This window comes from Catenovulum maritimum (assembly GCF_001050375.1).
Taxonomy (GTDB): domain Bacteria; phylum Pseudomonadota; class Gammaproteobacteria; order Enterobacterales; family Alteromonadaceae; genus Catenovulum; species Catenovulum maritimum.
On the sequence record NZ_KQ130496.1, the window covers coordinates 57672 to 108721 of the forward strand.

Annotated in this window: 44 protein-coding genes, 1 other RNA gene and 1 CRISPR repeat array (1 of these 46 only partly in view); of the genes, 15 read left to right on the plus strand and 30 right to left on the minus strand. The window is 39.5% G+C overall.

Annotated features, from left to right (window positions below):
- Together XM47_RS13820 and XM47_RS13825 are read left to right on the plus strand one after the other, a co-directional pair.
- A protein-coding gene (locus tag XM47_RS13820) for a c-type cytochrome (protein ID WP_048693660.1) crosses the window boundary here: on the plus strand, positions 1-405 show its end. It extends 951 nt beyond the left edge of the window; only the last 405 of its 1356 coding nucleotides appear in the window; the start codon falls outside the window, past its left edge; the stop codon is at positions 403-405.
- Between the two features lie 11 nt (positions 406-416).
- On the plus strand, positions 417-1850 hold the full coding sequence (locus tag XM47_RS13825) for a DUF7133 domain-containing protein (RefSeq protein ID WP_048693662.1): 1434 nt from the start codon (positions 417-419) through the stop codon (positions 1848-1850).
- Positions 1851-1956: 106 nt separating this feature from the next.
- A CRISPR array of direct repeats spans positions 1957-5088; the repeat unit is 29 nt; unit sequence CGGTTCAGCCCCGTGGGTACGGGGAACAC.
- Positions 5089-5164: 76 nt separating this feature from the next.
- Here the strand turns inward: XM47_RS13825 and cas2e are convergent.
- The 11 genes from cas2e to XM47_RS13880 all read right to left on the minus strand — a co-directional run bounded on the left by cas2e (position 5165) and on the right by XM47_RS13880 (position 16950).
- A complete protein-coding gene (cas2e, locus tag XM47_RS13830) occupies positions 5165-5461 on the minus strand; it encodes a type I-E CRISPR-associated endoribonuclease Cas2e (RefSeq protein ID WP_048693663.1) in 297 nt (98 codons plus the stop codon).
- A gap of 1 nt (position 5462) precedes the next feature.
- Complete coding sequence (gene cas1e / locus XM47_RS13835; protein ID WP_048693666.1) at positions 5463-6380, minus strand: type I-E CRISPR-associated endonuclease Cas1e; 918 nt, start codon at positions 6378-6380, stop codon at positions 5463-5465.
- Between the two features lie 23 nt (positions 6381-6403).
- Entirely contained in the window at positions 6404-7879 is a 1476-nt protein-coding gene (locus tag XM47_RS13840) for a type I-E CRISPR-associated protein Cse1/CasA (protein ID WP_048693668.1), read from the minus strand.
- On the minus strand, positions 7866-8513 hold the full coding sequence (cas5e, locus tag XM47_RS13845) for a type I-E CRISPR-associated protein Cas5/CasD (RefSeq protein WP_048693670.1): 648 nt from the start codon (positions 8511-8513) through the stop codon (positions 7866-7868). The genes XM47_RS13840 and cas5e overlap by 14 nt, the downstream gene beginning before the upstream one ends.
- Positions 8514-8550: 37 nt before the next feature.
- Positions 8551-9723, minus strand: coding sequence for a type I-E CRISPR-associated protein Cas7/Cse4/CasC (cas7e, locus tag XM47_RS13850; protein ID WP_048693672.1), 1173 nt, complete (start codon positions 9721-9723; stop codon positions 8551-8553).
- Between the two features lie 30 nt (positions 9724-9753).
- Positions 9754-10170 carry a hypothetical protein gene (locus tag XM47_RS13855; RefSeq protein WP_048693675.1) on the minus strand — a complete coding sequence of 139 codons (417 nt, stop codon included), beginning with the start codon at positions 10168-10170 and terminating at the stop codon, positions 9754-9756.
- A 15-nt stretch (positions 10171-10185) separates the two neighbouring features.
- Positions 10186-10731 carry a type I-E CRISPR-associated protein Cas6/Cse3/CasE gene (gene cas6e, locus XM47_RS13860; RefSeq protein WP_048693677.1) on the minus strand — a complete coding sequence of 182 codons (546 nt, stop codon included), beginning with the start codon at positions 10729-10731 and terminating at the stop codon, positions 10186-10188.
- A gap of 15 nt (positions 10732-10746) precedes the next feature.
- On the minus strand, positions 10747-13173 hold the full coding sequence (gene cas3 / locus XM47_RS13865; RefSeq protein WP_048693680.1) for a CRISPR-associated helicase/endonuclease Cas3: 2427 nt from the start codon (positions 13171-13173) through the stop codon (positions 10747-10749).
- Between the two features lie 56 nt (positions 13174-13229).
- Positions 13230-13469, minus strand: a complete 240-nt coding sequence (locus tag XM47_RS13870) for a hypothetical protein (RefSeq protein ID WP_048693682.1) — start codon at positions 13467-13469, stop codon at positions 13230-13232.
- Between the two features lie 89 nt (positions 13470-13558).
- On the minus strand, positions 13559-14413 hold the full coding sequence (locus XM47_RS13875) for a helix-turn-helix transcriptional regulator (RefSeq protein WP_048693685.1): 855 nt from the start codon (positions 14411-14413) through the stop codon (positions 13559-13561).
- A gap of 329 nt (positions 14414-14742) precedes the next feature.
- Positions 14743-16950, minus strand: coding sequence for a sulfatase-like hydrolase/transferase (locus XM47_RS13880; protein WP_048693770.1), 2208 nt, complete (start codon positions 16948-16950; stop codon positions 14743-14745).
- A 339-nt stretch (positions 16951-17289) separates the two neighbouring features.
- Between XM47_RS13880 and XM47_RS13885 the strand changes: the two genes are divergently transcribed.
- Positions 17290-17793: a DUF1003 domain-containing protein gene (locus XM47_RS13885; protein ID WP_048693773.1), complete on the plus strand. Its 504-nt coding sequence runs from the start codon at positions 17290-17292 to the stop codon at positions 17791-17793.
- A gap of 90 nt (positions 17794-17883) precedes the next feature.
- Positions 17884-18360 carry a tRNA (uridine(34)/cytosine(34)/5-carboxymethylaminomethyluridine(34)-2'-O)-methyltransferase TrmL gene (gene trmL, locus XM47_RS13890; RefSeq protein ID WP_048693687.1) on the plus strand — a complete coding sequence of 159 codons (477 nt, stop codon included), beginning with the start codon at positions 17884-17886 and terminating at the stop codon, positions 18358-18360.
- Between the two features lie 364 nt (positions 18361-18724).
- Here the strand turns inward: trmL and XM47_RS13895 are convergent, their stop codons facing one another.
- The 3 genes from XM47_RS13895 to ispB form a co-directional block, all read right to left on the minus strand.
- Positions 18725-21532 carry a bifunctional aconitate hydratase 2/2-methylisocitrate dehydratase gene (locus XM47_RS13895; protein WP_077066569.1) on the minus strand — a complete coding sequence of 936 codons (2808 nt, stop codon included), beginning with the start codon at positions 21530-21532 and terminating at the stop codon, positions 18725-18727.
- A 269-nt stretch (positions 21533-21801) separates the two neighbouring features.
- The gene (locus XM47_RS13900; protein WP_048693690.1) at positions 21802-22209 is read right to left on the minus strand and encodes an HIT family protein; all 408 of its coding nucleotides are present in this window, start codon (positions 22207-22209) and stop codon (positions 21802-21804) included.
- 144 nt (positions 22210-22353) lie between these two features.
- The gene (ispB, locus tag XM47_RS13905; RefSeq protein ID WP_048693692.1) at positions 22354-23325 is read right to left on the minus strand and encodes an octaprenyl diphosphate synthase; all 972 of its coding nucleotides are present in this window, start codon (positions 23323-23325) and stop codon (positions 22354-22356) included.
- A 251-nt stretch (positions 23326-23576) separates the two neighbouring features.
- Between ispB and rplU the strand changes: the two genes are divergently transcribed.
- The 4 genes from rplU to folA all read left to right on the plus strand — a co-directional run bounded on the left by rplU (position 23577) and on the right by folA (position 26012).
- Positions 23577-23888, plus strand: a complete 312-nt coding sequence (gene rplU, locus XM47_RS13910) for a 50S ribosomal protein L21 (protein ID WP_048693693.1) — start codon at positions 23577-23579, stop codon at positions 23886-23888.
- Between the two features lie 18 nt (positions 23889-23906).
- Positions 23907-24164, plus strand: coding sequence for a 50S ribosomal protein L27 (gene rpmA / locus XM47_RS13915; protein ID WP_048693696.1), 258 nt, complete (start codon positions 23907-23909; stop codon positions 24162-24164).
- A gap of 172 nt (positions 24165-24336) precedes the next feature.
- Positions 24337-25506: an Obg family GTPase CgtA gene (gene cgtA, locus XM47_RS13920; RefSeq protein WP_048693699.1), complete on the plus strand. Its 1170-nt coding sequence runs from the start codon at positions 24337-24339 to the stop codon at positions 25504-25506.
- Between the two features lie 11 nt (positions 25507-25517).
- On the plus strand, positions 25518-26012 hold the full coding sequence (gene folA, locus XM47_RS13925; protein ID WP_342669146.1) for a type 3 dihydrofolate reductase: 495 nt from the start codon (positions 25518-25520) through the stop codon (positions 26010-26012).
- A 985-nt stretch (positions 26013-26997) separates the two neighbouring features.
- On the opposite strand, the gene XM47_RS13930 is transcribed toward folA, so the two are convergent.
- The 3 genes from XM47_RS13930 to XM47_RS13940 all read right to left on the minus strand — a co-directional run bounded on the left by XM47_RS13930 (position 26998) and on the right by XM47_RS13940 (position 28837).
- A complete protein-coding gene (locus tag XM47_RS13930; protein ID WP_048693702.1) occupies positions 26998-27543 on the minus strand; it encodes a 1,2-dihydroxy-3-keto-5-methylthiopentene dioxygenase in 546 nt (181 codons plus the stop codon).
- A 115-nt stretch (positions 27544-27658) separates the two neighbouring features.
- Positions 27659-27994, minus strand: a complete 336-nt coding sequence (gene erpA / locus XM47_RS13935) for an iron-sulfur cluster insertion protein ErpA (RefSeq protein WP_048693704.1) — start codon at positions 27992-27994, stop codon at positions 27659-27661.
- A gap of 114 nt (positions 27995-28108) precedes the next feature.
- Positions 28109-28837 carry a DUF6776 family protein gene (locus XM47_RS13940; protein WP_048693707.1) on the minus strand — a complete coding sequence of 243 codons (729 nt, stop codon included), beginning with the start codon at positions 28835-28837 and terminating at the stop codon, positions 28109-28111.
- A 73-nt stretch (positions 28838-28910) separates the two neighbouring features.
- On the opposite strand from XM47_RS13940, the gene XM47_RS13945 reads away from it, so the two are divergent.
- Both XM47_RS13945 and hemJ read left to right on the plus strand, forming a co-directional pair.
- A complete protein-coding gene (locus tag XM47_RS13945; protein ID WP_048693709.1) occupies positions 28911-30617 on the plus strand; it encodes a chloride channel protein in 1707 nt (568 codons plus the stop codon).
- Positions 30617-31045, plus strand: a complete 429-nt coding sequence (hemJ, locus tag XM47_RS13950; protein ID WP_048693713.1) for a protoporphyrinogen oxidase HemJ — start codon at positions 30617-30619, stop codon at positions 31043-31045. Before XM47_RS13945 ends, hemJ begins: the two co-directional genes overlap by 1 nt.
- Positions 31046-31080: 35 nt before the next feature.
- On the opposite strand, the gene nagB-II is transcribed toward hemJ, so the two are convergent.
- The 6 genes from nagB-II to XM47_RS13980 all read right to left on the minus strand — a co-directional run bounded on the left by nagB-II (position 31081) and on the right by XM47_RS13980 (position 36529).
- Positions 31081-32079: a glucosamine-6-phosphate deaminase NagB-II gene (gene nagB-II / locus XM47_RS13955; protein WP_048693716.1), complete on the minus strand. Its 999-nt coding sequence runs from the start codon at positions 32077-32079 to the stop codon at positions 31081-31083.
- Positions 32080-32194: 115 nt separating this feature from the next.
- A complete protein-coding gene (locus tag XM47_RS13960; RefSeq protein WP_048693719.1) occupies positions 32195-33100 on the minus strand; it encodes a glucosamine kinase nucleotide-binding domain-containing protein in 906 nt (301 codons plus the stop codon).
- Between the two features lie 4 nt (positions 33101-33104).
- On the minus strand, positions 33105-33698 hold the full coding sequence (locus XM47_RS13965; protein ID WP_048693722.1) for a BON domain-containing protein: 594 nt from the start codon (positions 33696-33698) through the stop codon (positions 33105-33107).
- Between the two features lies 1 nt (position 33699).
- Positions 33700-34284, minus strand: coding sequence for a D-sedoheptulose-7-phosphate isomerase (locus XM47_RS13970; protein WP_048693724.1), 585 nt, complete (start codon positions 34282-34284; stop codon positions 33700-33702).
- Between the two features lie 42 nt (positions 34285-34326).
- Positions 34327-34698: a YraN family protein gene (locus XM47_RS13975; RefSeq protein WP_048693727.1), complete on the minus strand. Its 372-nt coding sequence runs from the start codon at positions 34696-34698 to the stop codon at positions 34327-34329.
- A complete protein-coding gene (locus XM47_RS13980) occupies positions 34670-36529 on the minus strand; it encodes a penicillin-binding protein activator (protein WP_048693729.1) in 1860 nt (619 codons plus the stop codon). Before XM47_RS13980 ends, XM47_RS13975 begins: the two co-directional genes overlap by 29 nt.
- Positions 36530-36737: 208 nt before the next feature.
- Between XM47_RS13980 and rsmI the strand changes: the two genes are divergently transcribed.
- From rsmI to rnpB, 4 genes are all read left to right on the plus strand, one after another.
- Positions 36738-37568, plus strand: coding sequence for a 16S rRNA (cytidine(1402)-2'-O)-methyltransferase (rsmI, locus tag XM47_RS13985; RefSeq protein WP_048693731.1), 831 nt, complete (start codon positions 36738-36740; stop codon positions 37566-37568).
- Positions 37569-37649: 81 nt separating this feature from the next.
- The gene (locus XM47_RS13990; RefSeq protein WP_048693734.1) at positions 37650-38126 is read left to right on the plus strand and encodes a DUF3015 domain-containing protein; all 477 of its coding nucleotides are present in this window, start codon (positions 37650-37652) and stop codon (positions 38124-38126) included.
- Positions 38127-38190: 64 nt separating this feature from the next.
- A complete protein-coding gene (locus XM47_RS13995) occupies positions 38191-40038 on the plus strand; it encodes an Lnb N-terminal periplasmic domain-containing protein (protein ID WP_048693736.1) in 1848 nt (615 codons plus the stop codon).
- 157 nt (positions 40039-40195) lie between these two features.
- An RNA gene (gene rnpB, locus XM47_RS18750) (RNase P RNA component class A) lies at positions 40196-40558 on the plus strand.
- A 28-nt stretch (positions 40559-40586) separates the two neighbouring features.
- Here the strand turns inward: rnpB and XM47_RS14000 are convergent.
- From XM47_RS14000 to glnA, 7 genes are all read right to left on the minus strand, one after another.
- Complete coding sequence (locus tag XM47_RS14000; protein WP_048693737.1) at positions 40587-41483, minus strand: hypothetical protein; 897 nt, start codon at positions 41481-41483, stop codon at positions 40587-40589.
- A 53-nt stretch (positions 41484-41536) separates the two neighbouring features.
- Positions 41537-42499, minus strand: a complete 963-nt coding sequence (locus tag XM47_RS14005) for a hypothetical protein (RefSeq protein ID WP_048693740.1) — start codon at positions 42497-42499, stop codon at positions 41537-41539.
- A 402-nt stretch (positions 42500-42901) separates the two neighbouring features.
- Positions 42902-43882, minus strand: coding sequence for an alpha/beta fold hydrolase (locus XM47_RS14010; protein ID WP_048693742.1), 981 nt, complete (start codon positions 43880-43882; stop codon positions 42902-42904).
- A gap of 105 nt (positions 43883-43987) precedes the next feature.
- Positions 43988-45415 (minus strand): nitrogen regulation protein NR(I), encoded by a 1428-nt coding sequence (gene glnG / locus XM47_RS14015; RefSeq protein WP_048693745.1) that lies wholly within the window; start codon positions 45413-45415, stop codon positions 43988-43990.
- Between the two features lie 11 nt (positions 45416-45426).
- The gene (gene glnL / locus XM47_RS14020) at positions 45427-46476 is read right to left on the minus strand and encodes a nitrogen regulation protein NR(II) (RefSeq protein ID WP_172656540.1); all 1050 of its coding nucleotides are present in this window, start codon (positions 46474-46476) and stop codon (positions 45427-45429) included.
- 90 nt (positions 46477-46566) lie between these two features.
- Positions 46567-47091: a DUF4124 domain-containing protein gene (locus XM47_RS14025; protein ID WP_048693751.1), complete on the minus strand. Its 525-nt coding sequence runs from the start codon at positions 47089-47091 to the stop codon at positions 46567-46569.
- A 118-nt stretch (positions 47092-47209) separates the two neighbouring features.
- Positions 47210-48616, minus strand: a complete 1407-nt coding sequence (glnA, locus tag XM47_RS14030) for a glutamate--ammonia ligase (RefSeq protein WP_048693754.1) — start codon at positions 48614-48616, stop codon at positions 47210-47212.
- Positions 48617-49042: 426 nt separating this feature from the next.
- Between glnA and typA the strand changes: the two genes are divergently transcribed.
- Positions 49043-50860, plus strand: a complete 1818-nt coding sequence (gene typA, locus XM47_RS14035; protein WP_048693756.1) for a translational GTPase TypA — start codon at positions 49043-49045, stop codon at positions 50858-50860.
- The last annotated feature ends 190 nt before the right edge of the window (positions 50861-51050 follow it).

Here is a 51050-nt window from a genome sequence, read left to right on the forward strand (position 1 = left end):
GATGTTGGACCAAACATTCAAGGCCGAGGTAAAGATGGTAGTTTGGCAATGGGCAATTGGGTATTTCATCAACCTAATAGCATAAAAGCGGTTAACGACACTAAGACTTGTCGATTTATAAAATACACGACAACAGATGATCCTACTTTTTATTATCAACAACAGGGTTATGAATTCGCAGTGACAGGGACCACCCAGAGTAATAATCAGCTCAGCTTAAATTACCAAGCAACTAAGTTACCAGCGCAAGCAAGGCATTCGCATATAGTTGAATTTGCATTGCCTCAAGTGGATAAGTTAACGATTCAGAGTCCACAAGCTGCTATTTGTAACGGAAAGTTAACTTTCGATTTGTCGAAACACCCAAGCTTTAGTTTGCAACTCAAACTAGCCAAAATGCAATAAAGGCGCAATAAATGAAATTACTTACTGTAAAAACACTAGTATTAGCTTGTTTATTTAGCCCAATAAACCTATTAGCAAACAGCTATATACCTAAAGGTTATTCAATAGAAACTATTAAAACGCCAGATAAAGTTGAGTTTCAAATCGCTGGGCTAGACGCGAATGCACAAGGCGAAATTTATGTTGCTACGCGTTTAGGCGAAGTTTGGCGATACCATAATAATCAATGGTCGCAATTTGCTGAAGGCTTACATGAACCCGCAGGGTTATTGTTAGAAGGCAATTCAGTCTTAATAGCGCAAAAGCCTGAGTTAACCCGTTTGGTCGATAGCAATGGCGACCAACAAGCGGATGAATATATTCACCTAGCGTCGGGGTGGGAGTTTCACGATAACTATCACGAATTTAATTTTGGTCCAGTTAAAGATAAGCAGGGCAATTATTATGGCACGCTCAATTTAGGACATGGTACTCCGGGCGGATTTTCGTTAGGCGCCATGGACACTGCTGGTGGCTATCGAGGTTGGGCGTATCAAGTGACTCCATCGGGTGAATTTATCCCTTTTGCGAGTGGCTTGCGCTCTCCAGCTGGCATTGGAATTAGCCCGCAAAATGACGTGTTTTTTACCGACAATCAAGGTGATTGGGTAGAAACTTCAAAACTACATTTACTCAAAAAAGATGCCTTTTATGGTCATCCAACTTCACTGAGAGATAAACTAGGTTGGAGCCTTGAAAAAATTAAACAAACAGCCACAACAGAGTTTGAAAAAATGCGCGAGTTACCTGTAGTTTGGATACCGCACAGAGAAGTTGCTAATTCACCCGGTAATCCTGAGTGGGATACCAGCGCTGGAAAATTTGGTCCGTTTAGTGGGCAAATATTTATAGGTGATCAAACCCAATCCAATATATTTAGAGTGGTATTAGATAAGGTAAACGGCCAGTACCAAGGCGCTGTGATTAATTTTATTAATGGTTTTCAAAGTGGCAATATTCGCACTAAATTCGATAATCAAGGGCAGCTCTGGGTTGCACAAACAACCCGAGGTTGGTCGGCGCAAGGTGATAAACCATATGGCTTACAAAAAGTAACTTGGGATGGAACAACACCTTTCGAACTATTGGATATTAAGCTGACCAAAGCCGGTTTTAAACTAAACTTTACCCAGCCAGTTAGTAACCCGCATGCACTTGAGCAGCAAATAAAAGTGCAGCAATGGCATTATTTGTATAGCAGTAATTATGGCTCAGCTAAACAAGATTTAACCCAGTTGGCAATAAAATCAATAAATTGGAATCACACTCACACAAGTGCTGATGTAGCGCTGGATTTAACGGCAGGCAAAATAGTGCAAATAGACTTTCCTAATTTAATGAATAAATCAGGTGAAAAAATGTCAGTATCAAGCGTTTATTACACTCTGAATCAATTGCTTGAATAGGGGTTTAGCGAAAATCAAGGAAGGTGAAAGTTCAAAGCTTATAAAGAGGAAAGGGTGTATAGATACCGCTTAATTTATACATAACTTTCTTCAATTTCGCTTTCTCCTGTCCAGCCCCGTGGGTACGGGGAACACGCGTCATTCATTGCGTCAAACGCGGATTGAATCGGTTCAGCCCCGTGGATACGGGGAACACTTAAGCACACTCACTTGGCCCTGTGCATAGCTCGGTTCAGCCCCGTGGGTACGGGGAACACTTTTACGCCCCTCTTTTTTTGCGTTTAATAATCGGTTCAGCCCCGTGGGTACGGGGAACACTCAATCATTAATTCATCAATAGCTTTTTCTTTCGGTTCAGCCCCGTGGGTACGGGGAACACCCACTTAATTTTAATCAAAATTTAAATTACAACGGTTCAGCCCCGTGGGTACGGGGAACACCCACCAGTTTTTGTTCCGCATTCCGGCCATTCCGGTTCAGCCCCGTGGGTACGGGGAACACTGCCATTTATGTATATTCATCGAACTCGTTGTCGGTTCAGCCCCGTGGGTACGGGGAACACATATTCAGATTCTAATTCTGTCATTTCAAAGCCGGTTCAGCCCCGTGGGTACGGGGAACACCCAATGGAAGAAACGAGCAAATTTTTTGCGGCCGGTTCAGCCCCGTGGGTACGGGGAACACACAAATGAAATTATAATCAAGCATTTTCCAATCGGTTCAGCCCCGTGGGTACGGGGAACACCAATGATGAGAACGTACAAGGTAGTTTTGTTTCGGTTCAGCCCCGTGGGTACGGGGAACACCAACCGAGGTTGTTCTGAGTGATATGCAAATGCGGTTCAGCCCCGTGGGTACGGGGAACACGGCTGGACTCCATACCACGGCATAGACTGGGGCGGTTCAGCCCCGTGGGTACGGGGAACACCAAGGTTTACAAGGTTTTCAAGGTCTCCAAGGCGGTTCAGCCCCGTGGGTACGGGGAACACATTAATTAGTTTCGTTAAGATTAGTTTCCGCACGGTTCAGCCCCGTGGGTACGGGGAACACGGCTGTATGTGATTTAAACCCTAATTCTGTTTCGGTTCAGCCCCGTGGGTACGGGGAACACCCGCTTAATTTTAATCAAAATTTAAATCACAACGGTTCAGCCCCGTGGGTACGGGGAACACTAAACCAGTATGGTCAGATGATGAATTACCCGCGGTTCAGCCCCGTGGGTACGGGGAACACGTTTTGGTCAACTGACTGGGTGTATCAAAATGCGGTTCAGCCCCGTGGGTACGGGGAACACATTGTTTTCATGAAAAATGCGCTGTCTACTAACGGTTCAGCCCCGTGGGTACGGGGAACACATTAACCGAAGCTGGATTTGGCAGCTCAAAGTCGGTTCAGCCCCGTGGGTACGGGGAACACGTAAAAATATTGTTTTTTATGGGTTGGTCGATGCGGTTCAGCCCCGTGGGTACGGGGAACACACTCTAATAGCTCTTTTCTGTAACGATAGAAACGGTTCAGCCCCGTGGGTACGGGGAACACTTTTGAGTTCTTACCATAATATAAGGTATTGCCGGTTCAGCCCCGTGGGTACGGGGAACACATCACCTTTATCACCCTGTATACCGGTTCAGCCCCGTGGGTACGGGGAACACTCAACCTAATGTACAAGAAATTAATTTAGATCCGGTTCAGCCCCGTGGGTACGGGGAACACTCGTACTAATGGGATAACATTATTCATAGCGGCGGTTCAGCCCCGTGGGTACGGGGAACACCGCAGTGGCGTTCTAACTTAATCAACGAAACGCGGTTCAGCCCCGTGGGTACGGGGAACACTCGTAAACTTCAATCAATTGCCCATTGTGCGGCGGTTCAGCCCCGTGGGTACGGGGAACACTTTCTTCAATACAGTCAACAATGTCACCTGAGCGGTTCAGCCCCGTGGGTACGGGGAACACATAAATTCACCATCATTATATTTAGCCATCATCGGTTCAGCCCCGTGGGTACGGGGAACACTTTTGGTTTTTTCTGAGGTACTCACAATACGCCGGTTCAGCCCCGTGGGTACGGGGAACACTAGAAGCTGACAAAAATAATTCATCATATCTACGGTTCAGCCCCGTGGGTACGGGGAACACTTCTCCAGTTACATAACATGAAGGTATTTCGGCGGTTCAGCCCCGTGGGTACGGGGAACACTTTTTATTTTTTGATTTTTCGTAATCATAAATCGGTTCAGCCCCGTGGGTACGGGGAACACAATAATGTGCTAAATCTGCGCTCATACTTCCGCGGTTCAGCCCCGTGGGTACGGGGAACACTTTTGCCGCAAGCTCTGGGATAACTGCAGAAACGGTTCAGCCCCGTGGGTACGGGGAACACCTAAATCCACGTTAACCCCCTTGCTTATGCAGCGGTTCAGCCCCGTGGGTACGGGGAACACTGGTGTAATAGCGTCTGCATGGGTTGTCGTTGCGGTTCAGCCCCGTGGGTACGGGGAACACTTCTTCAAATTCTCGGTCGCGGTTGTCGATCGCGGTTCAGCCCCGTGGGTACGGGGAACACAGCACGAAACCCCATGACTGGGTTTTTGAATTCGGTTCAGCCCCGTGGGTACGGGGAACACCGTTAACATCGGCTGCTAGCTCTATTGATTCGCGGTTCAGCCCCGTGGGTACGGGGAACACCCCGTTTTCTGTCATTGCAAGGCATAAAACAGCGGTTCAGCCCCGTGGGTACGGGGAACACCAGTGCCAAACCTGCACCGCCATACATTAAGGCGGTTCAGCCCCGTGGGTACGGGGAACACGTGATATGGATTCGCCAAAATCTAGCACCTCGCGGTTCAGCCCCGTGGGTACGGGGAACACGTTATTTCCTGCGCCCTGCATTATTTTTTCACCGGTTCAGCCCCGTGGGTACGGGGAACACGCCTTTGGGTGAAAGCCCTATAGGTTATCCGCCGGTTCAGCCCCGTGGGTACGGGGAACACACCTGCAACGCCATATAGAGTTTTTGCTGATGCGGTTCAGCCCCGTGGGTACGGGGAACACGTTTTTTCACGTTAGAACAACGAGACGAATGCCGGTTCAGCCCCGTGGGTACGGGGAACACCTGCAGCGGAGCAATTAACCAGTGCAGAGCAACGGTTCAGCCCCGTGGGTACGGGGAACACCGTTGTTGTATCGTCTGCCGAATAAACCCCGTCGGTTCAGCCCCGTGGGTACGGGGAACACTCCAAATGTATATAGCTGTTTTATATATCATTTTAAAAGCACTAAAATTCTACCAAAATTTTAAAGAGCAAATAAGTTAATTGTCATTATTTAGAGGTTTAAATTTCACAAGCCGTAATCCATCTAAATCTATTGGCTCACGCCTATTTTCACCATAAGTTTGAAAATCAAACCCCGATTCTGTATTGGTTGACCATGCCATAACCACGTTTCCTTGTTCCGCCAATTCTGTAATGTGCAACCAAATAGTTTCTCGAATGCGTCGAGATACATTGCCCACATAAACACCAGCGCGTACCTCCAATAACCACACAGCTAATCTTCCACGTAAACGAGGGGGCACATTTTCAGTAACAACTGTGATCATACTCATGTTATTTAGTCCTATGCCCTATATCGCCTATTGATTCTGGCTCAGGTATGGCTGGTGGTTGGGCATCTTCTGGTGGTTTAGGTGGTGCGATTTCCCCCGCAGCTAACACTTCCTCAATAAGCGGGATCAATTTTTTCAATACTTTATTTGTGCGAAACAGTTCTCGGCAGGCGATTCTTACTTCTTTATCTGGTGAATAAGGCTTGGCAGCTGAAATTTTGAATGCTAAAGGCACAACCGTTTCAAACTTCAAAATATCGGCAATATCGTAGACAAAAGAAAGCGGCTTACCTGTATGGATAAAGCCGATAGCTGGTGCATAACCGGCAGCTAAAATGGCTGCTTCAGTTACTCCGTAAAGGCAAGATGTTGCGGCACTAATACAGCGGTTAGTAACATCTCCTTTTTCCCAATCTTTGGGGTCGTATGATCGGCCTTTCCAGTCAACATTGTATTGTTTAGCCAATAATTGGTAAGTTTTACGAACTCTAGCGCCTTCTATACCTCTTAGTTGATCAACGCTTCTTCGATCTGGTGCAGGTTCGCCAAACCTTAACTCGAACATTTTTCGTACTACTTTTAGGCGCAGATTTTCGTCTAAAGCTAACTTTGCTTGATAGAGTAATTTGTCTGATCTCGCGCCCCCTGGTTGTCCAACAGAGTACAAGCGTACACCAGCTTCACCTACCCAAATAAGTAATGTACCAGTGGCGGATGCAAGTTTTACTGCTGCGTGGCTCACCCTTGTACCAGGTTCAAGCATAATACTGACAACAGAGCCTACAGGTATGTGCATACGTTCGCCATTTTTATCAATGACAACAAATGCACCGTCTTTCACATCGATTTGTCCCATGCCAACAAAGATCATTGAGTTACGATCTTTGATAGGGATGGGTTTTAGCGGGAGAAAAGCCATAAATAATCCTGCTTAATATCCATTTACTTTGTCCTATAAAGTGCACTTCTACCTTTAACTAGAGCTTTAAACAAAGGCAAGTCATGCTGATATTTGCGCTGTACTGTTTTGAAGACGGCTTTCGCTTCTTTGTTAAGCGCAGCTTTAGCCTCTGTTCTTAAATCTGCTGCTTCCTTTCTATCTACGTCTAACAATATCTGTTGAATAATTTGCTGTGCATTCGCGACAAATCGTTGCATGGCCTGTTCTTTTATCCTACTAACAAAATTCTTGTCATAACCAGTAACAAACAATTTATTGAAAGCATGTGATAACGCTTCTTTTTGCCGCAGTCCGGTATCAATAACTTCAGAAATGCGCCTCGTATTTTTGGATAAGGTTGATGGCATTGAATATAAATCGTAAACGCGACTAACGACCGATGCCTTTTTAGTAATATTTCCACCAATAATCAGGTTTATAGGTACTTTAAAATTTTCTCTAAATTGGGTGACAATGTAGGAAGGGATCGCATTGCTATTATCGTTAATATCTTGCTCAATCACTAAGGAAGCTAAATCTTGCCAAGAGCTCCAAGTGAGTCCAATAGGTACCAAAGAAAACACTCCTTTTTCAGAAACGCTTCTAGGTGTATACGGGTGTAGCCATAGCCCAGCCCCATTTTCTTTGCCTTTGTCCGTCTTAACCGAGCCATATTTTCCATTATATTTTAAATAATCGAGCGTGCGATAGGTTACACCTGACTCTGCACCACAAATATCGCAAACGCAATTGCCTTCTTGCTTACCAAGTTTAATGTGATATGCCAGAGCAAATAAACCTCGACTCAATCCTATTTCACTTGCAGAGTACAACTTGCCTTGCGGTGGGTCTGCCCACATTAGCAAGTCACTCACCGACTCATTAAGAACAGAGAGTGAATCATAGAAATCTATTGCGACCGTATTAAATAGAATTGTTTCCTTCAATGACTTGCCACTGATTAATGTAGTTAAAACCCCTCCACCTCGGATTCCTGTAGCCCCGTATCTTCCAAAATATTGTCCACTGATGTTCATATGCAAGTTGTAATTTAGAACATGAATACAGTCAGAACAGGCAATACTTACCTTGTCAGCATCAGAAAAAAGGCCTGATGCATCTTTAGAGTCACCAAATTCGATTCCTGATATCAATTTTGAAACACTAGCGGTTTGAAATCCTTTCTCACCACTAGATTTGGATTGCATAAAACTATCGTCTTCAAACCACTTAGTTTCAATTTTGCTTAGTGTAGTATCATATTGCTCAGCAGTTATCCCACTATCTAAATAGCCTTTTAACTCAGTAACAGTTGGTTTTAATACCACAGTTGTTAACGAGGCTAACATCTGAAGCATAGCTAGTTGAATTTCGTCAAAAAAATACTGTAATTGGTAATCAGTATCAGTTGTTAATATCTCTTTTAACGAAGCCTTGCCATGGTTAGTTGAAATAAACGGATCTTTAAGCAGATTCATGATTAACCTCCTGCACATCTTTAAATAACTGGCCACTGACAAATACAGTTCTCATGGCATATTTCCGGAATACTGGGGTTAATTTATCTCGAACTTGTAAACTTGCTACTAAGTTTTCACCTTGAATATCACTGAATATTTGCCCTTTTTCAGCACGGCTTTTTAGAGCGATTGCTGGGTTATCAATATCCACTAAGTCTTCATATAAAGGCCGAGTTAAAGGGCAGGATTTTCGGCCTTGAAATAATGTGAATTTAGGTGCTTTAACTGCACAAATTAACTTTTGGATAAGTTCACTTGGCGCAGTGATCGCAAAGGTATATTCACTATCACACCAATATTCTCGGTAAGTCGGTTTGGTGCCTTTTTGAATTTTTCCGTCTGGGCTTCGAAAGTTTTGTACTGTGTGATAGTCCATCATTTTCTCGCCAGCATTATTCACCTGCACAGCAACCAATATATTTTCGGATAATTCAAACAATTGTTGCTGATTAGTCCGTTCAATACCTAGAGCAGCCGCAAGCAAACCAATAACCGCAGAACGAGTCGGAAAATGGTTTACCTTACGGTGCACATCAAAGGTTTGTAAGCCGTAAGCCGACAAACCTTCAGTTTTTAAAATAAGCGTCTGCATATTTAACTCCTTAATTGAAAGTTAATGTTCAACAACCTTAAAACGTCAGTTCGCTTATTTTGTTTACTTTTTCCACTAACTTACTGTTGAGCGTATTGGTTAAATCAAACGCTTTAGCCTTTGATTCAAGTTCATAACCATTTACTAAGGTTTCGTAATGTTTAACTAAACTTTCAATTGAAGCTTCCATCACTTCGCCTGTGTTTGGAATTGGTTTTCTGAAGGCATTTACTAACGAAATAGGTTGTGTCGATTGCTCTAACATCACAAATTCTGCAAAATTATAAGCTGCAAAAGTTTTTTGTTTAGCTGAGGGGGTAATCTGTGCGAAGCACTTGGTAATCGCGCACACAATATTGGCTGTCTCAATTACAGGTTTGCCTATTGTTTGTGCAAGTAAGTCAACGTTGATTGACGCATATCGATAGAAAACACCTGAACTAAACTCGGTTGTACCAATATGACCTGATCCTTGCTCAGCTAAATCATCACAGGCTGTGAACCAATCCACTTCTATATCAGCACTATGAGTAGTAATACTATGAGCCACGCTCATTGATGCTTCAGCATTTCTATTGTGACAACTTGTATCCATGCGACCAGATAAAGCGACATCCAAAACAGGAATCACAGAGAAAATAAGCTCATGAAATGCCTGTAAAGATTTTTTATAGGTTGTTACATCTGCTTTTTTTGGTTTTTCAGGTAATCCTTGGATAATCGCGGCATAAAGATCAGGAAATGACTCTTTTGATATAACAATTAACTCTCTAATTTCTCCAACTGAGAATGGTTGAACTGTTTTAAATACGCGTATCTTTTCACCTGTTTTTACTTTTGTTTTGGTACCATCCTCTGTAATTTCATCGACTTCAATTTCTTCAGTTTCAATATTTGATTTCAAACTATCAGTTTTAGGATTGATAGAAAGTGCCTCAATAACCGCTTTTATTTCATTCATTGGAAATTCAGTAACATGTGACGCGATATTTTCAATCAATTCATCAACAAGGCGTGTTCTAATTGATACCTCATCTACATTTTCTTTGTACAAATCACTTTGGCGAATTGCTCGCTTTAAACATTGGCTAGAAATACGGCTGCGGGTTGTGCCGCCAAATACTGCTGTTTTTTGCAAACCCGAATCGTCACGATTCATCATTGATGAAGGATGAGAAATTAAAGCGTGGATATTGATAAAAGTGGTCATAATTTTGTCCTTAATAAATTGAATTCTGAATTAATCTTGGCTTGCTAAAATAAAGTCTTTTAATAAATCTCGTCTGGCTTGTTCACCCCAATATTGGGCAAGCTTACCGACACTGGTTAAGCTTATTTTTTTACAGCGGATAAGTTGGCGTTTTAAATATTCAATTGAATTATCACCACCACGGGTGATTTGTACGATTTGCGTTTCTTTAACACCGGCCTTGTTCAATGCAATAGCAACAGAATCTGCTTCAGACTCATCAGTTATATCAATCGAAGACAGTAAAAATAAAATTCGTTGGGTTTGCGAGTTATCCTTAGCTCCCGTGAGTTTCAGCACTCGAAAATAAGCAGGACAATTAGCTAACTTTTTTAAATTGCAGCGTTTTAATTCGGCTAAATCGCCTTTGGATAAACTTGCATAAGCGTTATAAATAGTTTGGTACATTAACTTCTCCATTTGTTAACCCGCCTTTGCTAAAGACAATAAGCCAGCACCTGCATGTTTTTGCCGACCAATCCCCATGACAAGTGCTTGGTAAATTTGTTCTGGATCGATTATTTGCATAATGCCTTCAAAACAAACAAAGCGATTGTTAAAGCTTTTTTTGCTTTTAACCATGCGCGGTTCCATGGCTGTAACTGTGATATTGGCACCCGTTAATTTGCGATGTAACCAAGCGATTTGCTCGTTTTCATCTTTTATCTCAATCACTTTTTTACCTTGGCTTAAACATTTTGTTGGATAAGCCAATAGCTTAAATTTATAGAAATCTTGGGCATGCAATTGCGGATTAAATGCTTTGCTTTGCAACACTTGAGCATTGGCATGGCTTGTTGGCTGACTGCTTGATTGCAGTAAAACGCTTACTTTCCCATTACTTGCTTGGTTTTCAACTCTAAACAAATGATCGCGCCTGCGCTCAGGCGTATTGGGGAATAACCCCCAAATTGCCTGATGTTGTTGATAGGTATCTGTGACATTTAATGCCACTAATGAGATATACACTTTATGTCCTCCTTGTTAACTTTTATTTTGCAAGTTAGGCAAAATAGCCCCTAACTCGTTGTAAATAATATCTTTATTGATAACGGCTTTAATACAGTAAAGATTAGTATCTTGATTGCCTTTGGCATGCTTTTTAGCAATTGAAATTGTGCTGCGCTCCCTGTCTTGCTGTTCGTTATAATTACCGCCATGAAACAAATTCCCTTGCTCGTCTAATATCACAACAGTTACTGTCATCTCGCCTTCACGGGTTAACATGGCACAGCGAGGATCAACATCATTTAATGGTTTTGAATCTAATACGCTATACATTTTGGCCGTGTATGCAGAACCATCTTGCTCTTGCTGATAAACTTCATACAAACCAGCTAATTCAGCAGGCTCATTAACATAAGCTTGTTCTCCATGAACATATTCAATCGCTTCGCGATAGCAAGCTGGAAAAACTAGACCTTCATGTTCCTGCTTTTGTAAATATTGTTCGGTTCGATAAAGAACTCTGGTATTGCGGTAAACATAACCGCTCCCAAGGTAGTGATTTTTCCAATTTTTAACTGGATTTCTAGGTAAAAGAGTTATGAATGTAGGTTGTGTGATAACTCCACTTCTTGCAGGCAACTCTGTATTAATTCGATCGTGACGCCATAAACGCCCCATACGTTGCATCAAAAACTCAATAGGCGCAATTTGGCTGATCATTAAGTCAAAGTCTAAATCTAATGATTGTTCTATAACTTGGGTGGCAATTAAAATTCTGCCTGTGCGTATAGCTTGCTTGCCGTAGGTAGCTAATACTTGTTTCTCTTTGCTACCACGATCTGCAAAAGTATAACGAGCATGGAACAGATCGATTTCAATGCAAGTTGATCTGGTTTCTGCAAGGGAGCTCATTTCAATATATAAGGTTTGGGCGTCGGCCACTGTATTACAAACTATGCCAATAACAGCCCCAGCTTGCGCCTTTTCAAGTAAATTTAATTGCTGCTGTTCATTTGGCAATAAAGTATCTGAAGTCCAATTTTCTAGCGAGACTATTTTGTTAAGTGTTGCTTGTTCTAGCGTAAATTCTTGGGTATTCCCTGATAAATCCACATGCGTAACTAACGGGTATTCTTTGCTAACCGCCTTGCCACCATAAGGTTTTAGCAATTTATTTTTAAGATCACTTGGCAAGGTGGCAGACAATAAAATTACGCTGGAAAATGCTTGATGTTGTCCTTTTAACACTTGGTCAATTAGTGCATACATGTACGCATCAAAACTATGAATTTCATCCAAAATCAATACCGATTTACGCGTACCAAATGAGCGAATAAACTGATGTTTAATACCTAATACACCCATTAATATTTGATCAACTGTCGCTACCGACATTGAACCTAAAAATGCCCGTTTATTGGATTGGTGCAAAAAACCATTTTCATCAGGAAATAAATATTTTGATTTTCCATGTGCCAGGGTAAGCGTGCTATCTGGGAATAGTTTGTTTGCAGCCTCACCTATCCGATCAAATAATCCATTGGCAGTTGCTTGTGTGGGTAAGCCAAAAACAATTCCGTCGGCTAAATTAGCCTCGACTAACATTGACGCGTACGCCAATGCAAACTCAGTTTTACCCGAACCGGTATCAGCTTCCACTACGGTTAAACCCGTTGATAACGGTAATTTAGCAAGTATTGTTTGCACACCCCTTGGCTGATAAGGTGCAAACAAAAATTCGAAGCCAAAACCATTCAGTTTGTTTATTACACCTGATTCGATTAAAGCAGCTTTGGCTCTTGATAACCCTTGTTGGTAATAAACATATAAATCCATTTCTTCTGTGGTGAAATTGGTGATTGATGAACCAATCCAATCAGCAACACTGCACAAACCAGCTAGCATAGTAATTTCACCAACGTCAGGTATCTCGGATAATCCTGTAAATTCTAAACAAAAGGCTATCCATTCTTGACGTGCGAAGCTATCAAGTTCGATTAGCTCCTCGTCTGCATCAGGTTCTATTAAATTTCTGTCAATTGACATATCGCAATAGCCGTGATGGCCAGCAACAGCTTTCATTGCCTCGTTATGGTCGTACATTTGTATAAAATGTAAATAACCATGTGAGCCATGATTATATTTTTCTGGTGTAACCTCATACTCATCACCTTGAAGTTCGAGGCGAATATCTTCAACAAAATTTTGAAACCTAGCATCAAACTTGCCCAAATCATGCAGCAATATATAAAACAGCATAATAGACCGCGCTTCTTGTTCTGTACGATTAATTTGACTGGCTATTTGTTTTAATAAAATGCGTGATTCTGTTAGCCAGACATCAGCAACCGCCGCCACATCTAAACAATGATATGGCAACAAGTGATAATCAGCGCCTGGTTGTTCTGAATCTTTTTTCGCTTTACCCCAGTATTTAAAGTAAGGCATGCTTTTATTGTCCATTACAAAAATCTCTTATGTCTGAATGCAAAATCATTTTTAAATCGCTTGGTGATAAATCATCCATGTTGTTCATCCTTGCTATTTTGTTTTACCCCCAAAGCTTTTAATGTAGCGGGTAGGGGCGTTTTATTGCTTGGGTAGGTAGAGGTTATTTTTAGCTGTACTTGCCATTGTTCAACTTGCTCCCCGTTTTTGGCTTTTAATACTTTTTTAGAGGGCTTTGTTAGGCTTAATATTATGTTTAAGGCAATTAAATACAGTAAGCCAATTACGAGTAGTAACACTAAAAATTTCAAAATACTTACCTCCGTTTTTGGTTATTCAACCTTGGTTTTATGTTTGCTGCAATGTCTGTTTTTGTATACAGCGATCAATTTGACCTAGGTTATTTAGGCGGTAAATATGGTTTTAGTTGTTTTGCGCATTCGGGCTTTAAAATTATTTGTTGGGCTTCTGGTGTTGCTTGCCAAATATCGATTCTTAGCTTTATCAGCAAATATTTTACTAATGCTGCTCGGCAATTAATGCGTAGCTCTCCGTTTTGCATTTTAAATTCGGTCTCAATACAGCTTTTTTGAATCGAACTTAGTCTGGGATCAGGCACTAAGATCAGTTCAACTTGGTGTTGCCAGTCGTAATCGTCTTGCTTTGTTTTTCTTTTATATTCAAATGTTTGCTCTGTGTTTATTGGCGCTGAAAAACGAGATAGGTTTAAGTCTAAAAAGGTTTGGTTTTTTTCGTCGTATGCTCTAACGTGCCAGCGTAATCCATCGAACACTATGGTGTGTGGTTGTATTACTCGGGTCGTAAATTCGTCACTTTTTAGAGATAAGTAGTTAACTTTCAATCGAGTGTTTTTTATACAGGCTTTGTATATTTGTTGAAATATCTGTTTGTTTATATGTCTAGGTGGGGTTAGTACATGATCAAAATATCGCTCATTTTGATCTACCTCTATTAAATTTAATTCTGTATTAAATTGGGCGAATTCGGTTAAGTTGCCATGGCTGTAATGTAAGGTGAATTTCTCTGTTGCGAACCAAGCTTTCTCTGAGTTGTTGTAATCTAGATAGTCTGGGTGTTCTTGTTTGTAGTCTTGAAGATCGCGTTTAGCGGTTGCCGCTGAGTAGTTAAATTGTTTCGCTAAGCAAGCGGGCGTGATGTAGCCTTGCCAATTTATACATATTTCAATGAATCTTTTTGTAGCCGATTTATTGGATGCTTGCAGTTTGAGGCTCAAAATTAATTCCTTTTAATTATATTTGTCCTTTGATATTAAATTAGTTTATTCCCATTTGTTTGAAAAACAACTGCTTAAATACTTTGACTGATGTTCATTAGTCCATTTTCGGTGTTTTGGGTTTGCTTACTGTGTTTGTATTCAAATTTGTTTGTGGTAGGGACAGCTAGGGCAAACAAGCCAAATTGGTTGTTACTCCAATTTGGCTTGTTTGGTTATTGTGCGGCTGATTGTGTTTTATTCAGCTTTTGTTTGCGTTTTTGGGCGTCTTTCCTTTTACCTTTTCTTTTTTCTTTTCCCTTGTTTTGTTTGCGGCCGTTCCGACCCCTTCATTTGTCAAATGATGAGTCTGGTGTGCCTTTAAAGCAAGCAAGTACATATGGGTAGTTATCAGTAATGTAGTAACCATATACACCGTTTTGTGTCATGCCGTTACATTCGTCTAAATCGCCAAGTCCTTGTACATATTCGTAATCGTCTCTGAATGTGCCGTCGTAGCTGCCGCCTGGTTCACCATCGCCACTTGGTCTGGTGCCTGCTTTTGTCATATAGCTAGAAACAGCTTTGCGAACCACACCTGAGCTGTCTTTAAAGAAAGGACCAAATATTGGGAAACCATCCGCCGCAAACCCTATCACTGGTGATTCAACCGCTTCGGTTTGGTCGTAGAATGCGTTTGGAGTACCGTGATAGTGGTATGTGCCATCTGGTTGGGCGTGTGCGTTGTGTGTATCCACTCTAAAGCCATTTGCTGCATGCATTGGATCGTAGCGCCAAGGGGTCGACATGTCGTTACAGCCCACTTTGCCATTACCTATACCGAAACAGCCTGCCGCTAATAAGTCGACTTTTACGCCATTTAATAAGAGTGCGTTGTCAGTTTGTAAAGATAGCGCGGTTGTTTGTGCTGCAAAACTAGGCGTTGTGGTTACTTGAAATTGATCAGATTGGGCCGACACTTGGTTTGGAAAACTGCTGTCGCCGTCATTAAAATTGTGATTTGGGATCGCGTTGGTATTAAACACACATTTATCACCGACTTGCGTGATTTTTAAATCACCTTGATGTGAGAGTGATTCGTTTATGTCTAATACGTCAGAGATGTAGTTATTAACGTAGCTAGTACATGTTTCGCTTCTGTTGGTAAAGGTGGCATTGGTGATGTCTATTGCATCTGTATTGCCGCCATTGCTATCTCGTTCTAAGATGGAATCTAATTTGCTGTCTAGCAGTTGATAGGCTTGGTTTTGTTCTGTTGTTAATGTACCTGTTGCTAGTAGTTCTGTGATTTCGACCGTTTCATCTTTCAGGCTGTAAAATTCTTGAGTGCCGGTTGTTGATTCGATTAATTTGTAGTCTTGATTACGAATGGCGTAGCCGTTTGTGCTGTCACTTTGGTAGTTTACAAATGAGTAATCACGGGTGTTGGCTGTGTCTGTTGATAGTATGTCTTTGAAGCTTTCGCTGTCATGTTTTTCATTTAGATCTAAGCCGGCAATTTCTGCTATTGTGGTGAAAAGGTCAGTTGAGTTTACGAGTTTAGTTTCTCTTTCGCCTTGACGCGTAACACCAGCGCCAGATACGACAAATGGGACATTTACGCCGCCTTCATATAATGTACCTTTGTTTTGTCCTCGTTGTAATTTTAGCTTGTCGAGCACTGCCGCCGGTGAGCCATTATCTCCAATATAGAGCACAATTGTGTTTGCTCTTGCTTCTGCAGACAAGCTGGTTAGTAAGCGGCCAATTTCTTTGTCCATTGCTTCTATTGCTGCTAAAAAGTATTCACGTTTATTGTTGTCGATATCTGTGCTGTCGCCCGATAAATCTCTGCTATGTAAATCGGTCGGTGGTAAGTGAAATGGCGAGTGGGGCGCTGAGTAAGCGAGCCAAGTAAACCAAGGTTTTTCTTGATCTTGGTTGTTGATCCAGTCTATCGCAAGGTCGGTAATTTTGCTGGTGTGGTATTCGGTTGATGTCGTTGTTTGACCATTTATTGTTAGCTGCCAGTTGTAGTAGTCGCCTGGGTTAGTTAGGTTGCCTGCGTAATGGTCTATGCCAAATTGGTTTGGTCTTGAGTCGTCGTTGTCTGTCCCTAAATGCCATTTACCAAAAAAGCCTGTTTGGTAGTTTTGAGTTTCGGTTTGTGATTTTAGTAGGCTTTGAATTGTTTCTGTGCCAACCGCTAAATTACCCGGTACAGATGATATACCGCTGTGAAAACCATATTGGCCTGTGAGTAATGCCGCTCGTGTCGTTGAGCAAGCAGGCGTTGCCCAAGCATTGTCAAATACAATGCCTTCACTTGCTAGGCTATCGAGTGTAGGAGTTGTTGGTTTGTCATTAGTGTAATTGTATTGCGCTGAGGCATCTATGCCTTGGTCGTCACTGATAATTAATAGGATGTTAGGTTGTGAGCTTGGTGTAACTACAGTGCCACCATCATTATTATCAGATGTGTCTTCGTCTGGATTCACACTTAGTTGACAGCCGTTTATTAATAAACAAGCGCTTAAGGCTAGGTAGGTTTTATTCATGTTTACCTCGGTTTGCTTTGTTAACCTGTTTTTTTGAGTTGTGTTTGCTTGCTTTAGTGCAGGCACAAAATCAGGTTTTTGGATCTGGTTAGTTATACCCTAGCTATAAATCTTAAGAGTATCCAATCGTTTTACACATTCTTGCGAAACTTCCTTATTTCTTCCTTATTTGCCAATTTTTCTTATGCCTCATTTGTTTTACATTAGGCTTTAATCTCTTGTTTCCTTTAACATCCTTTAGTGTCAAACTTTAGCTTAAATGCAAAACTCCTAAATGAAATGGACTTAACTGTTAGTCGGATTGAATTTTTGAGCTATGAAATTTATTGGGTGTTATTTATGAAGAAATATTTTGAAAATTTAGCGAATGCTTTGTTGGGTGTGCCATATAGTGATTTAAACTCTGGTGAGCAAAAGGTTATTGCTAGTATCGCGCAAAGTACATCTGTTTCTGAAAACGTAAATAATTCCTTTCAAAGTGGGTTAACCTTTGGTCAGCGTACTGCAGATAAAATTGCGACTTTTGGTGGCTCATGGGCCTTTATTGGGCTGTTTTTTGCGTTCATTCTTGTATGGATTGTCATTAACACTTACTGGTTAGTTGGTGAGCAAATATTTGATCCGTATCCTTTCATTTTGTTGAATCTTGGACTTTCTAGTTTGGCTGCTTTTCAGGCGCCTATTATTATGATGTCGCAAAATAGACAGGCTGAAAAAGACCGTATGAAACAAGAAGCAACTTTTGAAATTAATTTAAAGTTGGAACTGGAGTTAATGCGGCTGCATGAAAAGATGGATCGTGTGCTTGGCGAAAAGCGAGATTTAGAGGATATGTCTAATTGATTATCCGCTTTTAATTTATCTAAATTAAGGTTTCTTGAATTAGGCTGAAAGCATTACAATGGTGGCAAGTATCGCTTTGGAAAAATTGTCATGTTACATATAGTTTTACATCAACCTGAGATCCCACCTAACACAGGTAATATTATCCGCTTGTGTGCAAACTCAGGGTTTAAGTTACATTTAATTGAGCCATTAGGCTTTGAATGGGACGATAAGCGGGTTAAACGAGCTGGCTTAGATTATCATGAATTTGCCGATGTAAAACGTCACCCTAATTTTCAAGCTTGTGTTGATGAAGTAAAACCAGCCAATATTTATGCTTGCACAACACACGGTACACGCTTTCATTCTGATGTTGAGTATCAAGCTGGCGATATGCTGTTATTTGGCTCTGAGACTAAGGGCTTGCCAATTGAAATTCGTGAAGGCATGATTAAGCCTGAAAATCGTTTGTTATTGCCTATGGTGCCAGAGAGCCGCAGTTTAAACCTGTCTAACTCGGTTGCTATTTTTATCTACGAGTCTTGGCGACAGCTTGGGTTTGAAGGCGCTAAACCTTTTAAGTAACCTATTTCGAATTTAGATTAATTAACTTGAATTGAAAGTTAATTATTGTAACCGCTTTATTTTAGTCATAAAAAATGACTTCAGTCTCATGCCAATCAGTTAATTGGTTGGCATTTTAATTAGCAGATCAAAACCCCTATCCTTAGTTCTACCGCTTTCAACGCCTTACCAATTACTTTCTCAGTATCTGATTAATAATACTTGGCTGGTGCAGTCATTACATCAGGTTTCATATTGGTTTAGCTCTATTAGTTATGGAGATAGAGGAGATGAAAAATGGGTAAAAAAAATGCCGTCCACCTGAAGGGGACGGCATTTACATAAGATATCAGTCTTATTTTTTGATTAAACCTACAAGGTTAGTTTAATCGATTCTTTGTGCTGGAATCGCTTGGCTAAATTTATTTGTCATTGCTTCTTCAGGCGGTGTAAATTTAGTTAAGTCGATACCTTCAACCGCTGCTTTGTATTCTTCAATAGTCGGGAAGCGACCTAATACAGTAGAAAGAACCACTAACGGTGTAGAGCCTAATAAAGATTCACCTTTCTTCTCAGCTGAGTCAGCTACAACACGACCTTGGAATAAGCGAGTCGATGTAGCGATTACTGTATCACCAGGTTCTGCTTTTTCTTGGTTACCCATACATAAGTTACAACCAGGGCGTTCTAGGTAAAGGATATTTTCGTATTTAGTACGAGCAGCACCTTTAGGGTTTGCATCGTCAAAAACAAAACCTGAGTATTTTTCTAATACTTCCCAGTCACCTTCAGCTTTTAACTCATCAACAATGTTATATGTTGGTGGCGCAACAACTAATGGAGCTTTAAATGAAACTGTACCGTTTTGTTTTTCAAGGTTACGTAACATTTGAGCTATGATTTGCATGTCACCTTTGTGAACCATACATGAACCAACAAAACCTAAATCTACTGGCTTACCATCGTAGTAAGATACTGGACGGATAACGTCGTGCGTATAACGCTTAGATACATCTTCGTTATTCACGTCTGGATCAGCAATCATAGGCTCTGCAATAGCGTCTAAATCAATCACTACTTCAGCGTAGTATTTAGCGTTATCATCAGGTGCTAATGCAGGTTGTTCGCCTGACTTGATACCTGCAATACGCTCATCCGCTAACTTAATTAAGCCAGCTAACATACCTGCTTCGTTGTCCATTCCTTTGTCGATCATGATTTGGATACGGCTCTTAGCAAGTTCAATTGACTTGATAAGTGTTTCATCATTAGAAATACAGATTGAAGCTTTTGCTTTCATTTCTGCTGACCAGTCAGTGAAAGTAAACGCTTGGTCAGCCATTAAGGTACCAATGTGTACTTCAATGATGCGGCCTTGGAATACGTTTTCGCCACCAAATTGCTTAAGCATTTGTGCTTGAGTCGCGTGAACAACATCACGGAAATCCATGTGTTGAGCCATTTCACCTTTAAAGGTTACTTTTACTGACTCTGGAATTGGCATTGCTGATTCACCTGTCGCTAATGCAATCGCAACCGTACCTGAGTCAGCACCAAACGCAACACCTTTAGACATACGAGTATGTGAGTCACCACCAATAATGATTGCGCGATCATCAACCGTGATATCGTTCAATACTTTATGGATAACGTCAGTCATTGAATGATAAACGCCTTTCGGGTCACGTGCTGTGATTACGCCGAATGCGTTCATGAATGCCATTAATTTAGGCGTATTTGCTTTCGCTTTGTTGTCCCATACAGATGCTGTATGACAACCAGATTGGAACGCACCGTCAACAGATGTAGAAATAGTAGAAGCAGCCATAGCTTCTAATTCCTGACATGTCATTGGACCAGTTGTATCTTGAGAACCAACAATGTTTACTTTAACACGAACATCTGAACCCGCGTGTAAAGGCGCATCAGAAGCAACACCTACCGCATTTCGGTTAAAGATTTTTTCAACCGCTGTCAGACCTTGGCCTTCGTGAGAAACTTCTTTTGCAAGTGCGTATACTGCAGGCGCTTGAACACCTAAGGTTTCTGCTGCAAATGTTTGTAATTTCTTACCGAATGTTACGGCGTAAGAACCGCCTGCTTTCATGAACTCCATTTTTTGCGGAGTAAATGCAGAAGACACGTCAACTAACTCTTTGTCGCCGTTGTATAATTTCTTCGCTTTAGTATCAATTGTTAATACTGTACCAGTTGCTACTGAGTAAGCTTCTTCTAATACAGGGTCGCCGTTTTCATCAGTTACTGTGTTACCGTCAGCATCAACTTTCTTAACCCAGTTTTTAAGGTCAAGACCGATACCGCCTGTAACGTCAACAGTCGTTAAGAAGATAGGTGCGATACCGTTAGTACCTGCAACCACTGGTGCTATGTTGATGAATGGAACGTAAGGACTAGCTTGTTCACCTGCCCATAATGCTACGTTGTTTACGCCAGACATACGAGAAGAACCAACACCCATAGTGCCTTTTTCAGCAACTAGCATTACTTTCTTATCTGGATGCTGCGCTTGAAGTGCAACGATTTCTTGTTGTGCTTCTGGCGTGATCATACACTTACCATGTAATTCACGGTCTGCACGAGAGTGAGACTGGTGACCTGGAGATAGTAAATCAGTAGAGATATCACCTACACCAGCAATATAAGTAACCACTTCGATTTTTTCTGCAACATCTGGTAATTTTGTGAAAAATTCCGCTTTTGCATAACTTTCCAAGATGTCTTTAGCAACGGCGTTGCCTGCTTTGTAAGCCGCTTCAAGACGAGCAGTATCTGCGTCATAAAGGAATACTTGAGTTTTTAATACATCAGCCGCAGGTGCCGAAACAGAAGCATCGTCGCTTAATGCAAGATCAAGAAGGACTTCGATTGAAGGACCACCTTTCATGTGTGAAAGTAATTCAAATGCAAACTCAGGCGTGATTTCTTCAACTTTTTCTTCACCAAGAATAATTTCTTTTAAGAACTTGGCTTTAACACTTGCGGCACTTGTTGTACCCGGTAATGTGTTGTAAATGAAGAATTTTAATGAATCTTCACGGTACTGGTTTCCAGTATCTTTAATCTGGGCAATAATTTCAGATAGTAGGTCAGCACTATCGATTGGCTTCGGGTTTAAACCAAGATCAGTTTTTCGGCTTTCGATTTCAGCCAAATATTCTTGATACAGACTCATTTAAATACCTCTAAGTAATTGTTAATTTTTTAATCCAGCTGATTTATCTTTTTACTATGTTAAGTAGTAAAAGCGACTTGTAATTATTGTACCAGCCTTAATTTATTTATTGGATATACGACTCGTTAATAGAAGGAACGACAGTATCAAATTTATTAACGAGTTTTATTGACTGCAAGTATAAGTGAAGACAGGCAAAATAACAGGTAGAGCTCGGATAACCGAGCAAATATTCAACATAAAGCTAAATTATGATTTATTTCGCGGGGCTAATTAACTCTAAGCGCATGCTTGAGTAATTGTATTCTTTGCTGCAACTCGCCTTCTCTATAGGGTTCATCCTGCAGGTTTCCCCATACAGGAGAAGGCCAAACAGGGTCTGTTTTGTATCTGCCTATAATATGTATGTGTAGTTGATCAACTACATTGCCAATTGCGGCTGTATTTATTTTGTCAGGTGTAAACAATTTTTGTTGTACACGAGTGATTAAATTTATTTCTGAAAGGAGCTCTTGTTGTTCTTCGTAATCTAAATCTGTTAGCTCTCTAGCTTTGTGTTTTCTCGGTACTAAAATCAACCAAGGTAAGCTTCTATTATCTAATAATAGTAGTGTGCTTAATTCTAAATCGGCTATTTCAAAACAATCAGCTTGTAATCTTTCGTCTAATCTAAACATTTACGCCCAACTCTAATTTTTAATTATCTCAAAAGAATATAGAACAAATTGTTTAATTCAAAAAGTTATTATCAGGTTTTTAGCTGGAAATTCATCTCAAAATTCGTTAGAGCTACGAATTTTGAGATAAGCTAATTTAGTGGTTTAGTTATCTCGTTTTACTGATAACCAAGCAAGAGATTCAAGTGCGGTTTTATGTTCTGAATTTGGTAGTATAGCAAGTGCATCTACTGCCATTTGCGCGTGTTCTTCTGCTTTTTTGTATGTGTAATCTAAAGATTCGGTTTGTTTAATAATCGCTAAAACTTCGTCTAGTTGGTCTAAGCCATTACCCTGTTCGATAACTTGTCTGATTAGTTTAACTTGTGCTTCATTGCCATTTGCCATTGCATGAATTAAAGGTAACGTAGGTTTACCTTCGGCTAAATCATCGCCTACGTTTTTGCCTAAACTTTCAGAATCGCCAGCATAATCTAGCCAATCATCCATTAACTGGAATGCTGTGCCTAAATATCGGCCGTAATCAGCTAATGCCGTTTCAGTGGCTTGGTCTTTTTCTGCAATAACAGCGGTAAGCCTAGTCGCAGCTTCAAACAGTTTAGCGGTTTTGCTGTATATTACATCCATGTAACTTTGTTCTGAAGTATCTGGGTTGTTGCAGTTCATTAACTGCATCACTTCACCTTCTGCAATCACATTGGTGGCATCAGATAATACTTGCATAACCTTCATGGTGTTTAGCGAAACCATCATTTGGAATGAACGGGTATAAAGAAAGTCACCGACTAACACAGATGCTTGATTGCCGAATAAAGCGTTAGCAGTATCTCTGCCTCTGCGTTTTAGGGATTCGTCTACTACGTCATCATGTAATAAAGTCGCGGTGTGAATAAACTCTATAATAGCGGCTAATGTTAAATGTGATTTACCGTCATATCCTAAAGCTCTAGCTGCAAGTGTCGTAATTAATGGCCGTATTCGCTTTCCACCACTATTTACAATGTAAAAACCAAGTTGTTGTATGAGTGATACGTCACTTTGGAGTTGGTCTGCGATGACTTGATTGACTAATAACATGTCGTTATCTGTCAGTGCTTTGATCTGATTTAACTGCATTTGAACAATAGCTTATTATTGGCTGATTAAAAATTTAGCTAAGTGTACACAATTTTAAGAGAAATTACGCATTTTAAACGACAGATTATCTCGCTTTGTTGGTTATTGATCAGTTTTCAGTCAATTGTTGCATATTTAGGCTTGCGATCTGAAATCTCATCGCGTAGAATTCGCGCCCTGTTTTTAAGAAATTGTGTGTTCGTTTAAATTTATTGTAAACAACGAGCGCATATAGTGAGCGGAGTAGAATTATGTACGCGGTTTTCCAAAGTGGTGGTAAACAACATCGTGTAGCAGAAGGCCAAACTGTTCGCCTAGAAAAAATCGAACTAGAAGCTGGTGCTTCAGTAGATTTTGATAAAGTACTTTTAGTATCTAATGGCGAAGACATTAAAATTGGTGCACCTTATGTTGACGGCGGTAAAGTAACAGCTGAAGTTGTTGGTCACGGTCGTGGTGAGAAGGTTACAATCGTTAAATTTAGACGTCGTAAGCATTCTCGTAAGCAAGCTGGTCATCGTCAGTGGTTCACTGATGTTAAGATCACTGGCATTAACGCTTAATATTTAGGAGACTATAAAATGGCACATAAAAAGGCAGCCGGTAGTACTCGAAATGGTCGCGATTCAGAAGCTAAACGCCTTGGTGTTAAGCGTTTTGGTGGCGAGTCTGTTTTAGCGGGTAACATTCTTGTTCGTCAACGTGGTACTAAATTCCACGCTGGTAACAATGTAGGTATCGGTAAAGACCACACTTTATTTGCTTTATCTGACGGTAAAGTTAAATTTGAAGTTAAAGGTCCAAAAAATCGTAAATTCATCAGCATCGAAGCTGCTTAATTTAAGATTTAAAAAATACTGAAAAAAACCTGCTTCGGCAGGTTTTTTTGTTTTTACTCCTAAAGTCAAAAATCATTTCTGAAACCCCCTGTATTCAAATACCAGATAGACTAAAATGATGATTGACGTGTATTAAATTATTGCTCCGATTGGTTCCTATGAGGTTATGTAAATGAATTTTGTCGATGAAGTTGAGATCAAAGTAGATGCAGGTGACGGCGGCAACGGCTGCGTTAGCTTTCGTCGAGAAAAATATGTACCTGAAGGTGGACCTAACGGTGGTGATGGTGGCGACGGCGGTGATGTCTATTTAATTGGTGATGAAGGTTTAAATACTCTAATCGATTATAGATTTACTCGATTCCATGCAGCCCAGCGTGGTGAAAACGGTAAAAGTAAAAACTGTACTGGTTGTCGCGGTGAAGACAAGTATTTAAAAGTACCAGTAGGTACTCGTGCTACAGATGCTGAAACCGGCGAAGTGATCGGTGAGGTTATGGGGCATGAGAAAAAATTATTGGTTGCTAAAGGTGGTTACCATGGCCTAGGTAATACCCGCTTTAAAAGTAGTGTGAACCGAGCACCAAGACAAAAAACGAATGGTACATCGGGCGAAGTTCGCCAATTAAAATTAGAATTATTATTGTTAGCAGATGTTGGCTTATTAGGTTTACCTAATGCAGGCAAATCTACATTAATCAGTTCAGTTTCTGCAGCTAAACCGAAAATTGCAAATTACCCGTTTACCACTCTAGTACCTAATTTAGGTGTGGTTAGACAAGGAATTGGGAACAGTTTTGTTATTGCTGATATTCCAGGTGTGATCGAAGGCGCTTCTGAAGGTGCTGGTCTTGGCTTAAGATTTTTAAAACATCTTGAAAGATGTCGAGTTTTAATTCACTTAATTGATATTGAACCTGAAGATTGCTCAGATCCAGTTGATAACGCATTGGCAATTGTTGATGAATTAAAACTTTATAAGCCTGAACTTGCCGAAAAACCAAGATGGTTAGTCTTTAGTAAAACTGATTTAATGTTGCCGGAAGATGCTCAAGAAAGAATTGAGCAAATAAAAGAAGCGTTAGAGTGGGAAGGTCCGAGTTTTGCTATTTCATCTGTTCAGCGTGAAGGCTTAGATGAATTAATGAATAGTTTAGGCAATTGGTTATTAGAAAATCCATTACCAAGCTTAGATGAACAAAAAACTGAAGAGCAAGTCGAATTTAAATGGCAGTCATACCATGAAAATGTCATGGGTGAAGTGATAGATGAAGACTGGGACGAAGATGATGATGACTGGGATGACGACGAAGATGGCCCAGAAATTATCTATCAAAAATAAGGAGTAGGTTTGTGAGTTTAATTTCTATGATAGTGGCAATGACACCTGAGCGATATATAGGTAAAGATAACCAATTATTATGGCATATGCCGGCTGATCTTAAATTTTTTAAACAGACAACTTTAGGTAAGCCTGTGATCATGGGGCGTAAAACTTTTGACTCTATTGGTCGACCTTTACCGGGTCGTACTAATATCGTTCTAAGCCGCTCAAATGAACTGCCTCACCCAGATGTTAAATTGGTTAATAGCATAGAGCAGGCTATTGAACTTGCAAAACAAGAGACAGCCGATGAAATAATGATTATTGGCGGTGGTAAAATTTATGAGCTTTGTTTACCGCTAGCAGATAAGCTTTATATCACCCAAGTGCAAGCCAATATTGAAGGCGACACTCAGTTTCCTGAAATTAATGAACGTGAGTGGGAAATTACTCAGTCCCTTGATGGCGTTGTGGATGAAAAAAATCAGTATCCACACCAATTTATTACCTACCAAAGACGCTAATCTTTTATTGTGCTTAAGTACTCTGCTTAAGCACTTTCTGCAACTTTCTATATAAATCTTCACTCATCTCATACTTTCTATGGGCTATTTTTTCCTATTATTGTGTTGGATTAGCCAGCTATTCCGTGCGCAAATTTGCTTTATTCTAAGAGTAATATCACCCTAGAATAACGTTTTAAGTCTTAGCTAACTTCTTATCCCTAGTCCAGGTTAATAATGTATTGATTTTGTCAAAGAAGACAATGGGACAAGTGTCGTCTTTGTGTGTGAGAGATCTCCTACAAAGATTAGTGGATATGTCGATTAACGTACAAGAATAAAAGAAGATTAAAATCTTAACCTATTGTTATATATGCTTAAAAGTTTATTTTTAGATTGTTTCAATAATTAATTTAAAAAAATATATTTTTGGGGTTCTTTAAGACCTGGGGTCACTTAACTAGAATAGACTCGTTGCTTAGGGAAATGGACTTGATAAAGGAAAAGAGCAACATGGAAATGAAAGGGTGGATGACGGAATACATGGAGTACTTTATTGCCAAGATGGCTTAAGGACAGACTTAGCAGGAGCTAGGACGATAAGGACTAATAGAAAACATGATGTTTTCTTTTCGTAAGGATATGAAATAAGGATATATTAGGATTAACTAAGGATAGTTAAGGAGCATGGAGCAGTTTTATCCAAGGTGGATAGATAAGGAAATAGCAGGAGCATATGGAATGGATAGCTTAGGATGAGTAACAAAGGATATATTGGTGGAATCCAACAGGAAGTGAATTAATAAATATAATAAGATTTTATGGAGATGCGTTTTTAACGTTTTAGGGAATACTATAACATGGCTGTTTTCATCAGGATAAGATGATATTTAATTGTGGTGGCGGGTTTCCGCCACCTTCCCCCCTTTATACCAACTCATTCCAACAAAGATAAACCTTCTACTTTTTATGTTTTTAAGTCAGTTGGCGTTAATCTTTATTTTTCTTAGTTTTCTAATATTGCAAAATTTTTAGCTATATCATCGCCGGTATAATGGGCGACCCAGCCTTTCGGATTATCAAAAATACGGATAACGGTGAAGTCAGGATTTTGACCCATATCGAACCAGTGTTTTAGGTTGGCTGGCACAGAGATTAAGTCGTTTTGTTCACACAAAATAGAGTATACTTTATTGTTTATATGTAGTGTAAACAGCCCCTGACCTCGAACAAAAAAACGTATCTCGTCTTCTTTATGGATATGCTCAGTTAAAAACTTCTCCCTAGCCAGTAACTTCTCTGGGTGATCAGGTGTCATGTGGACCACATCATAAGACTGGTAAGCATGATCTTTTATGAATTCATTTATTTCCGCTTGAAATAGCTGGAGTATGCTTGCTTCATCGTCATTTGGCTTAGGAATTTTATTCGTATTCCATGCCTCGAATCTTACATTGATTTTTCGTAGACTGGCTGTAATTAGCTGCCTATCTAATGTGTCCAATATAGGTTTAGAGGGGGCGTTTTCATGGAAAATTTTGAGTTGGCTCATTCAATACCTCTATTACAAATGAAATGTATATGGCGAGAGAATAATAAGGTAGGGAATATACAGGTTACAGCGAGTTTCCTTAACGAATCAATCGTTAAGGAAACTGTCTCGTGTTTTAAACTGAGAAGCTGGCACCACAGCCACAAGTTGTTGTCGCATTTGGGTTTTGGATAAAGAAGCGAGAACCTTCTAAGCCAGATGTATAATCGACTTCACCACCGACTAAGTATTGCAAGCTCATAGGATCAACTACTAGAGTGACGCCTTCTTTTTCTATTAGCATGTCGCCTTCGTTTACTTTTTCATCAAAAGTAAACCCATACTGGAAACCTGAGCAGCCGCCACCAGTAATGTAAACTCTAAACTTTAAATTTGGGTTTTCTTCTTCCTCTATTAAAGTTTTTACTTGTTTTGCTGCTGCTTCGGTAAAATTGAGCGGGATGGCTTCCATTTACTGTACCTTCTTAAATCAATATAGATTAAAACTTAAATACATTTATTTAAGTCAATTGGGGCTATTATCTAATACCTGACTAAATCGTTCAACTATTTTAGCTAGTTGAAGCTAATCTCTGTGGATCACTTCAGGCTGCCAATCGAATTCTTTTTCAGTGTGGCTATAGCTTTGTCCTGAACGTTTAGGCAAAGTGACGGTTAAGTGCACTCTTTCTGGCGTAAAATCAGGGTCGAGTACAAATTCACCTTCCAAAATCTGAAAATAACGGAAACTAAAGGTGTAGTCATTTTCAGTTGATTTTAGATCGGTTAAATTTAATGCTGCATTTCTATTATTTCTTGAACCGTTCACCGTTAATTCTATGTAGCCTTTAGCAAATTTCTTTTGTTTGCTGGTTTGGACTAAAACAACTCGATACCGAAATTGGTTTTCAATGACGGTTGGTTCTATTTGTAGCGTGTCTATCATCACGCCATCAGCGGTTAACTCTGGCGCCATTACATTTTGATAAAAACTAAGCTGCTCTTTTAGTCGGGTGTTGGTTTGTTGTAATTCTCTTAAGTCCTGTTGTAATTGTTGTAAGCTGAGTTTACCTACCTCTAGTTCAACTCGAGTGAAATTGAGTTTTTGTTCTACAGAAAATAAGTCTTTTTCTTTGACTAATAAATTTTGTTTCACTTTTGTTGCTTCAGCTAATTGAACTTTGTCTTGCCATTTAGCTATACTGAAACCTAGGAAGGCTGCGATGCCTAATAGTACAATGCCGGTTATTGTCGAATAAAATCTAAGATTAGCTCGAAAAATAAAGTCAAAATTACGTATTACGTGTTTTTTCAAAATGGTTCATTCTTATGTAGTTTTAAACTGCCTCAGTTTGTATGGAAGCAACTCAAATAAAATTAAAATATAGATGCAGATAAAATATCAATTAAAACAACTTAGACGGCAGTTATCTTACCCTAAAATATCGGTTCAATTGAGTGTGTTAGGGCTTTTAGCTGGATTAAGTGCGTCTGCTCTTATTATTGCATTTCGTTGGTGTATTGAAAATATTCAATTGCTTTATCTTCCCCGACCGGATGATTTTACAGATCTAGATAGCTTTACGCGTTTCTTACTCCCTATTATTGGCGCTTTATTAATTGTTTCGGTTGGATTAATTACCCAGTTTAAGCATTTTAGACTCGGTATTCCCTTTGTTATTTATCGATTAAAAGCTTTTTATGGCATGATGCCGATGCGAAATACATTTAATCAATTCTTTGGTGGAATTGTCGCTATGTCGAGTGGCTTTTCTGTCGGTAAAGAAGGCCCTGCTGTGCATTTGGGGGCAGGTGCTTCGAGTTACTTAGGTAGTTGGTTGAAGCTCCCTTATAACTCAGTTCGAACGCTTTCGGCCTGCGGCATGGCTGCGGCTATTTCAGCTTCATTCAACACGCCATTGGCTGCGGTTATTTTTGTGATGGAGGTTGTATTACGCGAATATAAAACGCATGTATTCGTACCCGTAATGCTCGCTTCTGTTGTCGGTGCTGTATCGAGCCGACTGGTGTTTGGCCATAGTCAAGATTTGAGTGGTTTGAATATTACAGCTTTAGGGATTGAACATTATCCATATTTAGTTTTAATGGGGATATTAATCGGTTGTTTTGCTTTTGCTTTTAATCGCCAGTTGATTGAAATTTTAAGGGGCTTCAAAAAGGTAAATTTATTACCTCGATTACTGTTAGCTGGTTTATTGACCGCCATTATTGGCTTTATCGTGCCTGAAGCACTTGGGACTGGGTTAGGTGCTATTGTTGTTGCTCAAGAGCATACAGGTAATGCGCAATTACTTATGACAGTGTTTATTTGTAAAGCCTTACTTACCTTTTTTGCTATTGGTTTAGGTGTACCAGGAGGGGTTATCGGACCTATCTTAGGTCTGGGTATGATGCTAGGCACTTTACTGGCTTTATTGGCTTCTGCTTTTATTGGCAATGTAGATTTATACTCAAACATGTATGGAGTACTAGGATTAGCTGGATTAATGGCTGCTTGTTTAAATGCGCCAATGGCGGCTTTAACAACCGCTATGGAGATGACATATAGCCAAGAAATAATCGTACCTGCTATGTTAGTGATAGTTTGTGCTCATGTGGTCGCTGGGCAGGTATTTAAGAATCGGTCGTTATTCTTACAACAGCTTGAATTACAAAAGTTAGATTACAATACACCCCCTACATATGAGGTGTTGCAAAAAATCGGCGTAATGGCTGAGATGAAACAAAACTTCATTTTAGTTAAATCAAACGACGAGTCTGTACTCAGAAAAGCTTTAGATAGAGCAGGTAAAAAATTAGTTATTTATAAGCAGTGTATAGAAGGTGGCGCGAGTTTTCAGCTTGTTAATTACGATGTGTCTCTCGATCCGCACGCAAGTTCGCCATTTCAATTTACAGAGCTTCAGGGGGTTGAATCTCGATATACTCTGGCCGAGCCTTACGAAATATTACAACATAAACGAACTGGTTCTGTTTATATTTTTGAAGAAGAGCTGGACGCGATTATCGGCGTTATCAGCTGGGAACAGTTGCGTAAAAGATTAACCAAAGGCTCACTTGAGGGACCTGAATAATGACAATTTTATGGCTTAAGGCTTTCCATATCATTTTTATGGTTGCTTGGTTTGCTGGCATTTTTTATTTTCCACGCTTGTTGGTGTATCACGCTGAAAATCAAGATAAGAATGTTTCAGAGCAACTTAAAGTAATGGAGCGCAGGTTACTCTTTTTTGTGACTCCCTTTGCGGTATTAACGGCTGTATTTGGGGTTTGGATAATTTATATATATGGTAGTGAGTGGTTTAAAGTGAGCCATTGGCTACATGCTAAACTGTCGCTAGTTATTTTCTTATATGCTTATCATGCATATTGCTTTAAGTTGTTGAAAGACTTTAAATTAGACCGAAATACGCGCAGCGGAAAATTTTATCGATGGTTTAATGAGTTGCCTGTTTTGGTTTTATTTGCTGTCGTCATTCTTGCAGTGGTTAAGCCTTTTTAGGTTTAACCACTTAACAGATCAACAAGCTTTAATCTCTAAACTGTTTTAGTTATCTTTTGTAGACCAGGTGGGTTATCTGGGTTTACACCATGAGCCTGTGCTATTGCAGGAATATCTAAATAAAATCTTTGTAGCAGAGTTAAAGGTTCTAATCTAGCAGGAACATTCTTTAGTTTTTGCTGCACATGATGTATTTGACTGTGACTTTTGTCGAATTGGTTAATAAAATCCATGTGCGATTGATACGATTCATCATTAATTAATACATTTAAAATCTTAAGTCTATGCTCTGCTAATCCGACGGCGCCATGCTGAAACTCAGCTGTACTAAATGGTTCTGCATGAATACCACACAGTCCCTTTAGCTTAAGCGATATCTCTTTTGCGACAGCGTAGCCAAAACCTCGGCCTAATATTGCGCAGTGCTCTGTTTCGGCAAAATTATCAGGTGTCAGGATTGGAGATGAGTCTATTGACTGCTGTAAATATTCAGGCAGCTGCAAAATCGATCTTTTGAGCTCTTTATTGTGTGACCAAGTTGCTGCAAGTTGAAGTAGTGCAGATAAAGTTGCTAAATACGTTTTAGTCGCGCCTATCGCTTCTTGTGTACCTGCTTTTAAAGGCAAGATGACATCGATGAGTTCAGCTAGTGGAGAATTTTCGTCATTGACTATTGCAACTACAAAAGCGCCTGCATCTTTTGCCATTTTTGCTTGTTGTAAGATGTCTGGGCTACGGCCTGACTGAGAGATAACAATAACAAGAGATTGCGATAATTGTATTTGTTTACCATAAATGCTGGTCACTGATGGCGCAGCGGTAACGACGGGGATACCTGTTTCTATCTCAAATAAATACTTAGCAAATCCAGTTGCGTTGTCTGATGAACCCCGTCCAACCATATAAATGAACTTGGGCTGCATAATTTTTAAATGAGAACCTAATTTTTCAATTGTGTGCTCATTTTCATCTAACTGTTCAGCAACCCTTGCTGGAGTTTCTTTGGCTTCCTTGATTAATAAAGCGTCAGTCATATACTGTTCTGCTATTCTAATATCGCCTAAATTTAATGATTAACTCTAACAGGATTTACTCTGCTGTTAATTGCTTTTATATATCAATTTGATCCTAGCCTATGCAGGAAAGACATTAAAAAACGCCAGAGGTTAGTGATTTGTTATTAGTTTGTATTGGTTTTGTGTTTAATAACTGAAAAGCGCCATATACAGGTGCAATGTTATTAACTATAACTTGGCTTTGAGATTCACTAGGTAAGTGTTTAGCTAACTTAGACGCAATGCCGCCCATTAGATAAATTGGGTTGCTTGATAAGTCACTGAGACGGCTAATTAATTGGGATAAGTATGCAATAGCTTGATCTAATATCTTTAAGCTTATTGGATCTGAATGCGCAATGGATTCAAAAAAGTAAGGGGTTAACTTGGCATATTCAGCTGGTGCTGCTTTGAGCCAATATTGGCAAAGCTCGGTTGCGGTTTGGCACTGACTTGCTTGCATTACCTGATTGACTATATTTGACATAGATTCGAAGCCATCTAAGGCTAATAGGCTATGTTCAACTAAACGCTTTCCTATCCACGCCCCTGAAGCTTGATCTCCCAGTAATAGACCATGGCCACCGAGCATAATTTCAGTTTCAGGCGTAATGGCTAAGGCACAGCTTCCTGTGCCTGTGATAATTGCCGAGCCATATTGAGAGTCACTTGCTGCATAAACTGATAAATGCAGGTCAGTGGTGAAATCAAATTGCTTAAAATCATGCTGCCAAATTCTGAGTCTGTCAGCGACAGCTGGAACATTGACACCAGCAAAGCCTCCTAAAAGGTGACAGTCTGAGCGTTGGATTTTTTTAATATTTGCAGTTTTTAATAAGCCATCGACAGTGGCTTGCAAGTTTGAAATGGCTTGTTCAAAGTCAGTTGCAAAGTTAGTCCCTTTACCTATAAATTGGACTAATTCTTTGTGTTCTTGGTTGAATAAAACCGCATGAGTTTTACTCCCGCCACCATCTAATGCGATAAAGTAGTTTGGCAAAATTTTAGCCTTGCTTAACGGGTTCTTGATAATCTTGGAAAACGTCAGTGACTTTCTTCACACCGGCAATGTTTCGGGCAATAGTGATCGCGACTTTTTTCTCTCTCGGAGTCAGCATCCCCATTAAGAAAACTTCGCCTTTCTCAGTGTAAATTTTAACGTGATTACCGTTTAACTCTTTATCCGCAAGCATTCTGGATTTTATTTTAGTTGAAATCCAAGCATCCTTACCGGCTTCAGATGCTGTGATTTTTTCATCTATTCTAATTTCATTGTATAAATCAATAAAGTTAGGGTATTGGCTGCTAATGTCGAGCACTTTATCTCGTAAAAAGTCAGATGGCGCTTGACCAATTAATAAGATATGACGATTAAAGCTGAGTACTTTTACATTAACAGATTCGTCTAACTCTGCTTCTTTTAACCATCTTACGACTTTGCTTTCTATTTCTTTATCTTCAACTTGTGCGCCGAGTGTACGTCTGTCGTTGGCAACCACGGCTGTTGTGCCTGCAGCGCCTGCAAATAACATAGCGACGCAACCAGATAAAACTGGCGTTAAGATTAAACAAGTGAGAAGGGGTAAAGCTAATTTCATATTACATTCCTGGGAATAAAGTTTTTTCTATTGCGTCACATATGCTGTGAGTTACGAGCTGATGCACTTCGTTAATTCGGATAGGTATATCCGAAGGTACTCTAATTTCTACATCGTTAGGACCTAACAACCCAGCGATTTCACCACCATCTGACCCAGTTAACGCCACAACCAACATATCTTTAGATAAAGCTGCTTCTATTGTTCTTAACGCGGTTGGTGAATTAGGGTGAGAGCTGATAATGACCAGAACATCTCCAGCTTGGGCTATGGCTCTTAATTGAATTGCAAACTGCTGTGTTGCTTGATCTTCATCGCTTAACATAGAAGAAAGCATAGGATCTGGACACAAGGTAATTGCAGGCAACCCTGGTCTTTCATGCTCTAACTTGTAGTTAAGCGCATTTGCTAAAATGAGTGAAATTGGGTGAGAAAAGCTCTCGCCACAGCAAATGATTTTTTTCTCCGCAAGTAATGCGTTTAGCATTGTCATTGCAGCGGTTTCGATAATAGGCGCTAATACGTCTAATGCTGCAATTTTAGTATGTATACTTTCGGTAAAACTTTGTTTTATTAATTCTTGCATCTGAATATCGATAAGCCAATGACTATGTGGGGACTATTTTACTTAAAAGGCGTTTTTAATCCAGTTAGGATTTTTACTGTCTTGATCAAAAACCACTGCGTCAAATCTAATTGCAGTGTGGTTTATATTTAGTTTGTTTTGTTGCAAGTAGTACATAGCAGCAGATTTTACCTTCTTTTGTTTGCTTGGTGTAATGGTCGCAGCAGCTGAGCCATGGCTCGACTTTGCTCTGAATCTTACTTCGACAAACAGGTAAGTACTTTGTTCAATACAAATCAGATCGATTTCGCCCGTTTTACAGTTGAAATTTTGCTCTATACATTGAACATTGTTTGAAGCTAAAAATTTTTTAGCTTGTTGTTCGTAATCTTGCCCAACGAGTCTTTTACTGACGTTCTGAAATAAGGGCGACATTAGTTATTCTTCCATTTTCAAATTTAGCCCAACGCAGATCCCGCTCTACGTTTCCTTTAGCACTTAATTTAATATCACCGGTTAAACCTTGATGGATAAAGCCCGGAAACACTCTCATTTTGGCTAAGTTAGGCAGTAGATTAAAGCTGTCGTAGCCTAACGCAAAAAACGGGCTTAAATCGTCATTTTGATCTTTCCAAATGCTTTTCATTTGTTCAGCTAAAACAGCTTGATTTGCTTTGCCGGGTAATCGCCAAGGTATGTCACTGAATACAACTTGGTTTAAGTCTCGTAAATCGGCTTGGTTTAATTCGCTGCTATAGCTTCTAGAACTAGCGTATATCGGAATTAGACGAGCAAATGGCGCTGTATTAACATCAATAAATGGCTTCAATATTTGGGTTTGCGTGGCATCAGCTATAATATAAATTACGTCTATATCTCTTCTGTTTCTGGCATCTGCTTCAAATTGCTTTGGCTGTTCAAAGAGTAATTTAATACTTTTAATTCTTGATTTACTTGGACCCGTTTCCATTAGTTGTTCAACACTTTTTTTCATTTCTGATGTGTTGCTGAAATAACTAATTTCAGGTTCGTTCTCTGTTTTGGCCAAAAAATGTTGTTTGAAAGCTTCGGCCATTCGTTTGCCTTTGCTATCAGCTGCCGCTAAAACGATAGGTTTTTTATAGCCTAACTTAATCATTTTGCTTGCCGCTTGTATTGCTTCTGCTTCTGGCGCTAAAGTAAAACTGTACTCAGTTTCGCTCAATTCTAATTCATCATTTAGCGCGTTAAGCCAAAGTTTTGGTATTTCTAGCCCAAGTCCATTTAATTTAACGATATTGTCTTTGAGTAACGGACCTATGATGAAGTCGTATTCTGCTGCGATAAATTCGCTAGGATTTAATGCTTGGTCTGCTTGCCATAAGTTGGTGTCGATAAATTCTATTGTTGCATTTGAACTAATTGGACTAAAGCGAGCTGCTAAAATACCCTGTTGTATCGCTTCACCTTGTTTATGAAATTTGCCACTTAGTGGTAGGAAAACAGCGACTTTCTGCGGCGTAAAGGTTTCCACTGCTAGCGCTAATTGTAATTTTTCTGGTAATTGCTGAGCGGCAGGGTGGCTAGGGTTTTGTGCTTGCCAACGACGAATATTGATTAACAGCTGTTCTGCTGAATGTGCATACGAATGGGTGATATTCAGCAGGGCTAGCCATGCGCTTAGTTCAACTTTATCGGGCGACTGAAAATAACTAAACGCTGTGCTTTCTAAGTTAATGAGGTCTTGCCAAATTAAACTGTTTTGCTGATCAATATCAGCAGTATCGGTTAACCAATTTTTTAGGTTTATCCTCGCATTTGCCGCTTCTAAGAAATGTTGGGTGTTAGAGGCACTTACGCTTTGTGCTAGAAACAACCTAGCTTCAAACCCTTGTAATGTGTCTATGTCTTTAATCAATGGAAAGGCTTGAGCATACTTTTGGTAGCGGATTAGAGACTCTGCTTTAAACAAAGCGTATTGATTTTTGATAAATTTACTCATTAGAACTGTATCTAGGCTAGATAACAGCGCATAAGCTTTTGCGGTTTCTTGCTGTTCTAGCCAAGCATCAGCAGCCCTTACATACCAAAGTGTTGCATGAGTGTCATTTGCCGCGTTTTGAGCTTTTTGTAAATAATCATCTGCAGTTAATTTTTGTACCTGCGGTGCTTGTGTTTCAACTACTTTTTTTACTGGTTCAACTTTTTTTGTTGAACCACAGCTAATTAGCTGAATGGAGCATAGGATAAGTACAAGTTTAACGAAAAGGTTTTTAATAACACACATTTAACAAAAGGTTCTGTCTTGATTATCAACCAAGTTAGTATATACCCAATGCCGTTATACTGGCTAGGTTAAACTGCACACACTTGAGTTTTCTTGGACATAATTTGACTCACTCGTTAGCTTGGTTTTGAAACAATTTATCTCACATTAATATGGTTTACGTATATACTGCTGCCCATTAAAAAAGTCATTGGATAATGAGGTTGAGATGTCACAGCTTGGTGAACTATTTGTTGTTGCTACGCCAATTGGTAACTTAGAAGATATGAGTCAAAGAGCATTAAGTGTTTTAAATAATGTTGATTTGATTGCAGCAGAGGACACAAGGCATGCAGGCAAGCTATTGTCTCATTTTTCAGTCACAACTAAATGTATTGCCTATCATGACCACAATGAAGATGGTCAAAGCCAAAGATTAATTGAACAGCTTTTAGCTGGTGTTTCTATTGCGCTTATCTCAGATGCGGGCACTCCGCTAATCAATGACCCTGGCTATAAACTCGTTCGACGATGTCGAGAAAATAATATTAGAGTGATTCCTGTACCTGGTGCATGCGCAGTGATAACAGCGCTATGCGCGGCAGGCGTTGCCACCGATGAATTTTATTTTGGCGGCTTTTTACCTGCGAAATCAAATGCTCGCCAAGCGACTTTGGCAAAATTAAAAGACGTAAGTTTTACTGCTGTTTATTATGAGTCGACTCATCGAATCTTGGCTTGTCTAGCTGATTTAGAAAAAGCACTAGGCGCAGATAAACAAATTGTAATTTGTCGAGAGCTAACCAAAACCTTTGAGACGATACACTCAGCAAGCGTCAGCGAATGCTTGGAGTGGATTAAGGCAGATCACAATCAGCAAAAAGGCGAATTTGTTTTAGTGATTGAAGCCGACAAATCAGATAATGAAATAGACGAAAAGTGCGTTGAGTTATTAAAAAAATTAACCCCCCACATGCCTTTAAAAACAGCCGCAGGTATAGTAGCAGATACTTATGGTGTGAAAAAGAAAGCCATTTATGAGATAGGGATCTCGTTGTAGCGATAATTACTCTTTGTAATTTAATCGTTTCACTGCTTATAATGAAACAGCAGTAACTACCAATTATATAAGGAATTTAAAATGAAAAAATTAGTGTTATCAGTAATTTTAACCGGTGCTTCTTTTGGTGCTTTCGCGAATGGTCCTGCTGGATGTGGTTTAGGTACAGCTGTTGTTTTTCAAAATGCAAATGAATTTCATGAGCATGTATTAGCAGCGACAACAAATGGTACATCAGGTAACCAAACATTTGGTATGACTTCTGGTACTTTAGGTTGTGAATCTGCAAATGGTCCTCTAGCAAAAGGTTTAGCTATGTTTTTAAATGAAAACTTAGAACCTTTAGCGGTTGATGTTGCTAAAGGTGAAGGCGAAACTTTAGCTGCCCTAGCTGATTTAATGGAAATTAAAGCGGAAGATAAAGCTTTATTTAACCAAACAATGAAAGCAAACTTTGATAAAGTTTTTGCTTCTGAATCTGTAGATGCGACTTTTGCTTATCAAGCAATTGTAGATGTAATGAATCAAGATCAAGTGTTAGTAAAATATTTAGGCTAATCATCTAGTTTTACATTTGAATAAAAGGCGGTTTACCGCCTTTTTTTATATATGGAAATAGAAATTGAATATTTGCTTAGTTAGGCTGTTTCTCTTAGCTGTCATTGTTTTTAGTCCATCTGTTTTTTGTCTAGATTTGGCTAAATTATCCCAAGAACGATATTGGTTAGATTTACTTCATTATCACAAGGCCGGCTTTTCAATAAAAAACCAGAGCCAAGTGGATGATGAAAATTTTTTCTTAGCCATTAACGGTAAATTTGATCCTCATGCTGAATTATTAGCGACCCTTTCGGCTTTTAAATCGACAAATGAATTATCAATTGATAGTAGAGCTCAATGTCGTTTTCCTGCTCGTTTTTATTGGCTTTCAGAAAAAATACCTGAACTTAGGCAATATAAACTGAGTTGCCCCGAGTTCGACACTTGGCAAGCAACCCTTTCTCCAGAAAAAATATATTTAGTGTTTCCGGCTGCATATTTGAATAGCCCTTCATCTATGTATGGACACACTTTATTTAGAGTTAAAAAGTCAGGGAGCACAAATGCGTTACTTGACTATGCTGTAAATTACGCAGCAAACCCCGATCCAAATGACAATCAACTTGTTTTTAGTTACAAAGGACTTGCAGGTAAGTATCCAGGTGTTTTCTCTGTAATGCCTTATTATCAAAAAGTTCAAGAATATGGTGCTTTAGAGAGTCGGGATATATGGGAGTATGAGTTAGATTTAAAACCTGAAGAAGTGAACCAAATGGTTCGGCACATTTGGGAAATGAAGAACAGTTACATGGATTATTACTTTTTTACCGAGAACTGTGCGTATCAATTGTTAAGTATGCTTGATGCCAGTAGCGATAGAATATCTTTAATTCATCATTTTTCATTTAGAGCAATTCCAACAGATACAATCAGGGTTTTAGGCAGGGCAGGTTTAATAAAATCAACTCAATATCGGCCTTCTACTTTAACTGAAATGGCGAGCCTACAGTCAAATTTAGCGCAGAGTGAAATTGAGTTAGCTAAACGATTAGTCGAAGAGCAAATATTTAAGCCTGAATTGTTAGGTCGTTATCTAGTAGCAGAGCAAGCCAAAATTTTGGATTTAGCTTATCAGTACAGCCGGTATTTAGCAGCTAAAAAGAAATCTAAGATCCTGCATTTAGGTGCTCGTTCAATTAAGCTTTTATCAGCAAGAAGTAAATTATCTATAAAAGAGGATGAGTCAACTGTAGTACCTACACCTAAATATCGAGATGATCAGGGACATGCAACACAAAGAGTTGAAATTGAGTTAGGGAAGCATGTTCAAGATGAGTATTTAGGTATTAATTATCGTCCAGCTTACCATGATTTATTAGACTTACCTGAGGGTTATATTACGAATTCTAAACTAGAAATGTTTAGTTTTGGGGCAAGGCGCTATAGACAAGGTGAGATAAAGCTACAGAATTTTAGTTTTATCGATATTCGCTCATTAACGCCAGTTTCTGGTTTACTCAGCTCTAATTCATGGCAAGTAAAGTTTGGATTTGAACGAAAGTCTATTCTAGCTAATTACCCTATGTTTAATCTTGCTGCAGGTTACGGAAGAAGCTACAACTTGGCTCTTGGCCAATTAACTTTCATGTTAAATCTGGATACTTATGCGCATAAAAGATTAGACAAAGGCTACTTTGTTGGAGCTGGCCCACATATCAATTACCTGTATCAAGGTTCTGCTTTTAGCCTATTAGCAGAATATTCTAAAGTGTTTAACGAGCAAGGAGCAACAAAACACCTTACCACTTATAATTTGGAGCTTGCCTACCATTTGAATAAAGAATGGCAACTGAGATTAAACGGGAAGTCGGAGCAAGCAAGTCGTGCTAGTTCGGATACGATTGCGATTGCTTTAGTACACTACTTTTAAAATATACTGTCGCTAGGGTGTCTTGACGTTTGCTGTACTCAAAAGATCAACACACCCTAATCTAATGCTAGTTCCGGCTCGAATTATAGAACCAGTATGAACAAATAATAGTTTATCTGTTTGACTAAATAGCTCTACAACCTATAATGCCCCTCGAAAAGACAGCTGGGCAATCGCTGCTTCATTTATGAAGGAGAGGAAAGTCCGGGCTCCATAGGGCAGAGTGCCAGATAACGTCTGGGCGGCGCGAGCCGACGACCAGTGCAGCAGAGAGTATACCGCCGATGGCTGGCAACAGCACAGGTAAGGGTGAAAGGGTGCGGTAAGAGCGCACCGCGCAGCTGGCAACAGTTTGTGGCACGGTAAACTCCACTCGGAGCAAGATCAAATAGGGTTCCTTATGGCGTGGCCCACGTTGGAACCGGGTAGATTGCTTGAGCCTTAGTGCGAATTAAGGCCTAGACGAATGATTGCTAATCTTTTATAGATACAGAACCCGGCTTACAAGCTGTCTTTTCACCTTTTCTTTTTTACTTTCTCACTTTTGTTCAGCGTTGCCAATGTTGTATAACGGCGAGTGCTGCTTGTTTTATCTCTGGTGTGCTTAGTTCTGATTGGCTAAGAATTTCTAGTTCTTCAGCTAACTTAGCTGGTGGTGTGGATATTGAGTATAAAATATCTATGGTTTGAGCTAGTTTACTTGTATCTTGGGCTGCTAAATTTTCCACTATATATGGTGTACTGGTTACTAGATCCGTTACATTTAACAAAGCTTTAAGCGCTTCAATTTGTAAATTCGTATTCTGATGAGCTAATAGAGGCGAAAGGCGGCTAATAACTTTAGGCTTTACTTCATCTGAGATAGTTTGAGTATGGTAAATTGTCATTATATCAGTCAATACATCGATGTCTGTTTCTGTGTAACTCGCCTCTGTAACTAAGCCTATATAATAGCTTGTTAATGTCTCATCTTCAGAGCCTGCGCTAGCCAGTAGTTGATAGCCTGCAGATCTATATATTGGATTTTTTGCATACATCATTTCTAATCCGACTTGCTCACGGTATTGATCGCTAAACTGATAAACCACGTCCAGAATAATCCTTTGTTCAAATTCGTCTATATTCGGATTATTTTTAATATAATCCAATAACTGTTCAGGGTTTGCTTTTAGTGCTTGTTTTAGCTTATTGCGGTTTAATGCTCTTAATTTAACGTTTGACAATAGGTGGGTTAGATCTGAGGTTGCATCTGGTTTTGCATTAATAAAAGTAGGAAAAGCTATATGAGTATTAATAACCCCAGAGTCTAAGTTAGTTTGAGTTGTTTGTTGTTGATTTACTTGTACTAAATTATCTGAATTAGAAACATTTGAGCTATGGAAAATAAAGAATAAAAGTAAAAGCGTAAAACTTATGCATAGTGATGAAATTAGAGTTTTTATCATAGGTATTTTATCTTATTGAGTGCCTGATGTTACCAAGCACTCATATATTAATTTTAAGAGCAGTAGGTACCATTAGTGATATTTAAACTACTACCTTGACGCATAGAGGTGTTTGTTGACGTTGACGCTTTACACTTACTACCGAATAAGTTTAATGTTGCGCCAGTGACTTTATTCGCTGAATTACTTAAGTGACCAAATGTATACAAATCAGAGCGGGTTTTACCTGATGCAACATTGTGGTTAAAGGTGCCTCTAAAATCGACTTTTCGTACTAAACCCGGTTCGTTGGTTTTTACCCATCCGAACACGCCATGGCGATAGCTTGAATCATTATCTACAACTGTATTTGTACCTTTAGCAATGAGCTTGGCATAATTAAATCCGCCCCAACCAAATTGGTAAGGCGCACCAAATTCATTATGGTAAATCTTAAGGTTTTCTACAGTCATTTCCGTTCTATATACTTTTACGCTGTCATCAAAGGTATCAATCACTGAGTTACGAATCGATGAGCCGATACCACCACCAAAACCATCCGTTGTGTGGTGGTGATGGACATCGCTGCCGCTTGCAATACGAGTATAAATATTCACATTATCAACTAACATCACTGAATTATCTGTATCCCCTAAAATGTGAAATTTCTCTGGGTTTCTGCTAGTGAGTTTTGAAATAGAGACCGTGCAGTTACAATCTGCATAAATTGAGCTTAATTTCTTGCCTTCAACTCCTTTAGCGTCTGCTTGTGACTCCCCAAATAAACCATTAGGCGCAATAATTGATGTGCTTCTATTATTGCCTCTAATGACAACATCGTTTGTTCGCCCTTTTAAAATTTGGATATTCGCTTGGAGGGTTTTTCCAGCAGGAATAACAATTTCATCATAGTCATTATTATCGTCAATAACGATAGTGCCTGTTTGATTTGAGATGGTTAAAGTGCCTCCCGCAATTGCACTTGCAGATAAAGATAGTAAGCCAGTTAACAAAGAGGTTTTAATTATATGTTTCATATTATTCCCGTCATTTTTGTGCAGAAAAGTTATTTTTCATCAATATCTGGTATGAATAACAACCAGAGTTTTGCTTTCAAACTCATGCGTAAGCATAAGGAATTACTGATAGTTACTTTTTGGTAACAATTATTCAACCTTTAATACATAGCTTTACACTACGACCAAAAGTTTAAAATTTGATAAATTTATTAAGGGAAATGTAAGTTAAATCATGTAGATAGGTATTTTTTTTGATTTTTATGAAAATTTATATCTTTACGTAAGTTTACAATAGGTGGTTAACTTATTAATTTTTAAAGTTAATTATTTTTATGGTTCTCAGGTTTTTTTTATAATACGTAAATTGAGTTAAGTTTAAAATAAACCTACTCACCCAATTTAGTTTTATATGTATACTGCTTAATTGCTGGTAAGAAACTCAATTAATTCAAGGATTAGGGGTTCTCTTATCCTATCACTTTCCATTAAAATTTCGTGCCGAGCTTCTTTTACTAGCTTTTTAGTTACTTTGCCTTCGGCCAAGCAAGTCCATTCATTTTGCGCATTTAAACTGACAATTAATTCATTTTCTGCTTGAAGTAAGAAAGTATCACAGCTGAGTGACTTAGCGACTTCTGGTAAGGTTGAGATAAATTTGAGTGCTTGGTATAACCAAGTCGTTGTTACGCCACCAAGTGGATATTTGGCCAGTATATCTTGTCCGTGCTCAAACCTATGTAAACTTCGGCATAGGTTATTGTCTTTATATTCGTGCCTTTGGTATCCATGCTGACCTATGAAGTAGGGGGCTTCAGGTTTGATGCAGCGAGCAAGCTTATCTGAGATTGAAGCGACCCATTTGGCGCCGACTTGAGTTAATGGCCCTGCGTTTATTCCTAGCATAGGCGCCACTAGAACGAGTTTTTTAAGTCCAATTTTATATCTGTGTTGCCAATTTAAAGCAATAGCAGAGCCCATTGAATGTGCCAAGCAGCATACTTCTTCGTGGTGTTGGAGTAGTTGAGTTGATTCTAATACTGCATTTAAATCGTCAGCAAAATAATCAAACTTCTTTACATAGCCTTTTTCGGGATCTTTTAAACTTCTGCTTGATTGACCCTGACCTCTATGATCTATCGTAAATATACTAAAGCCCGCATGAAATAAGTCGTATGCTAGCTCTTTGTACTTTAGATAGGATTCAACTCGTCCTGGTAATAAGACGATCAGTTTTTTTGAATTTGGGTTTTTGATAAATGCGTAGTGCAGATTAATATTATCTTGAGTTTGGTAGACAGATTCGGTTGCAAATTCTTGCCAAAAAGGGTGAATATCTTGGTGCTGAAAAGCTTGCCATTGGGCTTCGCGTTGGTCTAACGGAAAGTAGTTTGAAAAGCTCACTCAGTCATTATCTTTTTTAGCTTGGATTAGTTATAGGTTAGCTGATAATCAGGCGGATTTCATTAAATTTTGAGAGGGTTATTGGGAGATAACCCTCTCAAAAGCTTAAATATTTAACTCTTTCATCTTACGCGTGATGGTATTTCGCCCCCAACCTAAGCGTTTAGCGGCTTCTTGTTTATGCCCCATAGTATGGTGCAATGCACGTTTAAGCATTATGGTTTCAAAAATTGCCAGCGCATTATCTAGGATGTCATTTTTGCCTGCATTAAGCTCAGCATCAACCCAGTTAGTTAGTTGAGATTGCCAATCACCAGTAATGACTTGAGTTGCTTGATTTGTCGTTGCGCCCGTCGATTCAGCTGATGTTAAAAGCTCTGGTGGTAAATCGGCAATTAGAATCTCTTGGCCGCTTGCCATAACAGTCAACCAGCGACAAGTATTTTCTAGCTGTCTAACATTACCTGGCCAAGGTAGATTACTTAAATATTCAGAAGCTTCAACGGATAGACGTTTTTCTTCAACACTCATTTCTTTTGCTGCTTGCTTTAAAAATTGAGCAGCTAATTTAGGGATATCTTGACTACGCTCGCACAGCGGTGGTAAATGCACTCGGATTACATTTAAGCGATGAAATAAATCTTCACGGAATTTTCCATCTGCGACCAGTTTTTCTAAATCTTGATGTGTTGCGGCGATAATTCTGACATCTGCATTAAGCGGTTGTCTGCCACCCACTCGATAAAATTGACCATCAGACAAGACTCGTAATAAACGTGTTTGCACTTGAAGTGGCATATCACCAATTTCATCTAAGAATAAAGAACCGCCATTTGCTTGTTCAAAGCGTCCTTCTCGAACAGCATTCGCACCTGTAAATGCCCCTTTTTCATGACCAAATAGTTCTGACTCTATTAGATCGTTCGGGATCGCAGCCATATTTAACGCAATAAAGGTTTTATCTTTTCTCGGGCTATGTTTATGAAGTGCTCGGGCGACTAATTCTTTACCTGTACCTGATTGACCATTAATAAGTACACTTATGCTAGAGCGAGATAGGCGGCCAATCGCGCGAAATACTTCCTGCATCGCAGGCGCTTCGCCAATTATATCGGTAGAAATCGATGAGTCAGAAGGACGATTACGTTTCTTCTTACTATTCTCTTTAACGTGCGATAAAGCTCTTTGGGTTAAGCTAACTGCATCGTCTATATCAAATGGTTTAGGTAAATATTCAAATGCACCACTCTGGTAGGCGTTTACAGCAGAGTCTAAATCAGAGTGGGCAGTCATGATAATGACTGGGATTTCAGCATCGTGTAAATGAACTTGATTCAACAATTCCATACCATCCATTTCTGGCATACGAATATCTGAAACGATCACATCTGGACTATCCGTTTTTAATGCTTCGAGTAAATCCAGTGGTGATTCGAAGCTTGTATTGCTGATATCAGCAGCGGCTAATGCCTTCTCCATTACCCATCTAATTGAGCTGTCATCATCAACAATCCAAACTTTGGTCGCACTCATAATCTTTTTTCCTATAACTCAATCGGTATATATACGCTAAATTCTGTATGACCAGGCCAGCTCTCGCAATGGATACGACCTGCATGTTGGTTTACAAGCGTTTGCGCAATTGACAAGCCTAGGCCTGTCCCGTCGCTTTTAGTGGTGATCATTGGATAAAATAGGGTGTCGCGAATGTGCTCTGGTATGCCAGGGCCATTATCTATTATATTAATGATAGCGACGAGTTTATGTCGTTGACCACCAATTGTTTCTTGGCTTGCTATTCTTGTTTTAAAAGTAATTTTGCCCTGACCTTGTGCTTGCAAAGCCTGAAAAGCGTTGCGGGCAATATTTAAAAATGCTTGGTGGATTTGTTCCTCATCCATAATGAAATCAGGGATGCTAGGATCATAATCACGAGCAAAGGTTACTTTGCTATCTTCTGTTTCTAATTCTATTAAAGCTCGTACATCTTCAATAATTTTGTGAAGATTGCCTAAACCTCGTTGGGGTAATTTATTTGGCCCAAGTAGTCGATCAACTAAGTTTCTTAGACGATCGGATTGCGTGATAATAATTTGGGTACATTCTTTTAAGTCATTGTCAGTTAGCATTTTGTCTAGTAACTGAGCTGCACCACGAATGCCACCGAGTGGATTTTTTATTTCGTGTGCTAAGCCTCTAATTAAATCACGTGAAGCATGCATCTGAGATTGAACAAAACTTTCTTGGCTTACTCTTTTCAACTGATCTATGGCGTGAATTTCTACCAAAAGGTAATTATTGCCGTCTTTAATCACTGGGTTAAATGTCAGTTCAGCCATAGAATGCTGTTCATCCAGCGTCACTAAAGAAACTTCATTATCCGTAAAACCTTGTTGTGTTGGAACTGCTTGTCGGACGCGTTCTAAATCGAGAGAGCTATATCTGAACAATTGATCAAAAGAAAGCTCATTTAGGCGTCGAATACTTAAATTGAAAAAGTTTTCTGCAGCAGGATTGGCATACATAACTTTAAGCTCAGCATCTAAAATGAGCATACAGCTACTAATATTATTAATAATGATATCGCTAAACACGGCCGCCTCTTTGCTTGGTAATTTTCGCACCAAAAGTGCGCACAGCACTATTTTATAGCAATAATAGAAATAACTGTAAAATTAGGCAGCTTATTTAGCGCCTGAAATCGTTGTTCTATGCATATAAAAAGTTACTGGTTCTGACGATGCAAGAAGTTTGCCGCTATTATCAAGTAAGTTGACTTTTAGTTCGTGCTCACCTCTATAGACATTATTTATATGGTGAATGAGTTTTTTAGTTGGAGTGTTAATACGAACACCGTCCAGCAATAACTCGATATTATACTCATATTCAGGTACTGGCGATAAGCTAATTGCAATTGATAAGTTACCTTGATTGTCTCTTATCGTAGCTTGAGACTTTGGTTGTAAGACTTTAATCTTAGGCGTTATGTTTGAGTCTGTTGCAACCGCTTTCGTTTGCGTCTTGGATTGATATTTAGGGAAGGATGATATTTTGGCTTTAACAGAAATTTGTTTGGCTCTTTCATCTTTTGGTTGGTCGGTAAAGATTAAGACGCCGTTAGAATCTCGATACATATAGACGTTTTCAGCAGATAAGCAGGGTATCCAAATCACTAATAGTAAGCCGAGTAGGCTTGCTTTAAGCTTCATTGCTTCACCTTTAACCAAATTCAACGTTAGTTTACTTTATGCTGAGAACTAAAAAAATGCCATAAAAAAAGTCCACCGAAGTGGACTTTTTATTTTATTCACTCAATGTGAAGTAAAATTATACGCTGTAGTATAATTGGAACTCAACTGGGTGTGGCGCAACGCTAACTTGTTGTGCTTCTTCAGATTTAAGTTCGATGTATGCGTCGATCATCTCGTCGCTCATAACGCCACCAGCTTTTAAGAAGTCACGGTCAGCGTCTAATGCTGCTAATGCTTCTTCTAAAGAACGAGCAACTTTTGGAATTGCTTTTTCTTCTTCTGCAGGTAAGTTATATAAATCTTTATCCATAGCAGCGCCTGGATCGATTTTGTTGATGATACCGTCGATACCAGCCATTAACATAGACGTGAAGCCTAAGTAAGGGTTTTGTGTTGGATCAGGGAAACGACACTCGATACGACGTGCACGATCGCTAGTTACGTATGGAATACGGATAGAAGCAGAACGGTTACGTGCAGAGTAAGCTAACATGATTGGCGCTTCGAAATGTGGAACTAAACGCTTGTAAGAGTTAGTTGACGCATTTGTGAAAGCATTGATTGCTTTAGCATGCTTGATGATACCACCGATGTACCATAAAGCTTCTTGAGATAAACCAGCGTACTTGTCACCAGCGAAAACGTTTTTACCGTCTTTCGCAATTGATTGGTGAACGTGCATACCAGAACCGTTATCACCAAGAAGAGGCTTAGGCATGAAAGTAGCAGTTTTGCCGTATGCGTGAGCAACGTTATGGATAACATATTTTTTGATTTGAACTTCATCAGCTTTTTCAACCATAGAGTTGAACTGAGTAGCAATCTCGTTTTGACCAGCTGTAGCAACTTCATGGTGATGTGCTTCAACAACTTGACCCATTTCTTCAAGAATTAAACACATAGCTGCACGGATGTCGTGTGCTGAATCTACTGGTGGAACCGGGAAGTAACCGCCTTTAACACCTGGACGGTGAGCCATGTTGCCTTCGTCGTATGACTTACCTGAGTTCCAAGCTGCTTCAGTTGAATCTACGCTGTAGAAACCGCTACCCATTTGTTGATCGTATTTAACGTCATCAAATAAGAAGAACTCTGGCTCTGGACCGAAGTAAGCATCGTCACCGATACCAGTTGATTTTAAGAATTCCATTGCGCGTTTAGCGATTGAACGTGGATCACGGTCGTAACCTTGCATAGTTGCAGGCTCGATGATGTCACAACGAATAATTAAAGTAGACTCTTCTGAGAAAGGGTCCATAACAGCAGTAGATGCGTCAGGCATAAGAATCATGTCTGATTCGTTGATACCTTTCCAACCAGCAATTGAAGAACCGTCGAACATTTTACCGTCAACGAAGAAGTCATCATTTACTTGATGAGCTGGAATAGAAACGTGTTGTTCTTTACCTTTAGTATCAGTGAATCGTAAGTCAACGAATTTAACTTCGTTGTCTTTTAACGTAGCAAGAATTTCTGCAGACATTGCATTTCTCCGGAATATTATATTATTAATTAGCGCTAATTAATTAAAATTCACGCCTTGCGAATTTACCAGCAAATAGCATGCCATTACTTAAATCTTCAAATAATATAGGCATGTATCAATCTCTGCAGGGTTATTCACAAAACGCTTTGCTTTAATTTGGTGCGTAGGTTGCACAGTAATGATGCTTTTGAAAAACCATCCTGACATCATTCACCCAAAATCGCCCACATAAAATACAGTAATAAAGTAAGCTAGGGCAAGTGCGAAACAACAATTATCGTAAAATAGATCAGTTTTTCGACGGTTTTACTACTATAAAAGTCGAACCCTGTGTACAATGCGCGCAATTTTATTCAATGCTCTGTTTATTTTTAAAGTAAAATGAGCATGAATTACTTTAACTATTAATCTCGGAAGCATCTTGTGTTAGAAAAATTGAGAAATATCGCGATCATCGCGCACGTTGACCATGGTAAAACTACCCTAGTTGATAAATTGTTAGGACAATCAGGTACTTTAGAAACCCGCGGCGGAAACGAAGAACGCGTTATGGATTCTAACGACATTGAAAAAGAACGTGGTATTACAATTCTTGCAAAAAACACTGCAATCGAATGGCAAGACTACCATATCAATATCATAGATACCCCTGGACATGCTGACTTTGGCGGCGAAGTTGAACGTGTACTTTCAATGGCTGATTCAGTTTTGCTATTAGTAGATGCTCAAGAAGGTCCAATGCCACAAACGCGCTTCGTAACTCAAAAAGCATTCGCGCAAGGCTTAAAACCAATTGTTGTTATTAATAAAATCGACAAGCCAGGTGCTCGCCCTGATTGGGTAATGGATCAAATCTTTGATTTATTTGACAACCTAGGTGCAACAGACGAGCAATTAGACTTTACGACTGTTTATGCATCTGCGATTAACGGTTGGGCAACAATGGATTTAGACAATCCATCTGAGAACATGGAACCATTATTCCAAGCGATTGTTGATAATGTTGCTCCTCCAGTTGTTGAGCTTGACGGTGCATTTCAAATGCAAATTTCACAACTAGATTACAACTCATATGTTGGCGTGCTAGGTGTGGGTAGAATTAAACGTGGTTCGGTAAAACCAAACCAACAAGTGACTATCATCTCTGCAGACGGTACTAAACGAAATGCAAAAGTTGGCTCTATTCAAAGCTACCTTGGTTTAGAGCGAATTGAAGCGGAAGAAGCTTTTGCTGGTAACATTATTACTATCTCTGGTTGTGGTGAGCTTAAAATTTCAGACACTATTTGTTGCCCAAATAATGTTGAAGCTTTACCTGCGTTATCAGTAGATGAACCAACAGTAACTATGACTTTCTCTGTTAATAATTCACCTTTCTGTGGTAAAGAAGGTAAATACGTTACATCACGTAATATTCGTGAGAGATTAGATAAAGAATTAGTCCACAACGTTGCATTAAGAGTTGAAGATACTGACAATCCTGATAGCTTCCGTGTATCTGGTCGTGGTGAATTACACCTAGGTATTTTAATCGAAAACATGAGACGTGAAGGTTACGAATTAGCCGTATCTCGTCCTCAAGTTATTTTACGTACTGTTGACGGCGTACTTGAAGAACCATTTGAAACAGTGACAATTGACTGTGAAGAAGAGCACCAAGGTTCAATCATGGAGCAAGTTGGTTTACGTAAAGGTGAATTAACTGATATGGCACCAGATGGTAAAGGCCGCATGCGTCTAGACTTCTTAATGCCAAGCCGTGGTTTAATTGGTTTCCAAACAGATTTCATGACAATCACTTCTGGTTCAGGTCTTATTTACCATACGTATTCACATTATGCGCCGCATAAAGGTGGAGAAATTGGTGTTCGTAATAACGGTGTATTAATTGCTAATGCAACAGGTAAAGCATTAACGAATGCATTATTTAACTTACAAGAGCGTGGTCGTTTATTTATCGGTCATGGTGTTGAAGTTTATGAAGGCATGGTAATTGGTATTCACAACCGCGACAACGACCTTACGGTTAACGCGCTTAAAGGTAAGCAATTAACTAACGTACGTGCATCAGGTACAGATGAAGCTCAAACGCTTTCTCCACACCTTAAATATTCTCTAGAGCAATCATTAGAGTTTATCGCTGATGATGAGTTAGTTGAAGTTACACCAATTAACATTCGAATTCGTAAGCGTCATCTTACTGAAAACGAACGTAAACGTGCTTCAAGAGAAAAGTCATAATTTACTCTGCTCTTACGCATTAATATGAAAAGCGCCAATCGGCGCTTTTTTTATACCTGAATAAGCTGAATTCAGTGTAATTATTAACAAAGACTTAAAACTTTTTCTAGGGGGGATATTTTTCCTTAGAACAAGGCGAATTTGCGTACGTAATCGAATAGCTGGCTATTGCTAGCGAACTCAACGCACC

Bases quoted from the DNA above. Each gene is read 5' to 3' on its own strand.
- XM47_RS13895 (WP_077066569.1), bottom strand. From the start codon at position 21,532: ATGAGTCTGTATCAAGAATATTTGGCTGAAATCGAAAGCCGAAAAACT.
- rsmI (WP_048693731.1), top strand. From the start codon at position 36,738: ATGTCACAGCTTGGTGAACTATTTGTTGTTGCTACGCCAATTGGTAAC.
- nagB-II (WP_048693716.1), bottom strand. From the start codon at position 32,079: ATGACTGACGCTTTATTAATCAAGGAAGCCAAAGAAACTCCAGCAAGG.
- XM47_RS13885 (WP_048693773.1), top strand. From the start codon at position 17,290: ATGAAGAAATATTTTGAAAATTTAGCGAATGCTTTGTTGGGTGTGCCA.
- XM47_RS14025 (WP_048693751.1), bottom strand. From the start codon at position 47,091: ATGAAGCTTAAAGCAAGCCTACTCGGCTTACTATTAGTGATTTGGATA.
- cas7e (WP_048693672.1), bottom strand. From the start codon at position 9,723: ATGACCACTTTTATCAATATCCACGCTTTAATTTCTCATCCTTCATCA.
- XM47_RS13980 (WP_048693729.1), bottom strand. From the start codon at position 36,529: ATGTGTGTTATTAAAAACCTTTTCGTTAAACTTGTACTTATCCTATGC.
- cgtA (WP_048693699.1), top strand. From the start codon at position 24,337: ATGAATTTTGTCGATGAAGTTGAGATCAAAGTAGATGCAGGTGACGGC.
- XM47_RS13880 (WP_048693770.1), bottom strand. From the start codon at position 16,950: ATGAATAAAACCTACCTAGCCTTAAGCGCTTGTTTATTAATAAACGGC.
- rplU (WP_048693693.1), top strand. From the start codon at position 23,577: ATGTACGCGGTTTTCCAAAGTGGTGGTAAACAACATCGTGTAGCAGAA.
- glnA (WP_048693754.1), bottom strand. From the start codon at position 48,616: ATGTCTGCAGAAATTCTTGCTACGTTAAAAGACAACGAAGTTAAATTC.
- XM47_RS14005 (WP_048693740.1), bottom strand. From the start codon at position 42,499: ATGAAACATATAATTAAAACCTCTTTGTTAACTGGCTTACTATCTTTA.
- cas5e (WP_048693670.1), bottom strand. From the start codon at position 8,513: ATGCAGACGCTTATTTTAAAAACTGAAGGTTTGTCGGCTTACGGCTTA.
- XM47_RS13965 (WP_048693722.1), bottom strand. From the start codon at position 33,698: ATGAAATTAGCTTTACCCCTTCTCACTTGTTTAATCTTAACGCCAGTT.
- cas2e (WP_048693663.1), bottom strand. From the start codon at position 5,461: ATGAGTATGATCACAGTTGTTACTGAAAATGTGCCCCCTCGTTTACGT.
- cas1e (WP_048693666.1), bottom strand. From the start codon at position 6,380: ATGGCTTTTCTCCCGCTAAAACCCATCCCTATCAAAGATCGTAACTCA.
- XM47_RS13975 (WP_048693727.1), bottom strand. From the start codon at position 34,698: ATGTCGCCCTTATTTCAGAACGTCAGTAAAAGACTCGTTGGGCAAGAT.
- XM47_RS14000 (WP_048693737.1), bottom strand. From the start codon at position 41,483: ATGATAAAAACTCTAATTTCATCACTATGCATAAGTTTTACGCTTTTA.
- cas3 (WP_048693680.1), bottom strand. From the start codon at position 13,173: ATGGACAATAAAAGCATGCCTTACTTTAAATACTGGGGTAAAGCGAAA.
- hemJ (WP_048693713.1), top strand. From the start codon at position 30,617: ATGACAATTTTATGGCTTAAGGCTTTCCATATCATTTTTATGGTTGCT.
- XM47_RS13900 (WP_048693690.1), bottom strand. From the start codon at position 22,209: ATGTTTAGATTAGACGAAAGATTACAAGCTGATTGTTTTGAAATAGCC.
- ispB (WP_048693692.1), bottom strand. From the start codon at position 23,325: ATGCAGTTAAATCAGATCAAAGCACTGACAGATAACGACATGTTATTA.
- XM47_RS13930 (WP_048693702.1), bottom strand. From the start codon at position 27,543: ATGAGCCAACTCAAAATTTTCCATGAAAACGCCCCCTCTAAACCTATA.
- erpA (WP_048693704.1), bottom strand. From the start codon at position 27,994: ATGGAAGCCATCCCGCTCAATTTTACCGAAGCAGCAGCAAAACAAGTA.
- XM47_RS13840 (WP_048693668.1), bottom strand. From the start codon at position 7,879: ATGAATCTGCTTAAAGATCCGTTTATTTCAACTAACCATGGCAAGGCT.
- XM47_RS13990 (WP_048693734.1), top strand. From the start codon at position 37,650: ATGAAAAAATTAGTGTTATCAGTAATTTTAACCGGTGCTTCTTTTGGT.
- XM47_RS13825 (WP_048693662.1), top strand. From the start codon at position 417: ATGAAATTACTTACTGTAAAAACACTAGTATTAGCTTGTTTATTTAGC.
- XM47_RS13855 (WP_048693675.1), bottom strand. From the start codon at position 10,170: ATGTACCAAACTATTTATAACGCTTATGCAAGTTTATCCAAAGGCGAT.
- XM47_RS13970 (WP_048693724.1), bottom strand. From the start codon at position 34,284: ATGCAAGAATTAATAAAACAAAGTTTTACCGAAAGTATACATACTAAA.
- XM47_RS13945 (WP_048693709.1), top strand. From the start codon at position 28,911: ATGCAGATAAAATATCAATTAAAACAACTTAGACGGCAGTTATCTTAC.
- trmL (WP_048693687.1), top strand. From the start codon at position 17,884: ATGTTACATATAGTTTTACATCAACCTGAGATCCCACCTAACACAGGT.
- rpmA (WP_048693696.1), top strand. From the start codon at position 23,907: ATGGCACATAAAAAGGCAGCCGGTAGTACTCGAAATGGTCGCGATTCA.
- glnG (WP_048693745.1), bottom strand. From the start codon at position 45,415: ATGAGTGCGACCAAAGTTTGGATTGTTGATGATGACAGCTCAATTAGA.